The sequence below is a fragment of the Pullulanibacillus camelliae genome (assembly GCF_014642655.1).
Lineage (GTDB): Bacteria > Bacillota > Bacilli > Bacillales > Sporolactobacillaceae > Pullulanibacillus > Pullulanibacillus camelliae.
In genome coordinates this window covers 1-52,507 of record NZ_BMIR01000024.1, presented here as the reverse complement: position 1 = coordinate 52,507, position 52,507 = coordinate 1, and the positions used below count along the sequence as shown (strand labels likewise).

The 52,507-nt window shown below is 39.3% G+C and carries 51 protein-coding genes and 2 pseudogenes; 43 read left to right on the top strand and 10 right to left on the bottom strand.

Going from position 1 to position 52,507, the window contains the following annotated elements:
* Positions 1–546 precede the first annotated feature (546 nt).
* The 6 genes from IEW82_RS17610 (at position 547) to rpsR (ending at position 4,702) form a co-directional block, all read left to right on the top strand.
* The gene (locus tag IEW82_RS17610; RefSeq protein ID WP_188697847.1) at positions 547–1,929 is read left to right on the top strand and encodes a glycine--tRNA ligase; all 1,383 of its coding nucleotides are present in this window, start codon (positions 547–549) and stop codon (positions 1,927–1,929) included.
* 18 nt (positions 1,930–1,947) lie between these two features.
* On the top strand, positions 1,948–2,145 hold the full coding sequence (locus IEW82_RS17605; RefSeq protein ID WP_188697843.1) for a DUF951 domain-containing protein: 198 nt from the start codon (positions 1,948–1,950) through the stop codon (positions 2,143–2,145).
* A 186-nt stretch (positions 2,146–2,331) separates the two neighbouring features.
* Positions 2,332–3,432, top strand: coding sequence for a redox-regulated ATPase YchF (gene ychF, locus IEW82_RS17600; protein ID WP_188697840.1), 1,101 nt, complete (start codon positions 2,332–2,334; stop codon positions 3,430–3,432).
* Positions 3,433–3,632: 200 nt separating this feature from the next.
* Complete coding sequence (gene rpsF / locus IEW82_RS17595; RefSeq protein ID WP_188697837.1) at positions 3,633–3,926, top strand: 30S ribosomal protein S6; 294 nt, start codon at positions 3,633–3,635, stop codon at positions 3,924–3,926.
* Positions 3,927–3,955: 29 nt separating this feature from the next.
* Positions 3,956–4,456 carry a single-stranded DNA-binding protein gene (gene ssb, locus IEW82_RS17590; protein ID WP_188697835.1) on the top strand — a complete coding sequence of 167 codons (501 nt, stop codon included), beginning with the start codon at positions 3,956–3,958 and terminating at the stop codon, positions 4,454–4,456.
* An 18-nt stretch (positions 4,457–4,474) separates the two neighbouring features.
* Positions 4,475–4,702 carry a 30S ribosomal protein S18 gene (gene rpsR, locus IEW82_RS17585; RefSeq protein ID WP_188697832.1) on the top strand — a complete coding sequence of 76 codons (228 nt, stop codon included), beginning with the start codon at positions 4,475–4,477 and terminating at the stop codon, positions 4,700–4,702.
* Between the two features lie 200 nt (positions 4,703–4,902).
* Here rpsR and IEW82_RS17580 read toward each other — a convergent pair whose 3' ends face one another.
* Entirely contained in the window at positions 4,903–5,373 is a 471-nt protein-coding gene (locus tag IEW82_RS17580) for a chemotaxis protein CheW (RefSeq protein ID WP_188697828.1), read from the bottom strand.
* A 57-nt stretch (positions 5,374–5,430) separates the two neighbouring features.
* On the bottom strand, positions 5,431–6,333 hold the full coding sequence (locus IEW82_RS17575; protein WP_373285736.1) for a cation diffusion facilitator family transporter: 903 nt from the start codon (positions 6,331–6,333) through the stop codon (positions 5,431–5,433).
* Between the two features lie 563 nt (positions 6,334–6,896).
* On the opposite strand from IEW82_RS17575, the gene IEW82_RS17570 reads away from it, so the two are divergent.
* The 11 genes from IEW82_RS17570 to IEW82_RS17520 all read left to right on the top strand — a co-directional run bounded on the left by IEW82_RS17570 (position 6,897) and on the right by IEW82_RS17520 (position 20,856).
* On the top strand, positions 6,897–7,841 hold the full coding sequence (locus tag IEW82_RS17570; RefSeq protein ID WP_188697825.1) for a YybS family protein: 945 nt from the start codon (positions 6,897–6,899) through the stop codon (positions 7,839–7,841).
* Positions 7,842–7,865: 24 nt separating this feature from the next.
* Positions 7,866–9,836 carry a DHH family phosphoesterase gene (locus tag IEW82_RS17565; protein ID WP_188697822.1) on the top strand — a complete coding sequence of 657 codons (1,971 nt, stop codon included), beginning with the start codon at positions 7,866–7,868 and terminating at the stop codon, positions 9,834–9,836.
* The gene (gene rplI / locus IEW82_RS17560) at positions 9,833–10,276 is read left to right on the top strand and encodes a 50S ribosomal protein L9 (RefSeq protein WP_188697819.1); all 444 of its coding nucleotides are present in this window, start codon (positions 9,833–9,835) and stop codon (positions 10,274–10,276) included. Before IEW82_RS17565 ends, rplI begins: the two co-directional genes overlap by 4 nt.
* Positions 10,277–10,387: 111 nt before the next feature.
* The gene (gene dnaB, locus IEW82_RS17555; protein WP_188697816.1) at positions 10,388–11,758 is read left to right on the top strand and encodes a replicative DNA helicase; all 1,371 of its coding nucleotides are present in this window, start codon (positions 10,388–10,390) and stop codon (positions 11,756–11,758) included.
* A 229-nt stretch (positions 11,759–11,987) separates the two neighbouring features.
* The gene (locus tag IEW82_RS17550; protein ID WP_188697813.1) at positions 11,988–13,274 is read left to right on the top strand and encodes an adenylosuccinate synthase; all 1,287 of its coding nucleotides are present in this window, start codon (positions 11,988–11,990) and stop codon (positions 13,272–13,274) included.
* 666 nt (positions 13,275–13,940) lie between these two features.
* Entirely contained in the window at positions 13,941–14,642 is a 702-nt protein-coding gene (gene yycF, locus IEW82_RS17545) for a response regulator YycF (protein WP_188697809.1), read from the top strand.
* A 5-nt stretch (positions 14,643–14,647) separates the two neighbouring features.
* Positions 14,648–16,468, top strand: coding sequence for a cell wall metabolism sensor histidine kinase WalK (gene walK / locus IEW82_RS17540; protein WP_188697805.1), 1,821 nt, complete (start codon positions 14,648–14,650; stop codon positions 16,466–16,468).
* Complete coding sequence (locus IEW82_RS17535; RefSeq protein WP_188697802.1) at positions 16,458–17,807, top strand: YycH family regulatory protein; 1,350 nt, start codon at positions 16,458–16,460, stop codon at positions 17,805–17,807. Before walK ends, IEW82_RS17535 begins: the two co-directional genes overlap by 11 nt.
* On the top strand, positions 17,804–18,685 hold the full coding sequence (locus IEW82_RS17530; RefSeq protein WP_188697800.1) for a two-component system regulatory protein YycI: 882 nt from the start codon (positions 17,804–17,806) through the stop codon (positions 18,683–18,685). Before IEW82_RS17535 ends, IEW82_RS17530 begins: the two co-directional genes overlap by 4 nt.
* 1 nt (position 18,686) lies before the next feature.
* Entirely contained in the window at positions 18,687–19,481 is a 795-nt protein-coding gene (locus tag IEW82_RS17525) for an MBL fold metallo-hydrolase (RefSeq protein ID WP_188697797.1), read from the top strand.
* 142 nt (positions 19,482–19,623) lie between these two features.
* Positions 19,624–20,856: a S1C family serine protease gene (locus IEW82_RS17520; protein WP_188697794.1), complete on the top strand. Its 1,233-nt coding sequence runs from the start codon at positions 19,624–19,626 to the stop codon at positions 20,854–20,856.
* 1,095 nt (positions 20,857–21,951) lie between these two features.
* Here IEW82_RS17520 and IEW82_RS17515 read toward each other — a convergent pair.
* The 4 genes from IEW82_RS17515 to IEW82_RS17500 form a co-directional block, all read right to left on the bottom strand.
* Positions 21,952–22,392, bottom strand: a complete 441-nt coding sequence (locus IEW82_RS17515) for a carboxymuconolactone decarboxylase family protein (protein ID WP_188697792.1) — start codon at positions 22,390–22,392, stop codon at positions 21,952–21,954.
* Positions 22,393–22,463: 71 nt separating this feature from the next.
* Positions 22,464–23,327 carry a sigma-70 family RNA polymerase sigma factor gene (locus tag IEW82_RS17510; RefSeq protein WP_188697787.1) on the bottom strand — a complete coding sequence of 288 codons (864 nt, stop codon included), beginning with the start codon at positions 23,325–23,327 and terminating at the stop codon, positions 22,464–22,466.
* An 89-nt stretch (positions 23,328–23,416) separates the two neighbouring features.
* Positions 23,417–24,259 carry a glyoxal/methylglyoxal reductase gene (pgoN, locus tag IEW82_RS17505; RefSeq protein WP_188697784.1) on the bottom strand — a complete coding sequence of 281 codons (843 nt, stop codon included), beginning with the start codon at positions 24,257–24,259 and terminating at the stop codon, positions 23,417–23,419.
* Between the two features lie 108 nt (positions 24,260–24,367).
* Positions 24,368–25,561 carry an MFS transporter gene (locus IEW82_RS17500; protein ID WP_188697782.1) on the bottom strand — a complete coding sequence of 398 codons (1,194 nt, stop codon included), beginning with the start codon at positions 25,559–25,561 and terminating at the stop codon, positions 24,368–24,370.
* A 288-nt stretch (positions 25,562–25,849) separates the two neighbouring features.
* On the opposite strand from IEW82_RS17500, the gene IEW82_RS17495 reads away from it, so the two are divergent.
* From IEW82_RS17495 to IEW82_RS20465, 19 genes and pseudogenes are all read left to right on the top strand, one after another.
* Positions 25,850–26,224 (top strand): winged helix-turn-helix transcriptional regulator, encoded by a 375-nt coding sequence (locus IEW82_RS17495; RefSeq protein WP_188697778.1) that lies wholly within the window; start codon positions 25,850–25,852, stop codon positions 26,222–26,224.
* 106 nt (positions 26,225–26,330) lie between these two features.
* Positions 26,331–28,103 (top strand): sensor histidine kinase, encoded by a 1,773-nt coding sequence (locus IEW82_RS17490; protein ID WP_188697776.1) that lies wholly within the window; start codon positions 26,331–26,333, stop codon positions 28,101–28,103.
* Positions 28,104–28,130: 27 nt separating this feature from the next.
* Positions 28,131–28,748, top strand: a complete 618-nt coding sequence (locus IEW82_RS17485; RefSeq protein ID WP_188697773.1) for a response regulator transcription factor — start codon at positions 28,131–28,133, stop codon at positions 28,746–28,748.
* A gap of 240 nt (positions 28,749–28,988) precedes the next feature.
* A complete protein-coding gene (locus tag IEW82_RS17480) occupies positions 28,989–29,231 on the top strand; it encodes a spore germination protein (protein WP_188697770.1) in 243 nt (80 codons plus the stop codon).
* Positions 29,232–29,267: 36 nt separating this feature from the next.
* On the top strand, positions 29,268–29,510 hold the full coding sequence (locus IEW82_RS17475) for a spore germination protein (RefSeq protein ID WP_188697766.1): 243 nt from the start codon (positions 29,268–29,270) through the stop codon (positions 29,508–29,510).
* A gap of 49 nt (positions 29,511–29,559) precedes the next feature.
* On the top strand, positions 29,560–29,802 hold the full coding sequence (locus tag IEW82_RS17470) for a spore germination protein (RefSeq protein WP_188697762.1): 243 nt from the start codon (positions 29,560–29,562) through the stop codon (positions 29,800–29,802).
* A 20-nt stretch (positions 29,803–29,822) separates the two neighbouring features.
* Positions 29,823–30,101 (top strand): spore germination protein, encoded by a 279-nt coding sequence (locus IEW82_RS17465; RefSeq protein ID WP_188697759.1) that lies wholly within the window; start codon positions 29,823–29,825, stop codon positions 30,099–30,101.
* A 1,027-nt stretch (positions 30,102–31,128) separates the two neighbouring features.
* A complete protein-coding gene (locus IEW82_RS17460; protein WP_188697756.1) occupies positions 31,129–31,302 on the top strand; it encodes a CxxH/CxxC protein in 174 nt (57 codons plus the stop codon).
* A 68-nt stretch (positions 31,303–31,370) separates the two neighbouring features.
* Positions 31,371–31,850 (top strand): 23S rRNA (pseudouridine(1915)-N(3))-methyltransferase RlmH, encoded by a 480-nt coding sequence (rlmH, locus tag IEW82_RS17455; RefSeq protein ID WP_188697752.1) that lies wholly within the window; start codon positions 31,371–31,373, stop codon positions 31,848–31,850.
* A gap of 567 nt (positions 31,851–32,417) precedes the next feature.
* Positions 32,418–33,113 (top strand): helix-turn-helix domain-containing protein, encoded by a 696-nt coding sequence (locus tag IEW82_RS17450; protein ID WP_188697750.1) that lies wholly within the window; start codon positions 32,418–32,420, stop codon positions 33,111–33,113.
* 316 nt (positions 33,114–33,429) lie between these two features.
* Positions 33,430–34,422, top strand: coding sequence for a virulence RhuM family protein (locus tag IEW82_RS17445; RefSeq protein ID WP_188697747.1), 993 nt, complete (start codon positions 33,430–33,432; stop codon positions 34,420–34,422).
* A gap of 114 nt (positions 34,423–34,536) precedes the next feature.
* Entirely contained in the window at positions 34,537–35,367 is an 831-nt protein-coding gene (locus IEW82_RS17440) for a DUF2785 domain-containing protein (protein WP_188697743.1), read from the top strand.
* Between the two features lie 293 nt (positions 35,368–35,660).
* The gene (locus IEW82_RS17435) at positions 35,661–35,948 is read left to right on the top strand and encodes a transposase (RefSeq protein ID WP_188697740.1); all 288 of its coding nucleotides are present in this window, start codon (positions 35,661–35,663) and stop codon (positions 35,946–35,948) included.
* 74 nt (positions 35,949–36,022) lie between these two features.
* Positions 36,023–36,121, top strand: a pseudogene (locus IEW82_RS20470) (helix-turn-helix domain-containing protein); the annotation flags it as partial.
* Between the two features lie 9 nt (positions 36,122–36,130).
* On the top strand, positions 36,131–36,763 hold the full coding sequence (locus IEW82_RS17430) for a DDE-type integrase/transposase/recombinase (protein WP_373285739.1): 633 nt from the start codon (positions 36,131–36,133) through the stop codon (positions 36,761–36,763).
* A 6-nt stretch (positions 36,764–36,769) separates the two neighbouring features.
* The gene (locus IEW82_RS17425) at positions 36,770–36,949 is read left to right on the top strand and encodes a hypothetical protein (RefSeq protein ID WP_373285738.1); all 180 of its coding nucleotides are present in this window, start codon (positions 36,770–36,772) and stop codon (positions 36,947–36,949) included.
* A gap of 399 nt (positions 36,950–37,348) precedes the next feature.
* Positions 37,349–37,711, top strand: coding sequence for a YjcN family protein (locus IEW82_RS20570; RefSeq protein WP_505891276.1), 363 nt, complete (start codon positions 37,349–37,351; stop codon positions 37,709–37,711).
* 223 nt (positions 37,712–37,934) lie between these two features.
* Positions 37,935–38,219 (top strand): transposase, encoded by a 285-nt coding sequence (locus IEW82_RS17420; RefSeq protein ID WP_188697733.1) that lies wholly within the window; start codon positions 37,935–37,937, stop codon positions 38,217–38,219.
* A 16-nt stretch (positions 38,220–38,235) separates the two neighbouring features.
* The gene (locus IEW82_RS20465) at positions 38,236–38,394 is read left to right on the top strand and encodes a site-specific integrase (protein WP_229672749.1); all 159 of its coding nucleotides are present in this window, start codon (positions 38,236–38,238) and stop codon (positions 38,392–38,394) included.
* Between the two features lie 171 nt (positions 38,395–38,565).
* Here IEW82_RS20465 and istB read toward each other — a convergent pair whose 3' ends face one another.
* The 3 genes and pseudogenes from istB to IEW82_RS17400 form a co-directional block, all read right to left on the bottom strand.
* A complete protein-coding gene (istB, locus tag IEW82_RS17410; RefSeq protein WP_444544437.1) occupies positions 38,566–39,315 on the bottom strand; it encodes an IS21-like element helper ATPase IstB in 750 nt (249 codons plus the stop codon).
* Positions 39,278–40,782 (bottom strand): annotated as a pseudogene (istA, locus tag IEW82_RS20460) (IS21 family transposase). The gene istB and the pseudogene istA overlap by 38 nt, the downstream one beginning before the upstream one ends.
* Before the next feature lie 133 nt (positions 40,783–40,915).
* Positions 40,916–41,392 (bottom strand): Mu transposase domain-containing protein, encoded by a 477-nt coding sequence (locus tag IEW82_RS17400; protein ID WP_373285737.1) that lies wholly within the window; start codon positions 41,390–41,392, stop codon positions 40,916–40,918.
* 402 nt (positions 41,393–41,794) lie between these two features.
* Between IEW82_RS17400 and IEW82_RS17395 the strand changes: the two genes are divergently transcribed.
* Genes IEW82_RS17395 through IEW82_RS17385 form a run of 3 tightly spaced genes read left to right on the top strand, consistent with a single transcriptional unit; the run spans position 41,795 to position 45,037 of the window.
* Positions 41,795–43,039, top strand: a complete 1,245-nt coding sequence (locus IEW82_RS17395) for a site-specific integrase (protein WP_188697727.1) — start codon at positions 41,795–41,797, stop codon at positions 43,037–43,039.
* Positions 43,036–44,004, top strand: coding sequence for a tyrosine-type recombinase/integrase (locus IEW82_RS17390; protein ID WP_188697725.1), 969 nt, complete (start codon positions 43,036–43,038; stop codon positions 44,002–44,004). Before IEW82_RS17395 ends, IEW82_RS17390 begins: the two co-directional genes overlap by 4 nt.
* Positions 43,997–45,037 carry a tyrosine-type recombinase/integrase gene (locus IEW82_RS17385; RefSeq protein WP_188697722.1) on the top strand — a complete coding sequence of 347 codons (1,041 nt, stop codon included), beginning with the start codon at positions 43,997–43,999 and terminating at the stop codon, positions 45,035–45,037. The genes IEW82_RS17390 and IEW82_RS17385 overlap by 8 nt, the downstream gene beginning before the upstream one ends.
* Before the next feature lie 69 nt (positions 45,038–45,106).
* Here the strand turns inward: IEW82_RS17385 and IEW82_RS17380 are convergent, their stop codons facing one another.
* Positions 45,107–45,883, bottom strand: a complete 777-nt coding sequence (locus tag IEW82_RS17380) for a DDE-type integrase/transposase/recombinase (RefSeq protein WP_188697717.1) — start codon at positions 45,881–45,883, stop codon at positions 45,107–45,109.
* Between the two features lie 282 nt (positions 45,884–46,165).
* On the opposite strand from IEW82_RS17380, the gene IEW82_RS17375 reads away from it, so the two are divergent.
* The 4 genes from IEW82_RS17375 (at position 46,166) to IEW82_RS17360 (ending at position 52,267) form a co-directional block, all read left to right on the top strand.
* Positions 46,166–46,432: a helix-turn-helix domain-containing protein gene (locus tag IEW82_RS17375; protein ID WP_188697714.1), complete on the top strand. Its 267-nt coding sequence runs from the start codon at positions 46,166–46,168 to the stop codon at positions 46,430–46,432.
* Positions 46,433–46,602: 170 nt separating this feature from the next.
* Positions 46,603–47,217, top strand: coding sequence for a recombinase family protein (locus IEW82_RS17370; RefSeq protein WP_188697711.1), 615 nt, complete (start codon positions 46,603–46,605; stop codon positions 47,215–47,217).
* A gap of 74 nt (positions 47,218–47,291) precedes the next feature.
* Positions 47,292–49,223, top strand: coding sequence for a site-specific DNA-methyltransferase (locus tag IEW82_RS17365; RefSeq protein ID WP_188697706.1), 1,932 nt, complete (start codon positions 47,292–47,294; stop codon positions 49,221–49,223).
* 11 nt (positions 49,224–49,234) lie between these two features.
* A complete protein-coding gene (locus IEW82_RS17360; protein WP_188697703.1) occupies positions 49,235–52,267 on the top strand; it encodes a type III restriction-modification system endonuclease in 3,033 nt (1,010 codons plus the stop codon).
* The last annotated feature ends 240 nt before the right edge of the window (positions 52,268–52,507 follow it).

The following is a 52,507-nucleotide window of genomic DNA, read 5'->3' as shown; positions in this document are numbered from 1 at the left end:
CTTTCATCACATCACCTACTTGATGAAGAATCGTCAACGTCGTTTTCCCTTATCGTATCAACGGTTTGCGACCATTGTAAAGATGTTTTGTCACGGATTCAGGTTTATATTTTCTATCTGCAGTGCTCATTTATCCCATTGCCGCAAGACAGCAGAGAACAAAATAAATAAATCCGTGAGAAAAATTGATTGAACGCCTCGTTTGGTATATAATACACTATATTAAATTGAATCGATCCATGGTAATGACAGAAAGGAGTACCTAAATATATCCTTTTTATAGCGAGTTGGGAATGGTGAAAGCCCAATAAGGACTTTAGGGAACGGCAGTCTGGAACCATAACAAATGAAGTGGGCACGAACGTTTGTGTCAAATAGGGTGGAACCGCGTGAGATGATGACTCTCGTCCCTAGGCAATTCTATTTGCCTTTGGATTGGGGGTTATTTTTGTTCTATAAAGAAAACACAGATTTTTTGGCTTTAGCCGCTGATGCATTTTCAAAGGTCACAATGATGTTAAGCTAAAGATATAGGAGGATATAGTGATGGCAACAACAATGGAGCAAATTGTCAATCTTTCAAAACAAAGAGGTTTTGTTTTTCCAGGTTCTGAAATTTATGGAGGCCTAGCTAATACATGGGATTATGGTCCTTTAGGCGTTGAATTAAAAAATAATATTAAAAAAGCCTGGTGGAAAAAGTTTGTTCAACAATCCCCATATAATGTAGGATTAGATGCAGCGATACTAATGAATCCAAAAACGTGGGAGGCCTCTGGCCACATAAGCAATTTTAACGATCCAATGATGGATTGTAAGGAGTGTAAGTCACGCCACCGTGCAGATAAGCTCCTAGAGAGTCAATTAGACACGGATGCGCTTGAGCGTCCAATAGAGGCATTATCCTTCGCTGAGATGGAAGCTTTGATCAGAGAGCATAACATTAAGTGTCCTGTGTGTGGAGCGCAGAACTTTACACCCATTCGTCAATTTAATTTAATGTTTAAAACCTATCAAGGGGTAACGGAATCAAGCTCGGATGAAATCTTTTTGCGTCCGGAAACTGCACAAGGTATTTTTGTTAACTTTAAAAACGTTCAACGGACGATGAGGAAGAAAGTTCCTTTTGGTATTGCGCAAGTTGGTAAATCCTTTAGAAATGAAATCACTCCTGGAAACTTTACATTTAGGACGAGAGAGTTTGAACAGCTTGAGCTGGAATTTTTCTGTAAACCAGGTGAGGAAGAAGAGTGGTTTGATTATTGGCGGACCTTTAGCCGTAACTGGTTGCTTTCATTGAATATGAAAGAGGATCATGTGATGTTACGAGATCACGAAGAGGAAGAGCTTCCTCATTACAGTAAGGGAACAACGGATATTGAATACAAGTTCCCATTTGGGTGGGGCGAGCTTTCAAGTATTTCTTCTCGGACGGATTATGACTTGTCACGTCACATGGAGGTCTCCGGTGAGGATTTGCAGTACATCGATCAGGCGACAAACGAACGGTACATCCCATACGTTATTGAACCTTCACTAGGGGCAGACCGTGTCACTCTTGCCTTTTTAATCGATGCTTTTGAAGAAGAGAGAATCAGTGAGAATGAAACACGCTCAGTGTTACATTTTCATCCAGCTATTGCTCCATATAAAGCGGCGGTTCTTCCGCTATCTAAGAAATTGAAGGATGAAGCGCTAGGTATTTATGAGCAGCTTTCAGAAGAATTCATGGTAGACTATGATGAAACAGGATCTATTGGCAAGCGTTATCGCCGTCAGGATGAGATCGGTACGCCTTATTGTATTACTTATGATTTTGATTCTAAGGAAGATGGACAAGTGACCGTTAGACATCGGGATACAATGGAACAAGTTCGCCTTCCTATTTCTGAGGTGGCTGGATTTTTGAAAGAAAAAATTAAATTCTAAGGGTCGGAGGGATGCACGATGGATGATAAAAAATTTGATCTCCACGATATTGTTGAAATGAAAAAGCCCCATCCTTGTGGAGAAAACAAATGGAAGATCATCAGAATGGGCGCAGATATTCGCATTAAGTGTATGGGTTGTGGCCATAGTGTTTTATTACCGAGGACGGAATTTAAAAGGAAAATGAAAAAGGTGCTCCAGCATGCCGAAGAGTAAGGTCGTCCATGTGACGGCCTATACCTTTGGCATAAAATGGATTTATTTCTCGGGAAATAAATCTTTCCAATAAAGATGCTATAATTCGACAAATTGGACAAGGCTTTAACAATGGCGTTATGATCAGTCATGACGTATTGGCACGCCATAAAAATAAATCGTATATGTTCGTAAGGAGTGGAAGAGATGGCTTTAACAACAGGTATTGTTGGCTTACCTAATGTCGGGAAGTCAACTTTATTCAATGCAATTACACAAGCCGGAGCGGAATCAGCAAATTATCCGTTCTGTACAATAGATCCTAATGTTGGCATCGTGAATGTTCCAGATGAACGCCTCGATGCGTTGACCGATATGTATCATCCTAAGGAAACCATTCCAACCACCTTTGAATTTACAGATATCGCTGGATTAGTTAAGGGTGCAAGCCAGGGCGAAGGATTAGGCAATCAATTCCTGGCTAATATTCGTCAGGTCGATGCAATTTCACATGTCGTCCGTTGCTTTGAAGATGAGGATATTACCCATGTGTCAGGCAAGGTAGATCCCATTGATGACATTGAAACCATTAATCTGGAATTGATTTTAGCAGACCTAGAATCTGTAAATAAACGCCTGCCACGCTTAGAAAAATTAGTTAAGCAAAAAGATAAAGAAGCGCTTTTAGAGCATTCCGCTTTAGTGAAACTTAAAGAGGCTTTTGAGAACGAACAACCGGGACGAAGTGTTGCGCTTACGGATGATGAAAGCCATGCGATAAAAGGTCACAACTTTCTAACACGCAAACCGGTACTCTATGTCGCTAATGTTTCCGAGGATGATTTAGCAAGCGGTGAAGATAATGAGTTTGTGAAAAAAGTAAAAGAGTTTGCAAATAAAGAGGGCTCTGAGGTTGTTGTGATTTCTGCAAAAATTGAATCAGAAATTGCTGAACTTGAGGGCGAAGAAAAGCAAAGCTTTCTTGAAGACCTAGGCATTGCCAAGTCGGGACTGGATCAGCTTATAGAGAAGAGCTATAAGTTGTTGGGGCTCGCCACGTATTTTACTGCTGGTGAAAAGGAAGTACGCGCTTGGACCTTTAAGAAGGGAACAAAGGCTCCTCAAGCTGCGGGTATTATTCATACAGATTTTGAGAGAGGCTTCATCCGAGCTGAAGTGGTTTCCTTTGCTGATCTTATGACAGCTGGCTCTTTAGGTAAAGCCAAGGAAAATGGTAAATTGCGATTGGAAGGGAAGGACTATGTCGTTCAAGATGGTGATGTTGTCCATTTCCGTTTTAATGTATAGGGGGCAGTAGAAAAGAATCTTAGGCTTTGCCTTGAATTTTAAATGAAAATCCTTTATAATTAACTGCTGTGAGTGAATGTGTACACTCTCTGCTCTTTATTAAAAGGGCCGCTATGACCAAAGGGAGTTTCCATCGTGGAACGTTTTTGTGTCGATGAAGAGCGAGTATGAGATCGCTCGGGTGAAATGAGGTGAATAGGATGACTAAATACGAGATCATGTATATTTTGCGCCCAGATTTGGACGAGGATACTGAAAAGGCGACTAAAGAAGGTATCGCCAAAATCTTAACGGATAATGGTGCGGAAATTAATGAGGTTAAAGAATTAGGTAAACGCCGCTTAGCATATGAAATTAATGATTTAAATGCTGGGGTTTATGTTGTTCTGTATGTAACGGCTGGAACAGAAGCGATTAGTGAATTCGATCGTTTGACAAAGATCAATGATAACGTGCTTCGCTTCATGACAATTCGTGATGAAAGAGAACAATAATCTTCAAAAATTAATGGGGAGAGGTTCTGATGATTAATCGAGTGGTGTTGGTTGGCCGTTTAACACGGGATCCAGAACTTCGTTATACGCCAAATGGAGCGGCTGTAGCTAACTTTACGCTAGCCATAAACCGTCCTTTTACGAACCAACAAGGTGACCATGATGCTGATTTTATCCAGGTGGTTGTTTGGAGAAGACAAGCAGAAAACACAGCGAATTTCGTTGGAAAAGGAAGTCTTGTGGGAGTAGAAGGCCGCTTGCAAACGCGAAGTTATGAAAATAACGAAGGGCGAAAAGTATTTATTACTGAGGTTGTTGCCGATAGTGTGCAATTTTTGGAGCCGCGTAATGCACGAGCCAATGCACCATCGACTAATAATTATTCTCAACAGCCCCCTTCTAACAATAACAATAGCAATAGCTATCAACCATCGGCGCCAAATAAAGGTGCTAATGACCCGTTCGGGGATGATCCGTTTGCGGATGATAGTAAGCCTATTGATATCTCGGATGATGATTTACCATTTTAATTTAAGGGAGGGTATAACATGGCACGTCGTGGAAGAGGAAAGCGCCGTAAGGTTTGTTACTTTACAGTAAACAACATTACTTATATTGATTATAAAGATGTTGATTTGCTCAGACGTTTTATTTCCGATCGTGGTAAAATTTTACCTCGTCGCGTAACAGGTACAAGTGCGAAGTACCAACGTCAGCTTACACGCGCAATCAAACGCGCTCGTCAAATGGCGCTTTTACCATATACTACTGAATAATAAGGCAAGGAAAAGCGGAGTGGTCACCACTCCGCTTTTTTTATGCTGTCTATCAGTTTTTATAATTAGCCTGCTGAACTAAGTTTTCTTTAAAAAGTACCAATCATTTACAAATAGTAAGGAGAGAACAAGTGAAACCCTTTTAACTTCACTCATGTTGTTCCAAGACTTAAAGCGATAGCACTTCCGTAGGAGTTGGATTAATTTTGGAGGGTGAATAGCTCCTCGGCTTCATTGATCAAGGTATCAATGAGTGCTTGGACATCTAAGACATGTATTGTTTGCTCTTTCACAATTATCGTGTATTTGGTGTAAGGAAGTGATTCGGCCACGCTCTCGTCTGCGTTTAGTACCTGCTCGTCTGTGAGGGCTAGGATGTCCGATATGCGATCGACTTCAATACCAATTTTTTGACTGCTTGATTTTAGAATCAAGACACGTCTTTCATCCTCCCTCGTTGCCTGTATAGCCTTTAAATTTAAAAGCTTTGCAATATCGATGAGAGGGCAGATCGTTTCCCTTACCCTGAAGAGTCCAATAAGAGCAGGCAAGCCCATTGGGAGGGGTTTAACTTCGGTAGGTAGCGTTACTTCATCAACATCGCTGACGCCGATACCAATTGTATAGTTTTCTAATGTAAAAATAATGAGATCCTTTGAAGTTGAGGTCATGTCATATCCCTCTTTCTAATAATCTTAATAATAATATCGACAGAAAGGAAGCAGAGTTCAAGGTGTTTTTTCTTGTTCATACCACGGATTAAGATGAATGAGGACTTCTTCAACGTTAGTGTCCTTTGTCATTATTGTATCACGAATTTGTCTTGTGATATTATGTCCTTCTTGTATGGTTAAGGTTCCAGGAACACTAATGCGAACATCGATTAAAATATAATTGCCATGCTCGCGTGCTCGTAAGCGGTCAATGCGTTTAACCTCTGGAAAGGCATCAATCATCTTTGCATAAATTTCAATTTGTTCACTTGATACACTGCTTTCCATGAGCACATTAATGGATTTGACGCCCATTTCAATACCGACTTTTATAATGAGTAAGGAAACAATAATACCAGCAATGGGATCCCCATATATAGTATAAGGAATATGAAAGATATCGCCAAGAAAAGCGATGCCGATGCCAACAGCTGCAGCGAGTGATGCCCATACATCGGCAAGATGGTCATAGGCAGTAGCGATAAGGCTTTTGCTTTTAGCCTTTTTCCCTAAACGGATGGTATAAACATAGAGGACCGCTTTAACAATTAAAGAGATTAGCGCTGCAAAAAATGCCCAGAGACTAGCATGAGCAGCCGGTTTGAATAAGGCGTGAATTGACTCATAAATGAGGTAAAAGCCTGCAATGGCTAAAATCAAGGCGATGAGAGCTGAAGCAAGATCTTCTGCTTTCCCGTGCCCATAGGGATGGTCATCATCAGCTGGTTGGTGTGCTACTTTCATAGAGCTTAGCGTTGCGAGTGAGGCAATCACGTCTCCACCATTATGTATACCATCTGCTAATAATGCCGTACTATTAAAAATATAGCCAACGATAACCTTTACGGCGGTAAGAGCCATATTACAAATCAAACTCACCCAAGCGATAAACCAACCAGAAACCTTTTCTTTAACCAATACTTTCACCCCATCAATGAATGTTGAGCAAGGGAAAAATAAAACGACCCTGAGCTAAAAGGGCCGTTACACTTTTCTATTATGTCCAAGTTTAGCAAATGAATAAGCAATCATCATTATCACCAGATTACATCAGATTTTGATCTATACTATTGAGAGCGTATTATACGTCTTAAAACATTAAGACCTCTTGTTTCCATATCTTTTGAGTCCATCTCGCTTAGGGCGGCTTATACTAAAGCAAGTAAAAAAGTGAATGTTAACAAAGTGGTCATTTGCTTCTATGCATTCTTTTACAGTATAATTCAACGGTAGGAGAAGTGCAATGCTGCACAGCTTTTATGAGAATGATAGTGGTGTTAAAGTGTATAATGAAAATAGACAGTAGGGACACGAATAAACGGCATTATTCACATGTCCTTTTTATTTTATACTTTAAAGAATATATTTTTTTTGCTAAAACGATGAAGGGGTACGAAAAATAAACAACGCTTTGTTTTCATCCCCTAAGACTTGTGCGAAGCCATGTTTTCTAATTATAAGTAGTATAAGGAGATTTTTAGATGAAACAAACACGGGCCATTGTTGAGGGAGCGCTTACAGCTGCGCTTTTTATTGTAATCTTATTAGCCAGCATCTATATACCAGTGCTTATTATCATCGGTTTTTTCATTTGGCCATTACCAATGATGTATTTTTGTTCAAAATATGGGTTGCAAAAAGGTGTCATTCCTCTATTGGTTTCAGCTTTTTTAGCCTTTTTATTCACTGATATTATTACAGCCACGGTTGCCTTTTATATGCTAATTATGGGTGTGGTGATGGGATCAGCACTTTTTCATAGAAAATCAGCGTTTGTGACATTAGCGATGGGAACCTTAGCCAATTTGATTATATTAATAGGTGTCTACTTTGTTCTCAAGATGGCATTTGATTTTTCACCCCTTAGTTACTTTGTTGATCAATTTAATCAGGCATTAGATACCTCTATGCGAGTGATGCCAAATTCTATGATCACGGGTGAAGAGAAGGATTCTGTTGCCCTTTTGAAGAATAATTTACAGCAGATGGTGAGCGTTTTAGCTCCTGCACTGCTTGTGAGCTTTTCTGTCACTTGGGCCTTTATCATTGAGCTCATTAGTACCCCCTTTTTAAAGAGATTAAGGGCACCGTATCCAAAATGGTTACCGTTGAGGGAGTGGCGTTTCCCACGAAGCATTATTTGGTATTATTTACTCTCTATTGTCATGATGATGTTCATGAGTCATTCTCAGGGCTCTATGCTTTATATTATGAGTGATAATGTCTTTTATTTACTGGAAATAATTTTAGCTATTCAAGGGGTCTCTTTTATCTTTTACTTTTGTTATAATAAGGAATTAAATATAGCTATTCCAATCATAATAACAATCGCAGGATTTATAGTACCTTGGCTTCTTTATCTCATACGCCTATTAGGTATAATTGACTTAGGCTTTGATCTACGCAAACAGATGAGAAAATCATAAAGAAGGCAAGTGGGGGCTGGCGTTATGTCAAATGAAATGAAACACCCCAGGTGGGGGGCAACAGCAGCTTTAGCAGCCATCATTGGTCTTATTTTTATCATCGTGGTGACGCTTTACTATTGGGTTCTTGGGCTCATTGGTCTTATCGTTGTCATAGCTGTTGTAGCATTATTGAAACTTCAGGATATGAAGCATAAGAAAAAAGTTGAGGACTACATTTCCACCTTGTCACACCGCATTAAAAAAGTGGGTGAAGAAGCATTATTAGAGATGCCTATTGGCATTATTTTATACAATGAAAACTATGAGGTTGAGTGGATGAATCATTACATGTCTTCTCTTACCGGAGAAGAACCGATTCTGTCTCATCCCCTTAACTTGATTTCCGATGCCTTCCTTCCCATCATTAATAGTGATGAAAATGAAGGAGTAGTAACGATAAAAAAACGTAGATATCGTGTGATTTCCAGAGCTGAAGAGCGTCTTCTATATTTGATTGATGTGACTGAGATCAACGAGGTCAAGGTACGCTATGAAAATGAGAAAACGGTGCTTGGCATTGTTTTTTTAGATAACTATGAAGAGATCACACAAGGTATGGATGATCAGATTAAGAGTGGCATTAATAATGAGGTCACTAATTTAATCAAGGATTGGGGCAGCGCTCACGGTATTTATTTGAAAAGATTCTCTGCTGAAAAGTTCATGGCTGTACTGAATCAAAGCATCTTACACGAATTAGAAAAAAATCGCTTTGATATTTTAGATAAAATTCGAGAAATTAAATCCAATTCTACAGTCCCGTTGACGTTGAGTATTGGCGTTGGGACAGGTGCAAAGAGCATCCCGGACTTGGGACAAATGGCTCAATCCGCCCTTGATCTCGCTTTAGGGAGAGGCGGGGATCAGGTTGCTATAAAGAAGGCGTCAGGAAAAGTAGAATTCTATGGTGGAAAATCCAATCCAGTCGAAAAAAGAACCCGTGTCCGTGCGCGTGTGATCTCTCATGCCCTGTCCGAGCTTATTCATGAGAGCGATCAAGTCTTTGTCATGGGACATAAGAATCCCGATATGGACGCTATTGGGGCGGCTATTGGGATTATGAAGATGGCGGAGGGTGATGGAAAACCAGGTCATGTGGTGATTCAACCTGAAGATTATGGCCCGGGTGTGATTAGCCTTATCAATGAAATTCAACAAGATGACCAGTTATGGTCGAAATTTCTGGCTAACGATGATGCTTTAGAGCAAATCACTTCAAAAACACTTGTGGTTGTTGTGGATACACATAAACCTTCCTTGGTGATGGAGCCGCGCCTTTTATCAAAAACAGAACGTGTAGTGGTCATCGATCACCACCGCCGCAGTGAAGATTTTATCCATGATCCTGTTCTTGTTTATATGGAGCCCTACGCTTCATCAACAGCAGAACTTGTCACAGAGCTTTTAGAATATCAAACAAATAAAGTGAAGCTAGGTGTGGTAGAGGCCACCGCCATGCTGGCAGGGATCACAGTCGATACGAAAAGCTTTGCCCTGCGCACAGGGGCAAGAACCTTTGATGCGGCCTCTTATTTAAGGTCCCATGGAGCAGATACCATTTTGGTTCAAAAGCTATTAAGAGAGGATCTTGCACAATATAACCATCGGGCTGAATTGATTCGACGGACCAAGCTTTATAAGGATCATATTGCTATTGCGGTCAGTGAAGAAGACGACCGTTTTGATCAAGTGGTCATGGCTCAAGCGGCAGATACTTTATTGTCGATGAACGGTATTAAAGCGTCTTTTGTTGCTGCGCCACGTGCCGATGGCTATATTGGCATTAGTGCCCGTTCTTTGGGAGAGATTAACGTTCAAATCATCATGGAACAGCTTGATGGCGGGGGGCATCTAACGAATGCAGCCACACAATTGAAAATGCCGTTAAGTGAAGCCGTGCAACGATTAAAGGCAGCCATTGATGACTATCTTGAAGGAGGAGAAGCAGAATGAAAGTCATTTTCTTAAAGGATGTAAAAGGCAAGGGGAAAAATGGGGAAATTAAAGAAGTTTCCGAAGGCTATGCACGCAATTATCTCTTACCTAAAAATCTTGCAGTAGAAGCGAATAAAGGCAATCTTAAGCAGTTGGAAAATAAAAAGAAAAATGATCAAAAACGAGCGCAAGAGGAACTAGAAGAAGCGAAACAGCTCAAAAGTCAATTGGAAAAGACAGAAGTCACCTTAACTGCAAAATCAGGGGATGGCGGTAGATTGTTCGGTTCCATCACAAGTAAGCAAATTGCTCAAGAGCTTAAGCAAAAAGGGTTTAAAATCGATAAGCGCAAGATTGAACTGAATGATCCGATTCGGACATTGGGCTACACGGATGTTCCGATCAAACTTCATCATGACGTCACTGCGACCTTAAAGGTTCATGTGAAGGAACAATAGCTTGAATTTTATTCCCTTATTTTTAATGCACAGTAAGCCTTTTGAGGACAAGCTTTTTCGTGGCCTGTCCTCTCCTACTTGGAATGATTTTAGAAGGAGCGACTATAAGCAATGAGTGATTTGTTTGCCGATCGTACACCTCCTCATAATATTGAGGCTGAGCAGGCGGTCTTAGGTGCGATCTTTTTAGAGCCACAGGCCATTGTTACTGCCTCAGAGTCACTATTACCTGAAGACTTTTATCGGGCAAGTCACCAAAGGATCTATTCCGTCATGCTCGACTTGTCTGAGCACGGTGAGCCAGTGGATGTGGTCACGGTCACATCGGAGTTAAGGAACCAAAAGCTGTTAGAAGAGGTCGGAGGCTTAGATTATTTAAGCGAATTAGCTGATTCCGCGCCAACTGCTGCCAACATTCAATTTTACAGCAATATTGTTGAAGAAAAGGCCCTGTTGAGGCGACTGATTCGTTCTGCAACGCAAATTGTTTCAGACGGTTATACACGTGAGGATGATGTTGACGTCATCATTGATGAAGCGGAAAAAACCATTTTTGAGGTCGCCCAGCGTAAAAAGGTGTCTGCCTTTCAATCGATCAAAGATGTTTTGGTGGAAACCTATGATAATATTGAACTCCTCCATAACCGGAAAGGGGATATTACCGGTATTCCCACAGGCTTTGCGGAACTGGACCGGATGACGGCGGGGTTTCAACGCAATGATTTAATTATCGTAGCAGCACGACCATCAGTAGGGAAAACGGCCTTTGCCTTGAATATTGCTCAGAATGTCGCGACCAAGACTGACGAAAATGTTGCTATTTTCAGCTTGGAAATGGGAGCAGGCCAACTGGTTATGAGGATGCTTTGTGCGGAAGGGAATATCGATGCCCAAAAGCTAAGAACAGGGAAATTGGAAGAGCAGGACTGGCAGAAGCTGGCCATGGCCATGGGCAGTCTTTCCAATGCAGGCATCTATATTGATGATACCCCAGGGGTAAGGATCAATGAGATCCGGGCAAAATGCCGGAGGCTGCAAAAGGAAAAAGGGCTAGGCATGATACTGATTGATTATCTGCAACTCATTCAAGGCTCCTCTTCGGGTCACAGTGAGAGCCGGCAACAAGAAGTATCAGAGATATCTAGATCGCTTAAGGCCCTTGCCAGGGAGCTGGAGGTGCCGGTTATTGCCCTGTCACAGTTATCTCGTGGTGTGGAGTCGCGACAAGATAAACGTCCGATGATGTCTGATATTCGGGAATCAGGAAGTATCGAGCAGGATGCGGATATCGTTGCTTTCCTATACCGAGATGATTATTATGACAAAGAGTCGGAGAAGCAAAACATTATTGAGATCATCATATCGAAGCAGAGGAATGGCCCCGTCGGTACCGTTGAGCTTGCTTTTGTTAAGGAATACAATAAGTTTGTGAATTTAGAGCGCAGGCATAATGAAAGTGAGATTCCGGCGGGGACAGCCTAGAATAATAACAATCATCTTAGGGAACGATGGGATGGAGCGAATGGCAACTGGGATTCGCTCCATTTTTAATGAAAATATTAAAATAACAACAATTCACGAACAAAATATATATTTATATTGTTTAATGTTCGTAAATACCATTGACGTTCACCACTTGAGTTGATACACTTAAGATGTAATACATTTGATACGATCCATTTATGAAAAAACACTGGGAGGTCCATTTTTTATGCCATCTGTCGTTGTTGTTGGCGCCCAATGGGGCGATGAAGGAAAAGGAAAAATTACCGATTACTTGTCAGGAAATTCAGAAGTGATTTCACGCTATCAAGGTGGGGATAACGCAGGTCACACAATAGCGTTTGATGGGCAAACATATAAACTCCATCTTATTCCTTCAGGCATCTTTTATAAAGATAAAATTTGTGTCATTGGAAACGGCATGGTTGTAAATCCAAAATCACTTGTTTCAGAGCTTCACTATCTCCATGAACGTCATGTGACAACAGATAATCTTCGTATTAGCAATCGTGCACACGTCGTTTTACCTTACCATGTGAAATTAGATTGCGTGGAGGAAGACCGTAAAGGGACAGGAAAAATAGGTACAACGAAGAAGGGCATTGGACCAGCATATATGGATAAGGCAGCTCGTGTGGGTATAAGAATTGCCGATCTGCTTGAGCCAGATACTTTCAGAGAAAAACTCGAGAAAAACCTCGAAGAAAAGAATCAGCTATTTGAAAAGGTATATGAAACGGAAGGCTTTACTCTAGAGGAAATTTATGATGAATATATAGCTTATGGAAAAGAAATCGCACCCTATGTTTGCGATACGTCAGTTGTGTTAAATGACGCACTTGATCAAGGAAAACGCGTGCTCTTTGAAGGGGCACAAGGTGTCATGTTAGATATTGACCAAGGAACCTATCCATTTGTTACCTCCTCCAATCCTGTTGCAGGTGGGGTCACGATCGGAGCAGGTGTTGGTCCTACCAAAATCAATCATGTCGTTGGGGTCACTAAAGCCTATACCACTCGAGTAGGTGATGGTCCTTTCCCAACGGAGCTTCATGATGAGATTGGCAATACGATTCGTGAGGTCGGTCGCGAATATGGTACGACGACCGGACGCCCTCGCCGTGTCGGTTGGTTTGATAGTGTCGTCGTTCGTCATGCCAAACGGGTGAGTGGTATTACCGATTTGACTTTGAACTGCTTAGACGTTTTGACGGGATTGGAAACTGTTAAAATATGTGTGGCCTATAAGTACAAAGATACGATCATTGAAGAATATCCAGCGAGTTTAAAAGTGCTTTCTGAGTGTGACCCTATTTATGAAGAAATGCCCGGCTGGACGGAGGATTTAACGCAAATTAAAGGCTTGGACGAACTTCCAGCCAATGCAAGACATTATCTTGAAAGAGTAGCACAGCTTACAGGGGCTCCCGTTTCTATTTTTTCAGTGGGCCCGAATCGCAATCAGACACATCTTATTCGCCCGGTGTTTGCATAAAAATATAGAAAAGCTACCGATTTATCGGTGGCTTTTTTTAAAAGATCAGAAAGTATAAAATCTCTGGTCATGAGGACGATGCGCGATGCCGCTCCAGGCAGCTTGCTTTCCGCAGGGGAGTGGTAAGCCTCCTCGCGCCTTCACACTGCTAAGGTCTTACCGATCTCCCTCTTCCCGCGGGACTCTCGTATTGCATCATGAGTCAGCGGTGTCCGTAGAACACACGATTTTAGAGTGTTCCGAGCTCTCACCCCTTAGGCTCCAATCCACTTACTTGACCCGGCAATGAAAGCATCTGAGGTAGGGTGCTCTATGCCCAGACAAGACCGAGCATTTGCCTGGTTTTTCTATTTTTCTTCCTCATATAATTCAGGTCTGACCATATAGACATCCTATTTTAGGTTTGAAAGGGCTAGAAAACACCGTGAGTCTGGAAATGATAGAAATCACTGAGTGAAAAGGAATGTGCAGGGTGGATGTCGAAAATATAGTACAACCAGGGAATGAATAGCTCTTTCCAAATTTGACATGAATTTGTTACAATTTCTAGTCAACCATTTTAGGACACCGTCACTAGGGGAGGAGCTCTACGAATAATTTTCAAACAGAGTGTAGTATGATAAAATGGATTGAATGAAGTCGTATAATCCTTGAGGAGTGACTTTGATGGAAGAGAAAATTTTAGTGGTTGACGATGAGCAACCTATTGCAGATATATTAGAATTTAATCTAAAAAAAGAAGGATATAGTGTTATTGTAGCTTATGATGGAGAGCAGGCGCTCGCCAAGGTTGAAGAGGAAGAACCTGATCTCATTCTGCTTGATGTCATGCTCCCGCAAAGAGATGGCATGGAAGTTTGCCGAGAGATCAGAAAAAAATATAATATGCCTATCATCATGCTAACCGCAAAGGATTCAGAAATCGATAAGGTGCTTGGTCTGGAGATGGGCGCTGACGATTATGTGACAAAGCCCTTCAGTAATCGTGAATTGATCGCGCGTGTAAAAGCAAATCTTCGTCGTCATCAGCAAATTGCGACTAAGGAAGATGAGACGACAGAGATAGCCATTGGTGCCCTTGTCATTCGCCCTGATGCTTATTTAGCAACTAAACGCGGTGAGCCCATTGAGTTGACGCACAGAGAGTTTGAATTGCTCTATTACTTGGCTAAGCACACAGGTCAGGTCATGACCCGTGAGCATTTGTTACAAACAGTATGGGGCTATGATTATTTTGGAGATGTTCGGACCGTTGACGTGACGGTGCGACGATTAAGAGAAAAGGTTGAGGACAACCCAAGCCGTCCAGTTTGGATCATGACGCGTCGTGGCGCCGGCTATTATTTAAGAAATCCTGATCGGGAGTAATCATTATGCGTATTGTCGGTTTTTTTAAATCGATCCAATTTAAATTTGTTTTGATTTATACCTTGCTGATTCTTTTAGCAATGCAATTAATTGGTGTCGATTTTAGCTCTTCTCTGGAAAAAAACTATATTAATAGTAAGCAACAATCAATGGTAAAGGAAGCGAAAACGCTTTCTTATTTTGTGAGCGAAGCCATAAAAAAAGCGGAAGAGACCGATAAAGGCGATATGAATGCCATTTCTAAAGCGGTTCAGGATCAAATCTCAGATGTCGGTGAAAATAATGTTCGGGTGATCTCTAAAGATCGCATTATTTTGGCGACAAGTAACGATAATAGCAATGAGGTTGGCAAGCAAGACAATGATAAGATCGTTGTCAAAGATTTATATACAGCGGAGGACACCACTCACCGAATCTTAAAATCAAAGTCGGATAATGGGCGCGTGATGGTCGTCACCACGCCGGTTACAGTAGGTAAAGAAAAAGTTGGACTTCTTTATATGGAAGACTCTTTGAATGGCATTTATAAAGAATTGCGAACGACAAATAATTACCTCGCCTCTGCTATTGTAATTGCCCTCATCGTAACGGCGCTGCTTGGCTTTTTTCTGGCGCGTACGATTACAAAACCATTGGCCCAAATGCGCCGTCAGGCACGGGCGGTTTCTCAGGGAGATTTTTCACTCCGAGTGGATCATAATGATGATGATGAGATCGGCCAATTAGCGAATTCCTTTAATAACATGACTGAGCGTTTGCAAGAGGCGAATGCATCGACGGAGGCTGAGCGCCGTAAGCTTCGTTCGGTTTTAACTTATATGACTGATGGAGTGATTGCGACCGATCGTAATGGTGACATTATTCTTGTCAATGATCGTTCGGAAGAGTTGCTTCACGTTTATCGGGAAAACATTTTAGGTAAATCCATTATTGATCTCTTGAAGATAGAAGAAGAGTTTCATTTAGATGATCTATACGATATGGAAGATTCCATGATGCTAGACTTTAGTACTGAGCACCAAAAACTCCTCGTTCGCGTGAATTTTTCCGTGATTCTTAAAGAAAATGGGGCGATTGATGGCTTAATTGCTGTGCTTCATGATGTCACCGAGCAAGAGCAAATTGATGAGGAAAGACGTGAATTTGTTGCTAATGTCTCTCATGAATTACGTACGCCACTTACGACAATGAAGAGTTATCTGGAAGCTTTGTCTGATGGAGCTGTCGAGGATGAGAATCTACGCGATAAGTTTCTCGGCGTCACGCAAAATGAGACAGAGCGCATGATCCGACTGGTGAATGATCTGCTTCAGCTTTCCAAGCTGGATGCCGAAGATCCGAATTTTAACAAGGAAACGACGAACTATATTTCTTTCCTAAAGGATATTATCGATCGTTTTGAAATGAGTAAGAAGCAGCATATTCATTTTGAGCTTAAATTACCAAGAGGCCCCATTTATACGTATCTTGATCGCGATAAAATGACTCAGGTGATCGATAACATTATTTCAAATGCCATTAAATATTCTCCTGATGGGGGAAGGATCACTTTTAAAGTGGTTAAAAAGGGCAATCATTTAGTAACTGGAATCCGAGATCAGGGTGTGGGTATCCCTAAAGAAAACCTGACGAAAATTTTTGATCGTTTCTTTCGGGTGGATAAGGCACGGTCACGCAATTTAGGGGGGACAGGCCTAGGTCTTGCGATCGCTAAAGAAATCGTTGCAGCTCATGGTGGAGAAATCTGGGCGGATAGTGAATGGAATAAAGGAACGGCCATTTTCTTTACCCTTCCACTTTCAAAAGGGGGAAGCTATGATGCGTGAATTAATTAAGACCATTCTACTTACAGTGCTTGTCCTTCTTAGCTTCTTTTTAACGTGGAATATTTGGACGTTCCAAGGTGACTTTGAAGAGGTTGAGCCTCAAGTCACGAATAATCAAGTAAGCATTGATATGGGCTATAATTTAAATGAGATTGTGAAGCCTTATCAATTCCTCATTCAAGATCAAAATGTTGTCTATGGAACGGTTGATCGTGTGGAAGTCGATAAAATGTTTGATGCACTCCTAAATGCAAAATGGACGGTGCCGGTTAGTAATTCTATTAATGACAAGGATTTGCCTTCTAGGGAGTACGATTTGCTTTTCCCAGCACCGATCACTTCAGAGATCATCAAGAGCTTATTTTCCTTCACCAAGGATAATACCAATATTCCAGCTACAGCGGTGAATAGAATGGCCCTATATGTGGATGATGCACATGGTAAGGAGCATGCCAATACAACGCTTGTGTTTAAGGATCAAACAGGCAAAAATATCTTTTACGCTACCAGTAAGAATTTTAATATAAGTAAAATCAATTCTTTATCGGGAAGCTGGGCCGATCTGGGAGAGGACTGGGTGCCTTATACAAGAGTCATGGTAAGAGGCAATAAAGAAGTCTTCCTACCCACCCATTCTACTCAGCTTGATCAAAAGAAATTCCTTTATGAACCTGTTCAAATTGAAAAATTTGAGAGGATATTATTCCCGGATCTGGGCTCTGTGCAAGAGCATAATGGGGTCTATAGTGACGGGGTCAATACATTATCTCAAGATCAGGATGTCCTGACGTTTAGTTCGGGTTCAGGGTCGCAGAATATTTCCCAGGACATGGACACGATTTATGATAGCTGGATGAAAATCAATAGCTATCAAGGCTGGACCGATAAATATATCTACGATAGCTATACATCCAAACCAGCGAGTGGAGAGTCTGAAGTGGGCTTTCGCATCATGGTAGATGATCTTCCTGTCTATAGTTTGTCAAATAAGTATCAAGCGATGATTCATCTAAAATGGAATAAGGGTCAGCTTCTTGAACAAGATCGCACGTTGATTAATTTGAATACAGTCGCTTTCTCAGAGAGTCATGGAAAGAAACTGCAATCTGCACAAGAAGTGCTACAAACTCTTCAAAATGATAAGATAAGTTTAAAGGATGTTCAAGATATTCGAATGGGTTACATCATGGTTCAGGATACAGAGGCCCAGATTGTCACGATGACACCGGCCTGGTTATATGAGAAAAATGATGAATGGCACCAGCTTTTCACCGATTCAGATCTTGCGGCTCAAGTGAAGCAGAATGAAGTGCAGAATATGGGGGGGAATGATCAATGAATTGGGGACAAACCAAAACCATTTTCATTCTTTGCTTTTTCCTCCTCGATATTTTTCTGGGGTATCATCTTTGGGAGAATCACCACGAATACCAGGAGCGCTACGAAAGTGGTGGCGATAACAATTTTGATCAGCTCATCAGTTCTGGAAGCATTGATACCTCACATGTGACGCTTCCTAGTAGCAAGCAGCAGGTAACATTTTTAGAGGGGACACCAGTGGATTTTACGAGTGATAGTGTCCATAAAGCATTGGAAAAGCTAAGTGGACCAAAGGGTAAGAAAGTTTTTAATTACGCGACTGATGCCAGCGGGGTTAAATTGAGTGTTAAATTTACGAAACCCGTATCGATTCCAAAAGATCCATCGACAGATGATATTAATAGTCTCCTCAAAAAATATGTGTATCAAGGTGACCATTATAATTTTTGGAAGTTTGATAAAAAAGGCAGTACGACAACCTATCACTTTGTGCAAACCTATAATGATTATCAAGTCTACTCTATACCTAAGGAAAAGGTAAGCACGCTCAATGTACAAACAAAAAACGGCAAGGCGATCAGCTATGATCAAACGTATATTCATATCCAACCGGCCAATCAAAAAATGACCATGCCTGTGACACCGATGGAGGCCATTCAACAATTATGGGAACAAAACTATTTACCTATTACGAAAAATCCATCGATCACAACGATCCATTTATGCTACATCAATATGGTGACCGCGCCAAATGTTGAAGATAATGCGACGCTGAACTATATCCCGGCATGGTATATTAAAGTGAAGCTGAAAGATGGATCGGATGTGTCTACTAAGGAATATTTTGTTTCAGAGCTTAACGTAAAATCAATAGATGATCAGGATCAGGGGGATTAGTGTGGCATTACAATTCAGTGTTTTAGCAAGTGGGAGTACTGGTAATGCTGTTTATGTTGAAACAGATCATCACAGGCTCCTCATCGATTGTGGTTTAAGCGGAAAAAAGCTGGACGCGCTGTTTGCAAAAATTGATCGCTCGGCAAAGGATTTAGATGCAATTTTAGTGACGCATGAGCATAGTGATCATATTAAGGGGCTCGGTGTCTTCTCCAGACGACACCGATTGCCGATCTATGCCAATGAGAAAACTTGGAAGGCTATGGCAACAAGCATTGGTGATATTCCTGTAGATCAAAAATTTGTTTTTCAAACGGGTGGTCTGCAAAGCTTCGGGGACATTGAAGTGGAATCCTTTGGCGTGTCCCATGATGCGGCTGAACCGATGTTCTTTGTTTTTCGTCACCAACAAAAGCAGTTAACCTTACTGACGGATGTCGGTTATGTCTCCGATAAAATTAAGGGAACGATTAAACAGTCGGATGCTTATATCATTGAAGCTAATCATGATATCAATATGCTGATGGCTGGCCGTTATCCATGGAATGTCAAACGCCGGATTCTTGGTGATTCAGGACATATTTCCAATGAGGATGCTGGAACAGCATTAACAGATGTTTTGGATGATCGCACAAAGAAGATCTATTTAGCGCATTTGAGTAAGGACAACAACTTGAAAGAGCTAGCAAGGATGTCTGTACAGCAAAAGCTGGAACAGCATGGTTTAAGAATTGGTGAACGCTTAGGCCTGTATGATACCGACCCTGAGGTTCCAACGGCATTGTCCATTGTTTAAGAAAAAAGATGTGTTTTTTAAGTTGAAGAAGTGGGGAAATTTTTAGTAAATATCAAAAATGTTACATATTCCATTGGGAAAAAGGGAATACCGTTATAATGACGATGTAATGATTCGATGAAAAGGCAAGGTGATTAAAAGTATGGGTTACTATGATAACGATGAGTATCCAAACTCAGAAAGTAGACAAAGCCCCAAGCGCAGACGCGGAGGGTGGTTTGTCTCAGGTTTTTTAGGTGCCGTCGTCGGCATCATTTTCTTTTTCTTAATCTCACCTTTTTTGGAGAATCAAGGCTGGTTACCCAACAACAATTCAAATGACCAGACGACGACAACTCAGAATGCAACAGGTCCGACAAAAAATATGAATGTTGATGTCACCAGTGCAGTAACGAAGGCAGTGGATAACGTATCCCCAGCAGTCGTTGCGGTGATTAATCTCCAGAGTGCAAACCTTTTTGATAATCAATATACTGAATCCGGTATCGGTTCAGGTATTATTTATAAAAAGGATAGTCAATATGCTTACGTGGTCACTAATAATCACGTTGTGGAAGGTGCCGGAAAAGTAGAGGTACGCTTTGATGATCAAAACAAAGTCGATGCGAAGGTCTTGGGAACAGATTCCCTTTATGATCTTGCTGTCTTACAAATCCCTTCAAAGGATGTTAAGAAAGTCGCTCAATTCGGGAACAGCAATAACCTAAAACGCGGTGAGCCCGTCATTGCCATTGGTAATCCACTTGGATTTTCAGGCTCAGTGACTGAAGGAATTGTCAGCTCGCAAGCACGATCCATTTCAAGAACTATTGATTTAAAAAATGGTGGTCAAGTCACCTGGAATGCAGAAGTTATCCAAACAGATGCCGCCATTAACCCAGGGAACAGCGGTGGGGCATTGGTGAATATTGACGGCCAGGTTATCGGGATAAATTCATTAAAGATAGCAGAATCCTCTGTTGAAGGCATTGGCTTTGCCATTCCAATAGATGTGGCTTCACCAGTCATTAATCAGCTTGAAAAAGAGGGTAAGGTTGAACGCCCGTATATCGGTGTCAGCATGGCTGATCTTGCTCAATTGCCAGCAACGGCCATTCAACAGCTGAAGGTACCAAACAGTGTGAAAGCGGGTATTGTGGCTACCGATATCGTCAGCGGTGGGCCAGGAGCCAAAGCTGGGTTGCAAACGGGAGACGTTATCGTCGCCATTAACAATCATAAGATTCAGGCTGATGAATCAGACTCTGCCACAACAGATTTCTCAACCTACTTATACACACACCTTAAAGTCGGTCAAGAAGTTAAATTGAAAATCTATAGAAACGGTCAAGCGAAGACCCTGACGATCAAGCTCGGTGGAAAAGTCTTCTCTTAAAATGAAGCACCCAGGTACGTATTTAATGCGTACCTGGATTTTTTGTACTATCAGAATTTATACTTCGCTGACGCTCATAAAGGAAGAGAATATAAGTGTAATTTTGAGTTTCGCCACCTGAGGCTTGCGGGCACCCTAAGTGTGTGATGTGCAAAAATCACATCAGGAGTACCAGCGAAGTGGTGCAAGCCAAGTTTTCTAAAAAGATAAGAGAGTATAAAATTTCTGGTCAGAGGACGGTGCGGATTTCCGCTCCAGGCAGCTCACTTTCCGCGGAGGAGTGGTAAGCCGCCTCGCGCCTTCGCGCTGCTAAGGTCTTACCGCTCTCCCACTTCCCGTAGGACTCTAGTCTCCGCATCATGAGTCAGCGGCGCCCGAGGAACATACGATTTTAGAGTGTTCCTCGGGCGCCTTGCACTCCCATCCACTACCAGACAATGAAGCCTCTTCCATATAAGATGATCCCTATACTAAGGACAAGGACCGGGCATGCTTTTCGCCCAGTTTTTCTTAACAAAGGGGCTTGTTGTTTAAGGTGTTTGTGGCTGGTATTTGTTAATTTGGGCCGTACATTTGTTTCTTAGCGTGGGCTTTTGTTACCGTGCCACAGCCATTTGTTGCACTCAGCCCTTGATTCGGAAACTTAGCCCTTGGCTTCGTTCTCTATTTGTTAATTTCGAACTATACTCGTTATTTTGCTTGGGGCATTTGTTAAAATGGTTGCGCCATTTGTTTCTTAGGGGAGGCTTTTGTTACCGTCCCTCAGCCATTTGTTGCACTCAGCCCTTGATTCGGAAACTTAGCCCTTGGCTTCGTTCTCTATTTGTTAATTTCGAACTATACTCGTTATTTTGCTTGGGGCATTTGTTAAAATGGTCGCGCCATTTGTTTCTTAGGGGAGGCTTTTGTTACCGTGCCACAGCCATTTGTTACGCTCAGCCTCTGATTCGGAAGCTTCCCCTTGATTTATTCTCTTTTCGGAAACTTGTTCTTCAGACTGGTTCATTTTTTGAGAATGTAGACATTGCTATCTTTGCTGATGATTTAACGCGAGACTATAAAAACAGAAGCTAAAGTTTGCTACGTCTTTCTTTTTCACTCTTGAGGCATGAGCCGGGTTGAGATGGCGATGCGATTCCAAGCATTAATGGTGATGATGCATAGGATGATGTCACTGATTTCTTTGTCACTAAAGTAGTGCTGAAGCCCTTCATAGATGGCATCGGGAACTTGGTCCTTTGTCACAAGGGTTACAGACTCCGTAAAGGCTAAAACAGCCCGTTCCTCTGGTGTATAAAAGGGAGATTCTCGCCAAGCATTCAGCCCATAGATGCGTGCTTCACTTTCTCCAAGTTTTCTCGCGTCCTTTGTATGCATATTAAGACAAAAGGCACAGCCGTTGATCTGTGATGCCCTGATTTTAATGAGCTCCTTTAACTTTGCTGGGAGCTTTGAGCTTGCAGCGCATTTTTCTAATGCGAACATCGCTGCGTAGCTTTCAGGATTGACATGCTGCATTTCCATTCGTGTTTCCATATGAATAAGCCTCCTCAATTATCTTTTCACTCTCTAAGACAATGGAGGAGGCTATTTTGTGACATAATGATTTAAATGTTTTTAGGCAGCTTATCAGGATTAAGCACACCGTATACGTGTGAGATGGATGAAGCATCAGGGGTTAACGCCAACAGCCATAGTGCCTTAGGACGTCCTTCAGCTTTCACCATTAGGGCAGGACTGCCGTTAGCTTGGGTCAGAATCATTTCATCAGCAAAGGCTTCTTTGGCGAGAATGCCTTTAAAGAAGGCGAAGATCCGCTGAATACTGGTAATCTGTCGTGTTGCGGCTCTCACTTTTCCGCCACCATCGGTTGTAATAATCGTATCTTCACGCATCAACTGAATCAAATCAGTGATATTCCCGTTGTGTAAAGCCTCGATGAACCTTTGAACCATAACCCCTTTACTGTCAGGGCGGGTCTCAACTGCTGGCTGGCTTTTCATTTTTTGACGGGCACGGCTATAGATTTTTCGACAATTGACTTCGGTTTTCCCTGTGATCTCCGCAAGCTCGTCGTAAGCGATAGCGTAGGAAGTCTTTAATACAAAAATAATACGCTCTGTTGGTGTCAGTGTTTCTAGCATCACCAAATAAGCATAGGATACCGCCTCTTTGTTCTCAAGGGCCATAAGGGGTTCGTTATCCGTAGAATGGATGAAAGGCTCTGGTAACCAATTCCCCACATAGCGTTCCTTCTTCTTAACGGAAGCCTTCATGAGATTGAGACAGCGATTGCTCACGGATTGGCATAGAAATGCCTTAGGATGCTGAATATGATTCCAGTTTACAGTCCCTAATGAAGTAAAGACATCCTGTACAATATCCTCCGCTTCCGTTACTGTCCCAAGCAATCGATAAGCGATGGAGAACAGTAAAGGGCGATAGTCGTGATACGCTTGTTCAAGATTCATACATACGACTCCCTTCCTAAAAGAGCTCTCTACTTATGATTATAGCGTTTGCCAGCACGTTAGTGGAGGATAAAGGTCATTAAAAACGATTAAAAGTCAAAGTTATCAGGGTCTGGACCAACACGTAAATTTTCGTTGAGTCCGTCAATGCGTGCCATATCCGCTTGAGTGAGTTCAAAATCAAACACATCAGCATTTTCAATAATACGGTGCTCTTTTGTTGATTTTGGAATGGTCACCACTTCATTTTGTAAATCCCAACGTAAGATCACTTGTGCAACAGATTTATTGTAGTTCGCTGCAATCTCCTGCAAGGTGGGGTTGTCTAGCAACTGACCTTGCATTAAAGGGGACCAAGCGCCCATTTGAATGCCCTGGGTTTTACAAAAGGCATGCAGCTCTTTTTGAGTCAGACGCGGATGATACTCCACTTGGTTAAGCATCGGCTTAATCTCAGCTGTTTTCATTAAGTCTTCAAGGTGATGGATTTGGAAGTTGCTGACACCAATTGCTTTGATACGGCTATCTTTATAAAGCTTTTCTAATGCGCGCCAAGCTTCATTAAATTTGCCTTCTACTGGCCAGTGGATCAAATACAAATCTAAATAATCCAAACCGAGTTTTTCTAAGCTGGCTTCATACGCAGCTAATGTTTCTTCATAACCAAGATCGTCATTCCATACTTTCGATGTGATAAAGAGATCTTCTCTGGCTATGCCTGTTTCTTGGCTGGCTTCACGAATCGCTTGTCCAACGCTTGCTTCGTTTCCATAAGCAGCCGCAGTATCAATGCTGCGGTACCCGTGCTTAATGGCCGCTTTAATCGCTTGAACTAATTCAGGACCTTCTTCTACTTTAAAAACACCAATGCCGAACCATGGCATTTTGACTCCATTGTGCAATGTGGTTCTATCTTGTAAATGAGTTGGCATTATTTATTCCTCCAAAATATATCAGTTTTATTTATTAAGGTGTTGCTGTATGACGCGGGGCTGGCCGTTTGTCCCTCACCTCCTTAAAGTGGGCTTAAAGTCTAGCTTTTAAGCTTTTGCTTGCTGATCTCGGCGTTCTAAGCTGCGGCTCCAGCCTGTTAAGACAACAGCGATAGCTACCATAATAGCGCCAATCCAGGCCGTATGAATCAAGCCGATAGAATCTGTGATGATCCCACCGATGTAAGAACCTAAGGCAATCCCGGCGTTAAAGGCAGCAATATTGACCGCTGAGGCAACATCGACAGCGCTCGGTACGAAACGTTCCGCAAGCATCACGACATACACCTGCAAGCCTGGCACATTCATGAACGCAAATAATCCCATGAATAAAATGGTAATAATTCCAGCCATTTTAAAGGGTGCTGTAAAGGTTAAAATGAGTAAAACAATGGCTTGAATACTAAACATATAAAATAACGCAACAATTGGCTTATGGTTGGACAATTTTCCACCGATTGTATTACCAATCGCAATCGTAATGCCATAAATGAGCAAAATCACAGCAACAGTGCTTGCCTTGATGCCTGTCACGGTTTGAAGCAATGGTGATAAATACGTAAAGACAACAAATGTTCCACCATAACCAAGTGCTGTAATAATAAAGACAAGCAACAAGCGTCCGTTGGTAATCAGCTTGACTTGATCACGCAGCGATGTGCGCACGCCTTTTCGCAAATGACCCGGTACCAAAATAGCATTGGCAATTAAAGCGATGAGCCCAACGCCGACAATGACTATAAAAGCAAGGCGCCAGCTGAATTGTTGGCCGAGGAAGGTTCCGATTGGCACACCAGTGACTGTCGCAACCGTCAATCCGGTGAACATAATAGAGATCGCACTGGCCCGTTTATTTTCTGGAACAAGATCAGCGGCAATTGTTGAGCCGATGGACATGAAAACGCCGTGGGAAAAAGCAGAAATAATCCGGGCAACCAATAATATACCAATATTCGGTGCACTTGCCGCTAAGCTGTTTCCGATAATGAAGATGATCATGATCCATATTAATAATGTTTTTCGCGACATCCGCGAGGTTAAAGAGGTAAGAATGGGGGCGCCAAAGGTTACCCCTAATGCGTATAAAGATACGGTGAGTCCAGCGGTGGTCACTGGAATATTTAAGTCTTTGGATATAAGCGGTAATAAACCGACACTAATGAATTCGGTTGTCCCAATTGCAAAGGCACTAATGGCCAGCGCAAGTAGGGCCAATGTGCTTCTTTTTTTATCTAATGACATTCTGTCTTCTACTCCTTTTGTGATATATGTTAATGTGAGCACATTTAATTTTGAAAATGCGGGCTTATTTGGCGTGCAAATGTTATTATGATACGTGCAAGACAAATTGAAAAGTACGTACTTTAAAGTGATATAGGAACCGGAAAGTGCTATAGGCACTTTTTCGTACCTATTGAAAAGGAATAGATTCAATCTAAAATAGATTTAAAAGTCATCAGGCGTGTTCATGGTCAAGCATAAGCATGGACAGGCCCGTGCTTTTCTAAAAATCATAGGAGGAACACATTCATGCAAAAAAAGAAGTACAACATTTCAGTTGAAGCAACATTAGAGGTCATTGGTGGCAAGTGGAAGTGTGTGATCTTGTGTCATTTAACACATGGGAAAAAGCGCACAAGTGAATTGCGTCGTCTGATACCCAATATCACGCAGAAAATGTTGACTCAGCAATTGCGGGAGTTAGAAGAAGATGGCATCATTAATCGCATTGTCTATAATCAAGTGCCCCCAAAAGTGGAATATGAGCTCAGTGAATACGGCTGGAGTTTAAAAAGTATTTTAGATGCCCTATGTAATTGGGGAGAGCAGCATATTACCAAGGTTTATGGAGATAAATTTGCCGTATTAGAAGAAAATATTTTAAATGAACAGCCTGTAGAGTAATATGTGTTAAAAAGGGTCTTTTAGTGATAAGAGAGAGGAAAGTAGGATAGAAACCGTTCACAGTATGGTAGAATAGAAAAAATGAAATGCCCTGGGGGAAGAGGAAATGGAAGTGAATCAATATTTATCGGTCCTACTTATAGCCATTACCTGCTGTCAGTTATATATTGCTTATCTTGCATGGAAAAAAAGGCAGTTTCCTACCGCTTATAGTTTGTTTCTCGGTATGTGCGCGGGTGCCTTCTATTCGTTTGGTTATGCCTTTGAAATCGTCAGTTCTGATTTGGCGGAAATCGAGTTTTGGCTGAGAATAGAGTATATTGGTATTTCCTTTGGAACGCTCTTTTGGTTTATCATGGTGCTTCATTATACAGGTTATTCTGCAGCTCTTCGCAAATGGGGCGTGGCGCTGCTATCTCTCATCCCTATAGTGACCTTAATCAGTCATTATACCAATCCTTGGCATCACTTGTTTTACAAAAAAATTGCACTTTCTTATGCGACGGGATTTCCGTTAGCATCCATTACCCCAGGTCCTTTTTACTTCCTCCATGTCATTTATTCTTATGGGCTCATATTTATGGGCATGTTCTTTTTAATGCGCATGTATCACAAGACTTCTAAGCATATGAAAAATCAGGTGGCAACGATTGCCTTAGGCTCTGCGGGGATTTATGGTTTAACACTCCTGTATTTGCTTGGGATATTAAAGTCACCTATAGACCTCTCTCCATTCGGCTTTCTTTTTACTGGGGTTCTTTTTATTTGGGGAATCTATCAATATAACATGTTGAAATTAGTCCCTTATGCACTGCAAAAGGTGTTTGACTCGATGCAGGACGCTGTTATTGTCCTTGACTTGGACTTGTGTATCTCTAGTGTCAATCAGTCCGCACAGCGGCTCTTTCCAACCTTACAAAATAAAGGGATGCTCGGGCGCCAAGTGGCAGATGTTTTATCTGAGCATAAAGCATTACTGGAAGTAATTCATCAGGGGGTACCCTGGGAAACAGACATCCAGCTGATAAGTGGAAGAGAATCACGCTATTATCATCTCTCTATTACAGATGTAGAAAATGGGTGGAACCACTCTATTGGAAAAATGCTCTTATTAAACGACATGACTGCAACAGTGCAGAATGAACAGCGCTTGCTGGCCAACGCGAAGCAATTAGGTGAGTTAAATACATTTAAAGACAATTTATTTCGCATTATCGCTCATGATATCCGTGACCCTCTGTCGATCCTTATGAATTTGATGGAAATATTGAGAGAAGAGCTTGAACAGAATGAAGGCGCAGGGCAGGATATTGCTCAAGAGATGGAGCAGCAGATCCAAAATACCTTTACGCTTGTAGAAAACTTGCTGGATTGGTTCCGAAGCCATCAGGACAGTATTACCTTTAATCCATTGTCTTGGAATCTAGCAAAAGTGGTTCAGAAAAATGTTGATTTTTTTCAGCTCCAAAGTACGCGCAAACAGCTTAATATCTCCTGCAATATACCAGCGGATCTCTTTGTCTATGCGGATAAAGAAATGTTGGAATTGATCATAAGAAATCTCTTGTCTAATGCGATCAAATTTACGGATTATAAGGGGCACATTTATTTAAATGCCAATAAGGAAGAGGACAAGGTGATTGTGTCCGTTCAAGATACGGGTGAGGGTATCCCTCCTAATCAATCGAGGACATTGTTAAAGGATGATCGACAAAAGTATCCAACCGCTTCAAAGGGAACAGCCGGCGAGCGTGGGATTGGCATCGGGTTAACGCTATGCCAACAGTTCGTCCAAATCAATGGAGGCGATATGTGGTTTGAAAGCAAACGCCATCAGGGAAGCACTTTTTATTTTTCAACCCCTGCAGTTGAGGCGTAAATCAGCCACGGAATGGGGGCCAGAAGGATGGGTATGAAAGCTGTGATTATAGATGATGAAAGAGCCGTGCACCTCATTTTGCGACGCATGCTGGAGAAGATCGACCACATCGATGTTATCGGCTCCTTTCAAGAAACTACAGAGGCCTTTGCTTTTATAAAGGCACATGCAGTGGATATAGCCTTTATTGATATCAATATGCCAAAAGAGAGTGGACTAGATTTTGCTAAGCGCATAAGGGAAAAAGGGTGGCAAATGAAGTTAGTTTTTGTCACCTCTCACAAAGAATTTGCTCTGCCGGCTTTCGATGTCTATGCGTACGACTATATTGTAAAGCCTATTTCCCAGGAAAGGCTGAAGACCACCATTAGCCGGGCGGTTTCAGAGGAAACGGTCAAAGCGCAAGAAGAAGCCGTTACTCCACCTGCTGTCTCAGTCCCCAATCTTGTTGAACCCTTGACCAAAAGGGAAAAAGAGATCCTACAGCTGATGAGTCAGGGCATGTCTAATAAGGAGATCGCCACAACCTTTTCCTTGTCAGAAGGCACTGTGAAAAATCATGTCGTCAATATTTTTGGCAAGCTTCAAGTGAAGAATCGTGTCCAAGCCGCTATTGTAGGGAAGGCGGCGAAACAAATTGATTGAAAGAACGTGTGGGTACAGGACAAAAATCTACGTCAGCCCCATACCATTCCTCTTAAAAATTTTCTTCGATCTAGAAAATGAAAATCCATCTTTGATCTGGTCATCAAGCCCACTCTTTCACAAAAAGAATTTCAGCTCTATGTAGCTGTTCAAGGTGGCAAATGGCCTCGATTTTGCAATTCTTCATAACATTTCAGGCGCCCAAACATACTATGTAGCAAAGATAAAGTGGGTGATACGATGTCCTTTATCGTCAACATTTCTCAAGTCAAAGTGAACAGTATTGCCAATAATGCTTCGATTGATGTTGGGCCCTGCATTCATAACAGTCATGCCTCACACACGAAGATTTGGGGCAGTAATATATCATCTGGCGACCATACGCCAACCGTGTCAACGAACATGAATCATGTTTTTGATGCAGATGTTAATGATCAGAGCGAATGGTTTGGCGCAGATAGAGCTCAAGCCAACCAGAGTTAAAGAAGTATACCTTCAAGTGGCGTTAGGAGTGGTTAGATGCCTTATGCAATTAATATTTTTAATATGAAAACCAACAGTGTATCAACGAACGGAAACATTGATATTGGCCCTACCGTACAGAATAGTCATACGTCTGCGATTAAGCAAGTCGGAGCCAATCTGTCTCTCGGCGATCTTTCACCATCTAATTCATTTCATTTCAACAGCTATGTTGATCCCGACCTCTATGATCAAGGCCAGGTGGCAAACCCTTCTTTGCCGATTTCCAATCAATTGTAAAGCCCCTGCGTCGTTTGCGAAGTTTTGCGTCTCTGCGAGGAGTGGTTAAATGCCGTACCAAATCAATATTTTTAATATGAAGACCAACAGCGTGTCGACCAATGGTAGTATTGATATTGGTCCAACGGTTCATAACAGTCATACATCAGCGATCAAACAAGTCGGAGCCAATCTGTCTTTTGGTGATCTTTCACCGTCCAGCTCATTTCAAGTCAATAATTACGTCGATCCTGATTTATATGATCAAGGACAAGTGGCGAACCCATCCTTACCACTGTCAAACCAGCTATAAAGAGGAGAAGGGTGGAATCGATGACATTTAATGTGAATATTTATCAGCTGCGAATCAGCACAATGAATAACAACGCCTCCATCATCATCGGTCCGGGTTACCATAACAGCCATGCGTCAACAACGAAGCTAGAGGGTAATAACAGCACAGCTGGCGACCATGCGCCCGCTTCAGCACTTATGAAAAACACCAGCTTCGATCCAGATGTCAACGACCAAACCGAAATTGCTAACAGCGACAATATCTACACTGGACCACAGGGCAACCCCCGTCAAGAGCATCCGGATGAACAAAAATAAAAGAGCTCCTGCAAGGGCGCTCTGAATATTTACTCTGTGAGGCTTGCCATTATCGGGCGAGTCTTTTTTATACTATCAGAATTTATAACTTCGCTGACGCTCATAAAGGAAGAGAGTATAAGTGTAACTTTGACTTTCGCCACCTGAGGCTTGCGGGCACCCTAAGTGTGTGATGTGCAAAAATCACATCAGGAGTCCCAGCGAAGTAGTGCAAGCCAAGTTTCTAAAAAGAAAAGAAAGCATTCCTGTATTGAAGCAAAATGAGGTTTGAACAAAAAAGTCCTCCTGGTATGATACGAGGTGTCCAAAGCTGATCAGCGAAAAGGACCCTTAATAAAACCAAGGAGGACTTAAAATGAAGTATAAACAAAATCAGAAGATATTACAACTTACGGAAAAGATATTGATTATTGGAGTGGATAGTGCACGTTTCTGCTCCAGGCAGCTCGTTTTCCATATGTCTACATGATGCGGGTAGGTCGACGCTATTACAGCAGCTGATGGTTTAATCGATCTTCTTTGATCCCTTTGGATTAAGTGCTGGGCAAGTCTTGTCGATCTGCTACTTTCCCAGAACTTTTATTTAGGTATCGGTGAGTCAGCGACGTTGAGGAATACACTACGTTCAAGTGTTCTGAATCTCACACCGCCCTCTAATCCCCTTGATCCGCGAAGGTAGGTAGTGTTGAATGAGTTTTCAAATCATGGTGTGAATACAACAGAGGGGAGAGACAAGTGAACAAAAGACTCCCACAACGTAACAAAGGAAAGGGCCATTTTTACAAATAAGTGTTTAACCTAATAAAGGGTATAGGCTTCCAAATTGCAGCTAGAATGGGATAAATGAGAGAAGAAGGTTATCAAAAGATAAGAGCGTTTTTAGAAAAAATCGACTGGCACTGTTTCACTAGAATACTTATTGTGAACATATTAGAGCTGTGCCAAGTCACAATGGTAACAGTATGCTGGAGCTAAACCATGGTATAATAACATAAGAATTGAAATGAAAATGAGGGTGCATACATATATGATTTATAGCTGTCTTGAAGACGTGGAACTAGCGTTAGAAGAGGTGATCGATGAAACGGAGCTGGCACCAATCATTGAGAAGCTCCCAGAGGACAGAAGGTTATCCACACCTTGTCAATACTGCGGAGAGCAGGCGCTATATGTTGTGACAAACGTCCATTCTGATACATGATGTGGATAATAAATGTGGATATGTGGATAACTTCTGTTGATAACTTGTTAATCAGTGAGGGATAACTTGTGAATATCACCATTTTAACCGTAGGAAAGCTTAAAGAAAAATATCTCAAACAGGGCATCGAAGAATATGTCAAACGCCTAACGCCTTATGCTAAAGTAAGTATCATCGAAATACCCGATCAACCCGCACCGGAGAACCTAAGTCCCGCCGACATCACTGCCATAAAAGACGAAGAGGGTAAAAAGCTATTAGCCAAGCTCTCACCCGATACCTATGTCATCTCACTAGCCATTCTCGGGAAGCAGCTTACTTCCGAGCAGCTCGCTAAAGAACTCGACCAGCTCGCCACCTACGGCCGCAGCAAAATCGCCTTTATTATCGGTGGCTCCAACGGCCTCAGCGACGAGATATTGAAGCGCTCCGATATGCAGCTCTCCTTCTCAAAGATGACCTTCCCCCACCAGCTCATGCGCTTAATTCTGGTTGAGCAGGTTTATAGAGCGTTTAAGATTAATCGGGGGGAAACGTATCATAAATAGAGGCAAAAAAAGTTGTAAATAAGGTGGCATTTTATTGTCGGAAGCGGGTAATGGTTGTGTGTAAGTATCTTCTTTATCCGTTTCTCGATACAACATGTGGATAAGGGTAAAGGTCTTTGATGCATTGACCTCTGAAAAGTCAAAATCAAGTTCAATGTTGTCAACATAACGAGAACGATCTTTTGATTGTTTGATGGATATTCTTTTTAGCAAAAGCTGAAATAATTGCTTTTGTCTGTCTCTTGTTGACTGCTGAAAAACTGCTACGAACTTTTCTAATAGAATCCTAACCAAATTAGGTGGAATTACCTCGTTTAAGCATATCATTAACTTCTTCCACTCTTTTTTCAGGTGGTAGTGTAATAAATTCTTCTCTGTTCAATTGCATTCTCCTTTCTTTTGGTAGCGTTATAGTAGTTATCTTATCTTATACAGAACCCTTTTAAATCATGCTGTTTTTCGACAAAATCGCTTATAAAATTGAATTTTTTCCAAGTCTTTAAACTATCATATATAGATGTTTATACATCAGGTGTTTGACGAAAAACAAGATTAGAAGGTGAAGACATGTGTAATATGCAGAATGATAGAAGTTTATTTGGAGAGTTTCTCCTGAAATGCCGAATGAAAAACGGTTGGAGTCTATGTGATGTAGAACAGCAAGTGAGAATTACTCCAAGTTATTTACACAGATTAGAACAGGGGAAAAGGAAAAATCCAACAATGAGATTGATACATTCTCTGGCTGTGGTGTACTCTGTCCAGGTTACAACGTTAGTTGATCTTTTATTACTGGATCAAGGGGAGAACAGGATGAAGAATAATAGTGAGGATATTATGCTATCGGTAGCCATTGCAAAGAAAAAAGCTATTATTATACTGTCCCTCATAGAGAGAGAAGACATTTATAATGAAGTGACACAAGGGATAATGGCAAACTTGGAATTGGAACCTATTTCAAAGCAGAAAAGACTTAATTTAGGATTAGATGGACAAAAGTTGAAGGATGATAGGTTTATAAAGGAGTATCGTGACAAACAGGGAAAGGCAAGGTTCATAATGACTGATTCACAAAAGTTTTCTGTTGAATTTGGCCAATATAAATATGAGGGATATTTTCCTATTGGAACGAGAATGAAATTTCAAAGAGGGGTACAAGAAATTACATTCTATGTCTCCAATGCGGTAAAGGTAGAAGGGAAACCAGCAAGTATGGCGATAAACAGATTTGCGGTCTCAGGGATAAAAAACATTAAACTGTAAATAAAAATAGATTACAAGAGAGGGAACGTTATGTTTCCTTTTTTGTTTGCCCAAACAGATGCAACATCATATAAGCTTGTAGAAGATCTTGCACAATAGGATTGGATTTCATAATAGATTATAAAAACGTTTCAGGAAATGTAAACATTTATGTAACATTAATTGTTTACATATTCAATTACAGCAACATAGGGAGACTCTTGATTCCATGCTTGCCTTCCCCATACTTACCCTTACATGACATGCTATAATAAAGAGAGCAATGAAAGCAGACGAAATACAACATAGATAAAAGAAATATAGGGGAGGAACGTTAATGAATAATGAAACAAACATCTTGATTTATCAAACGGAGGAAGGCAATACAAAAATAGATGTTCGGTTAGAAAATGGGACAGTTTGGATGACACAGAAGGCAATTGCTGAGTTGTATCAAAAAGGTGTCAATACAATAAACGAACATATCAAGAACATCTATGCGGAGGGCGAACTACAGGAATCGGCAACTATTCGGAAAAACCGAATAGTTCAAACTGAGGGTAAACGTGAGGTTGAACGTGAGGTATCTTTTTATAATCTCGAAATGATTCTTGCAATCGGTTATCGTGTCCGTTCTCATCGAGGCACACAGTTCCGTCAATGGGCAACAGAGCGTTTAAACGAATACCTTGTTAAAGGTTTTACAATGGATGATGACCGCCTGAAAGATATGCGAAACTTTGGACAAGATTACTTTGATGAACTACTTGAACGTATTCGTGATATACGGGCATCGGAGAGAAGATTTTATCAAAAGATTACGGACATCTATGCTACTGCTGTTGATTATGATGGGAAAGCGGAAGTATCAAAAGAGTTCTTTGCAACGGTGCAAAACAAGTTACATTTTGCCATTCATGGACATACTGCATCCGAATTAATTGCTGAGAGAGCGGATGCAATGAAAGAAAACATGGGCTTAACATCCTGGAAAGGCGATAAAGTACAAAAACAAGATGTCAAAGTTGCCAAAAACTATTTGACGGAAAAGGAAATGAAGTCGCTTAATCGAATTGTCACGATGTATCTTGATTACGCAGAAGATCAAGCAGAACGTAATCAACCAATGTACATGAATGATTGGATTGAGAAGTTGAATGCTTTCCTTCAATTCAATGGGCGGGAAATCCTCGAAAATGCAGGGAAAATCTCAGCAAAGGTTGCAGAGCAATTGGCAGTACAGGAATATGAGAAGTTTAATCAAAATCGGTTAGTAAAAAATGTTGATAGCGACTTTGATGAATTCATAAAAAATAATCAGCTAAAATAGGTAAAAGGACAGGGAAAATGTAAAGAAAAGTATTGAGATTGTGACGGAACCTACTTTAACTATAGGTCAGAAGAGTTGAATAGAAAATTTAATAAATTATGGAGTGGTGAGAGTATGACATTGAAGTCAGAACTAAAAAATTTGGAAACAACTTTACAACATAGTAATTTAGATATTCTTATTGAAAGAATGTTGGTTAATGTTGGTTCAACCGACTCAGAACTTAGGGATACTCTAATTTATAATTCATTTGGAAAACTTATTTTCGAGGACTACTTGACAATAAAACAAATGAATCATATCTTTGAAGTTTGTCTTAGAAACTTATTTCTGGATATTGGTCAAAAAGAAAATGACTCAGTATTTACTCGTTCTTTTTCCGCTTTAGTTATTGTATTAGTCTTAAAGAAAGATAGGGATAAGCGGTTTTTGTCAGATGAAATTTTGAAACAATCGATTGAGGGTAGTATTAAATATTTAAAACTTGAAGAAGATATTCGAGGCTATGTGGTTGGCAAAGGATGGGGACATAGTATAGCACACGGAGCAGATTTATTAACAGAAGCCATAAGTCATCCAAATTTCAATATTGAGCTATCTTCTGAGTGTCTTGAAACAATCAAACTATGTTTATTCAAAGATAGCACAATAGAATTACCATTTGTTGATGAAGAAGAGGAAAGACTTATTTTTGCAGTAGAAGCCCTTCAAGAGAAAGGCGTAACTGATAGTGAAATGGAAAATTGGATATTAAAAATTTCTGATGAACTAAATGAACTATTAGAAAAAGAAGGATATAGTTTAAACTTCTTCTGGAAGAAATCCAATGTTATAAACTTTTTACGAGGATATTATTTCAGACTGCTGTACAAAAATGATTGTTTGAAATTACGAGAAAAGATAGCAAATATTTTAGAACAATGGCATAAACAAATGTACAACTAAAATCATTAAAAATTAGTAATTCTGCTTATTCAGCTAACGGGGGCTTTAATAGAAGAAAACAAACAACGAGCTTGTAGTTCCAAGCTCGTTTAGTTTGTGATTTTGCCTCTTAAATCACTACGGTGAACCGTATCATAAGTAACTAGGTTTTAGAAAAATATAAAAGCCAAGAACATCAAGATGTTTCGCTTCAGAACCTATTGGACAAATATACGGCTGAATTTGGGTCATTCTCAGGTTTGTAGACTCCCTTAAAAATAGTTATCATTAAAGAAGAGAAAGGGGAGATTACTTTGCCTAAGAAAAGATTTACACCTGAACAAAAAGCAGACATTGTCATCAAAGGGCTGAGTAATACAACATCTGTTAAAGAACTTTGTGTCGAGGTTGGCATTCAACCTAAGACTTTCTATGATTGGAAACAAGTGTTCATGAAACATGGAACAGAAGGCTTTAAATCCAAAGGCGATCAGACGAAAGATCAAGAAAAGGAAACGATGAAGAAAGAAATGAACCGCCTGAAAGAGCTCGTAGCGGATCTCTCTTTAGAAAATCATATATTAAAAAAAAACGATCTTTAAAACCTTATCTTGAGGAAGGGACGTATACCAAGCTTCCTGCTGATGAAAAGATCGACCTTATCCAGTTTTTAGAGGTGATTCCAAGGAAATCAATTGCTTGGGCACTCCAACAACTGAACCTAAGTCGCAGCACTTTCTATGATTGGAAACGACGCTACAAAGAAAGTGGATTTGTGGAACTTATGGACAAGCTCCCTATCCCTCATCGGCATCCTGACCAACTGCTTCCTGAAGAGGTCGAGAAAATCATTGAGATGGGTGAAAAGCTTGATCTTCATGGGTATCGTACAGTAGCCTATGGGCTTGAAAAAGACGGTATTTATGTATCAGGATCCAGTGCCTATCGTTATTTGAAAAAGAGTGGTCTCATCATTCCTCAAGAGACGCCGAAGCGAGAACCAGCAGGAAAAGAGTGGAAACACAAGCCCACCCAACCTAATGAAGTGTGGCATACAGATATCACTTATATTTGGATTGAAGGCTATGGATTCTATTATCTCTTTACCTATCTTGATGGATATTCCAGATATGTCGTCCACTCTGAATTAAGGCGATCGATGACTGTGGATGATACGATCTTAACCTTAAAACAGGCATTGAAAAAAGCTCAGCTGCCTGATCAACACGAACTTAAACTGGTCACTGATAACGGCTCACAATATCGTTCAAGACGCTTTAAACGTTATTTGAAAAAGTTTCATATCCATCATATTCGAACGGCCTATAAACATCCAGAAACCAACGGGAAAATTGAACGCTGGCATCGCACATTGAAGGACGATGAGGTCCGTTTAGCAGGCTATATAAGCCCATAAGAAGCCATTGAAGGTATCGGTAAATTTATAGAAACCTACAATGTGGATCGTCCTCACCAAGCGCTCGACTATCTGACACCTGAACAAGTCTATACAGGTCAAACAAAAGAAGCGTTAGACAAACGTAGAAAAGGAAAGAACGCAGCAAGGAAGAAGCGCCGAAAATACAATCAGGAGGTGGCTTAACTCTATTAAACTACAAAGCACGGGCTTTACATGGAGTGGCGGGCGCTGATAGGCTTCATTGCCAAGGGCAAATGTTTACCAACTTTGACCCAATGCCCCCCAATCACGCCCGCAGAGGCTCCGTGTCAAGCCCCTCAGGACACAGGCTGATTTAGTAGCTTGATAGTATCTCTAAGATGTAATGGAATAAACAACCAATCTGAATAACAGGGTATCGTCTACACCTGGAGATTTCCCAATATTATGATATCTATACCCGGCATGTGTTACCGAAAACACGAGCTATTTGTCTAAATTAGATGGAATCGGGACAATAAATGGTTTTAAGTAACTTTTATGCATGATGTAATTTTTTTAGATTTCCTCAAGGAGTTTAACTTCTGCTAATTAGCCAATTAATTGAATAATCATGCTATAATTTTAAAAAGGTGGTGTAAATGTGAAAAAGTTCCAATTCCTGTTCCTCTTTATCCTTTGATCGGTTTAGTAGGTATTATCATCTTGTATTTGGCTATATATTTTGCCACATCTTTCTCCGCTCATGGGGTGGTTCGTCGTACTATTTTTATAAACGGCCATCCGATTGAGGCATTCAAAACACATATTTCAAATCAACTAGACTCAAAAGACAAAAAACATAGGATTTGTTATGACATTCAAAATCCACGCGTTTCAACTGGTACTTATAAATCTATACCTGGGGTTTGTATGAAAAAAAATAAGTATGGTATGTACTATGATGTTACAATTGGAGTCTTTTAAATTTTTGTTTAAAGAAGGCGCTTCTTCGTAAATGAAGAAGCGCCTTCTATTTGGTTTAAAATCGAATACAATAAAAATCATACGTCTTACCATCAACATTATATAAACTTTTGCTTAAATGACTGTCTGTATGTGCTGAATATTTAATGTAGTCTAAAAAGTGGACACGTCAAAACGGGATTTGCGTTATAATGAATATCATTAGACAAAGGACGTGTTCAATATGGGAAAAAGGCATGATCAAGAATATAAAGAGTATGTAGCTAAGCTGGTTGTAGAAGAAGGACGTAAGCAACGTGATGTTGCTTATGAACTTGAGGTTTCTTCAACGACTATTGGAAGATGGGTGAAAAGTTATCGAGAAAAGGGGCAAAAAAAAACAGAGAAATATTTAACGCCATCTGAAGTGGAAAAGCTTAAAAGGGAACATGAAATAGCGCTGGAAGAACTCAAGGAAGAAAATGAAATTTTAAAAAAGGCCATGCATTCCACATGCATTACGTCATAGTCTTGCCGGAATCCTTTTGGAAAAGAAAACGCCATTTCCTGTTATTTCGGAAGTGTTAGGCCATACAAATACCGAAAGTACCAAAACCTACTTTAGAATTTATTTGGATACTCTTCGTCAATTTTCGTTAGATGTCTTGCCATTAAATACACCTCTTTTTGAAGGGGTGAAATAATATGGAATACCATGGAACTAACGGTGATCTAATTAATCAATACATTACTTTTAAAAGAAGTTTGGGATATGCATTGGATAATACCTATACCTTTAAAATGTTTGATTGTATTTGGCAAGTAAAAAATGTATGAAATGGCATTTAAAAATGTTTGCCACTTGCCACTCCGAATTAATCGCTTAATAATGATTCTTTATATCGATAACTTTCTCCAGTAAAGAGGAGTAAATGTGAATGATGTATGAGTCGATCTATGACTGCTTCAGTAAGAATTGGATCTCCAAAAACATGGTTCCACTGACCAAACTGTAGATTTGTCGTAATGACTATACTTTTAGTTTCATAACACATTGAAATGACTTGAAACAAGAGCTCAGCACCTTCTTTGTTTAACGGTATGTACCCTAGCTCATCTAGTATAAGAAGATCGAGTTTTTCTATTTGCTTCATCAATTTATTAAGATTCCCTTGTCGGTTCGCTTCTATTAATTTATTGACTAAAGATGCCACAGTAAAAAACTTTACTCGAATGCCAAAACTATGTATGGCATTTAAGGTAATCAAAGTTGCCAAATAGGTTTTACCCGTCCCAACGCCACCATATAAAATCAAGTTCTCTTGTTTATGAATAAATGCACCTTCCATAATTTGTTCTCTATCAATCCCTTGAGGGATTTGTATGTGATCCCACTGAAAAGGATTGTTCCCTGTTCTGGGGAGTTGTGCTTGATTAAGTAATAGGTTTACTTTTCTTTCTTCCCGATTCTGCACTTCCTTCTCAAATAATTTTAGGAGATACTCTTGATTACTTTCGGCGCTAACTTCTGTAAAGTTTTCTCTAATCCAACTTAACTTTAGGCGCTTGGCATATGCTTCAATTTGTTCAATCAAGATTAGCACCTCCGACTTTGAAGAAGGCATCATAATGTGTTAGTCCTCTTGTTGCTTTTGGTACCTGAGATACCGATACCTTTGGAATGATGGAGTTATGGGAATTCTCTTGGTTAAGTATAGAATAGAAGCAATGTTTGATTTGGTCTGCGCTTGGATGCCCGTATTCTGAGGCTACTTCTAAGGCTTTATTTAATAGTGTAAAGTCGTCATTTTTTAATAGTTTTCCTAACAGACTCAGTGCTGCTTTCTGTTCTTCCACTGTACAAGACATAAGATAATCTGACCATATAACTGGAAACTCTTCATATATACTTGAATACTTAATCGCTCTAGGTCGCCGTGATAGTAATTCAAGATAAGGTTGCCAGATCATGGATTTGCGTTTAACGCCATAAAGTCTTGTATGTGTGACGATAACCTCATTATCTTCATTTGAAATAACAATATTATTATATGTTATAGATACTCTAACTCTTTGACCTGCAAATCTTGGCGATGTAGAATAGTGTTTTTTATCGATGGATATCAACCCATACTTATCTGCCTTCACTTCTTGATAATAAGCACAATCAAATGCTTTTTCGGGTAAAATCAACCATCTATCCTCATCTTCTTTGTATAATTCTGATTGAAGCACTTCTTTTTCATAATGATACCTGTTTCGGTCCCTCACAGCTAGAGACCATAAGGTCTCATTAAATTGATCAAGATTAGTATGGTATTCTCGGGTAATAAGAAATTGTTTCTAACATATTTGACCATGGCTTCCACATGTCCCTTTTCATTTCCTTTACCTGGGTTACAAAATTCATACTTAAATCCATAATGGAAAACAAAACGCTCAAACGTATCTGTTAAATCACGTTCTCCTTTTGCACGAATCTTCTTCACCGCAGGGGATAGGTTATCAAATCTAATGGTATGTGGAACACCTCCCATATGATGAAACATTCTTTGGAGACCTTCAAGTAAGCACTCAGTATTTTCCGAAGGAAAGACTTGAAAATAAAAACTATTACTAAACGGAAAAGACATAACCAAGTATGGGAGGTCTATCACTTTAGATTGATATTTAAATGGAGCAGTTCCAAAATCAACCTGTGCTGTACCAGGGATAGACTCTAGTGGAATTGCGGCTCCTTCATTGATAGCTTTTAACTCTTTTTTTCTTTTGGCTACATAAGCTCGGACTGTTCGATACGCTCCTTTAAAACTATGAAAGTCTCTCAATTGTTCAAACATTCTCTTAGCTGTTCGCTGATACTTTCTTTTCTTTCTTAAATCCTCTGTAAGCCACTTATCAATAATTGGCTTTACAGGGTCCATAATGGGAGAGACCCTTGTTTGTTTCTCTTTCCTACTAAATTCCTCTTTGTTGGCGTATTTGTGCACCGTTCGTGGATCAATATTCATTCTTCTTCCTACGCTGGCATATGTTTCACCCTTTTGGTTTACCTCATGTCTGATATAATTAATTTGTGCCACTGTTAACATCTCCTAATATCCTCCTGTCAAACGTTGTTGGTCCAACGAGGAGTTTAAAGTTATTTGGAGGGGTTGGCAAGTGGTTTTTGTTATATATAGATTTTTTCTCGCAATCTACATAAATTAAGTGCCAAAAGCTACATTAATAGAATGCCATAAACACTGTAGGTCTTGTAGTCATAGAAATAATCATTTTACATGCACGTTCAATTTCATATTTGGTGTAACGACGTTCAGACTTTTTTAACGAAAAAATGGACTGTAATGCCTGTTTTTCTGCTTGGGACGTACCTAGAAAGTATTGAACAACGTTCAAAGTTGATGATCCAATACTTTCGGCCCATTCGAGCGCTGCCTCTGGTGGTTGGTCTACATATAACTTATGATTATCAGGCATATGGTCACGAATAGTAGATAATTGACCAAACTTCCCATATAATCGTTTATGAGAGGCCACTCTCATATGATTAAAATAGACCTCAACGAGGTCATCAGAAAGTTTCACTTCAACTTGTCGATTGATATATTCGTATGGAACTGAATAAAACATACTCTCAACAGAGATGTGGTAATCAGGACGGACTTTCGCAGTTTTCCATTCGGACATTTTGTAAGCCACAATTGGTAGAGGGGAAAGCGCAAATTTCTCCTCTTCCTCAAAAGCTGTCAAACGGCTCCCTTTTTTGCGGGTAAAGGGGCGTTGATTAAATTAATTTAACTTCTTCCAAACTTCTTCGTTCAATTCATCAATACTGAAGCACTGTATATTTCTTAAGGCCGCGATGATCCATGTAGAGATAACTCCAACGGAGCCTTCAACACTTGGCTTATCTTTCTTATCCGGAATTCTGGATAAGAAAGATTATCCCGAAGTTTTTATTATCCCGAATATTTAACTGTTATTCCTTATTTGTCACGGTAAAGGGGGTTAAATATTCGGGATTATTTGTTGTTCGTTTTTTCCGCCCACTCCATAATTAAATCGGGATATTCCCGAATACAATTGTGGAGGCGAAATACGATGAAAGAAATTTTGTTGACCGAGTTGGTTGCCCAGGCTAAGGAAGCAATAAAACCAATCCAGCATAGTGCATCTACAGTCTATCAATATGGATTGGCATGGGACGAACTGATTAACTTTTTTGAATCAAACGGGCAATCATATTTTTCCAGGGAGTTGGCAAATCGTTTTGTACGAGAATCAAAGGATAGCCTTTACAAAGGACTGATTAAGAACTGGCGTTATAAACTCAGACGCCTTTCGGTACTTATTCTTCTTGAAGTCGTGGAAACAGGCAGTTACAGCTGGAAACTCCACTATTCGAATGCCAATGCCACCCTTTCAATCGATATGAAACGATTGCATGTAGAATATGCGGAAACACTTATCCGTTCTGGTAAAGGTAATGGTACACGCAGATTCTATGAGACACTCGCGAGGCAGTTTTTAAAATATGTACAGAGAGAACTTAATAAAAATATTTCTGATCTACGGCTCGATGATGTTCAAAAATTTATACCTTATATCGCAAAATCTTATCAAAGTACCAGTATGCGAACAGTGCTTTCTGCACTTCGTTCCTTTCTTAAGTTGCTCTATAAGGAAGGGATGACTAACGAAAAACTGGTGTTAGCAGTTCCAAGCAGTGGTTCCAAAAAAACCGCAGTAGTACCAACTATTACACAGGACGAAGAAAAACATTTGCTTCAGTCAATCGACCGTTCTACCTGTATCGGAAAGCGTAACTATGCCATGGTGCTTTTGGCAATGCGTACAGGCCTTAGGAGCATTGATATTATAAACTTGAAATTATCCAATATAGACTGGCGGAATAAGACAATCGCCATTATACAACAAAAAAATGGTAGGCCCTTAACGTTACCTATTCTTACAGATGTCGGTAATGCATTGTCTGATTATATATTAAATGCAAGACCTCAAAACAGTCTTCCCTATGTTTTTCTGAGGTGCCAGTCTCCATACACGAAAATGTCCCGTTCCAACTGTTATGCCATCAGTTGTAGCATCATGAAAAAGGCGGACATTCGTCAGTCAGGGCATCAACGGAAAGGATTTCATATCTTTCGCCATTCTGTGGCTGCAAGAATGCTTTCACAGGAAATATCACTTCCTGTGATATCTAATACATTGGGCCATAGCTCTATGTCCTCCAGCAAGGTATATCTTTCAACAGATGAAAAACATTTAAAGGCATGTGCTCTCACCTTCCAAGGAATTGAAGTTACAAAGGAGGAGCTGTTATGAAGTATCCTTATAATAGTAACTTCAAGATCTATATAGAAGGTCTGGTTGAACAGAAACAGTCCCTTGGATATCCTTATGTCAGTTCAGGAAGGATCTTACGCATGTTTGATGAATATTGCATAAAAAAAATCCCTAGTGAACATACATTAACTTCTGATATTGTCATGGGTTGGGCAACATTAAGGGAAAATGAACACCCAAACGGGCTTTTGCGTAGAGTTACACCTATAAGACAGCTGGCAAAATATATGAACAGCATCGGGGTTGATGCGTATGTCTTACCTTCCAATATACCGAAAAAACAGATACGTTATGTGCCACACATATTTACAAGTCAGGAGCTGTCTGAATTCTTTAAGGCAGTAGATGCCTGCCAGGCCAGCCCTTTTAGTCCAGGTCGCCATCTGGTCATACCTGTATTTTTTAGGCTCCTTTATTGTTGCGGACTTCGGTCTTCTGAAGCGCGAATGCTTCAAGTGTCAGATGTGGATTTTAAATCCGGATCGGTATTTATCCGGGAATCAAAAGGCCATAAGGATAGAATCATATATTTATCTGACGATATATTACATCTATGTAAGGTGTACGATGAAAGAATCCAATTCCACTATCCTAATAGAATCGCATTTTTCCCAAATCAGAAAGGTAACTTTTATGATCGTAGCCTGGTAAACTACTGGTTCCATTTATTTTGGGATAACCTCGCCGTCGCAAACACATATACAGGAAATCCTCCAAGAGTTCATGATTTCCGCCATACTTTCGCCGTTAATCGGCTGAACCTGTGGGTGAAAGAAGAGAAGGAGATCAATGCATATCTTCCATATCTAAGCATGTATCTCGGTCATGAAAATCAGGCAGATACAGATTATTACCTGCATCTGGTTCCGGAGTTCTTCCCAGTGTTCCGCGAAAAGTCCAGCAGGGTGTCTGAAAACCTCCTTCCGGAGGTGGATTATGAATAAGTCGATAGAAGGTGCTTTTTTTAAATATGTTCGTAGTTTCCTGACAGTGTATCTACCCAGAAATAAGTGTTACAGCACTAATACAATCAAAGCCTATCGTGATACGATAAACCTTTTACGGCTTTTTCTATGGGAGCGAAAGAAGATTCCTTTCACGGATATTACCTTTGAGATGATTAATCATGATTTGGTGTACAAATTCCTAGAATGGCTTCAATCATCGAGAAACTGTAGCATTTCTACAAGAAACCAACGACTAGCTGCATTAAAATCATTTTTGCATTATTGCGCAATTGAAGAACCGTCGCTTGCCGCAATATACATGGATGTTCAGGACATAACAGCTCTTCGCGATACTAAAAAGGGAGTATCGTATATGTCGCAGAATGCATTGAAATCAATTCTGACACAGCCAAATGTAAAAAACAAATTCGACTTGCGGAATCGTTTCTTTATGATAGTCATGTATGATACCGGAGGACGCATACAGGAAATCCTTGATCTAAAGCTACGGGATATTTCTCTCGATCTAGATATACCATGCATCTATCTTACTGGCAAAGGAAATAAAGTTAGAGCGGTTCCATTAATGGAGAAAACCGTTCTTCATTTAAAAGAATATCTTAAAGTATTTCATCCAACATATTTAGAAAGCGCTGATGACTATCTGTTTTATACTGTATTTAAAGGGAAAAGGGGAGCAATGTCACCCGATAATGTCTCCGCATTCATTAAAAAATATGCAGAGCGAGCAAGAATTTCCTGTTCAGAAGTTCCCAAAAGAGTACACGCGCATTTATTTAGGCATAGCCGGGCCATGCATTTGTACCAATCAGGTATCCCACTTTCTTATATAAAGGATTTCCTTGGACATGAAAATTCTACAACAACGAGCATCTATGCCTCAGCCGACACTACCATGATAAGGAATGCCCTTGAAAAGGCAGCCAAACTGGATGGGAACTCTACCACCGAGATCCCTGTTTGGGAAGACAATGAGGATATGATTCTAAAACTTTGTGGGTTAAAATAGCATGACCATTATTTATGGTTATCCCGAAGGTGATTAAATAGAGGGCTGTTATTGTCAGCAATAGCAGCCCTAATTTGGGATAATAAAAACTTCGGGATAATCTTTCGGACTACGAACCCGTGCAGGCATCACAACGGTGTTATAGTAATCTGCCATTTCTCTGTACGTAGGATTTAAGATTAACTCACGTGTAGTATGCTTAGTCACGCTTGTTTTAAGATTGTCTGGCACAATAATTTGTGTAGTGCCACCAAAATACTCATAAGCATGGTTATGGGCAGTAATCCACGAATGTAAATTCATTGATAAGGTTGCTTCTGCATACGATAATTGACTGCACGGCAGTGTCGCGATGAAAACATACGCCTTTATCTTTTCCCCAGTATCTCTATCAATAATGAAGGCAGTGGAACCTGCCCAATCTACCTCCACAACTTCTCCAGGTTTCCTACGAATACGCAGAGTAGCTTTGTACTTTTCCGCATACTTACTGTAATGACGTGAAAAGCTGCGATACGAGTACGGGATTTTCTTATTTGTTCGGCATTCAACTTCATATTCATGATGGAGAAGCGATAGTGTCACATTGGGCTTGGCCAACTCTTCATGAATATAATCAAAGTTCAATGGTTGTCGCCCGGAAGCTTCCAGTGTCTTCTCGGGAAATAGAAATTCCTCAATCCATTTATCCGTCATTTCTTCTTCTAACGGACAAACCAATCCCTTTTTTTCGGCTAAAGCGATGACCTCTGTTACTTTTGGACGAGAGTTTCCTGTACTTGCGGCAATGCCTCTAAGACTAATTCCCTCATCGTGTAATTCCAAAATCCTTCGATAATGAATCATACAAAAATACCTCCTACATAAAAAATGTCACACCCATGTGTAGGTATGCTCACTAATTATACAGAAGGTATAATGGTAAATAGCTTGTCAATTGCTGGTACATTCTTTGTCATTCGGTGGTAAAAACAATGGCAGAGGTGGTACATTTCAGTGGCCGTAATCAGATATAGGCTATATTTTAAAATCCTACGTCTACCATAAATAGAGAGTTATAAAACAATAGGAACGGTAAAAGCCGATTTGTATAGGAGGAAGCACATTGAAAAATGGTGTGAGGTTGAAATGGATCAAAAAAGAATAAGGAAAGCTATTGATGACTTTGGTAGTGTGATAAAAGAATATCGTAAGAAGGAAGTAATGACGCTTGATTCATTGGCATCACGTGTAGGTTGCAGTCCAGCATTTATCTTTCGAGCTGAAAGAGGGTCAAGAATAGTCCCTATACATATGCGGGTTCGGATTCTTAAAAGTGGTTTAAACTGGAAATCTAGTGATGTTGAACACTACTTGGTAGAAATGATTAAAGGGTATGAACAAAAAAATAGATAAAATGGATAAAGCTATTGCAAAGCAATGTATTTGTAATAGCTTTTTAAAATGAGTAAGGACTTTGGATAATGTTCGTTTGAAGTACACCCTGTCCAAACAGATAGAAATATAGTATAATAGGGATATTAGAATGTTCAAACAGACTTGTTCAATACATAGGGGTGAGAATTTTGATTTTTGGCTATGCAAGAGTTAGTTCAAAAAGTCAAAACCTTTCGAGACAGTTAAAGGAACTAGAAGAGTATGGTTGTGATCGGATATATCAAGAGAAACAATCAGGTAAAAATTTTGAACGACCGATTTATAAGGAAATGCGTTCAAAAATGCGGTTTGGCGATGTGTTAGTTGTACATGATTTAAGTAGATTTGGACGAAACAAGCAGGAAATAAGAGATGAGTGGAAAGCACTTATTGAAGAAGAAATTGACATTGTTGTGTTAAATATGCCAATCTTGGATACAAGGAAATATAGGGAACTTGAGGGAGTTGGACAATTAGTATCTGATCTTGTACTTACCCTTTTATCTTGGATGGTAGACGAAGAAAGAGAGCGTATAAGGACTGCTCAGAGAGAGGGAATTGAAATTGCAAAAAAGCAGGGTAAGTTCCAAGGAGGTAAAAAAAGGTACCATAAAGAAGCAACTGGGAAAGATAAGGTTATTTATAATGAAGTCGTAAGATGCTTAAATGAAAATATTAGTATAATGGATATTCATCGAAAAACAGGATTATCGAGAAACACCATTTATTCTATAAAGAGAGAAATTGAAGTAGAATCTATCTAGTATAAACTCTGTAATATTTAAAATGGATACTTATAAATATTGTATAAATACATAATTAAGTGAGGGACGTATTTATGATTAAAGAAACACTAGAAAAAAACGAATATGGAAAGTTGAATGACAAGAAAATGAACGTGCTAAAACAGCATTTTCCAAATTGTTTTGTTGGAGAAACATTTGATATTGAAAAATTTAAAAATGAAATTAAACAAAATATTGATTTTTCTTCAGAAGGTTATGAGTTGAATTTCTTAGGGAAAAATTATGCCAAATACATAGCTGATTCCATCGATACTGAAACGGTATTGATTCCAAATGAGGAGCACAATAGTAAGGAAGAAAATAAGAATTCCAGTAATATTTACATTACAGGTGATAATTTAGATGTTTTAAAGCATTTAAGAAAGTCTTATTCAGACCAAGTAAACTTAATCTATGTTGATCCTAATTATAATACTGACAGTGATGATTTTGTTTACTCGGATAGTTTTAGTTTTACAAAAGAGCAATTAATAAACGTTTTAGGCATAGAAGAAGCAGAAGCTGAACGTATATTAAACATGACTTCATCTAATTCATCTTCTCATAGTGCATGGATGACCTTTATGTACCCAAGGTTATTTTTGGGTAGAGAACTACTAAAAGATGACGGTCTAATCTTCATTAGCATAGGAAAAGAAGAATTAGATAATTTATTGAAGTTAGCAGATGATATTTTTGGTGAAAATAATAGAGTTGGAATTGTTTCAAGGGTAACTAAGACCGCAAGTAATAATGGTACATACTTTGCACCAACAGTTGATTACGTTATCTGTTTTGCTAAGAACATTGATAAAGTTAGTGGATTTACAGACATCGTTAATGAAAAGCTATACAAAAAAATTGAAAAATCAGGACCGAGAAAGGGAGAAAGATATAGAGATGATGTCGCTTTATACCAGGCATCTTTAAATGATCTTCGTCCTAATCAAAAATATTTTATAGAATGCCCTGATGGTAGCAAAGTAATACCACCTTGTTCAATTCTTGATGAAGTTATGAGAGAGGGAGACGGGAGATGGAGATGGACAAAGGATACATATCTTAAAAACAAAGATTTGTTAGTCTTTAAAAAGTCGAATAGATCGCCTCTGCTTGATGAGAATGGGAATCAAGCTAAGTATAATATCTATACGAAAAGTTATTTAAAGGATAGAGAAGAAAGTGGGACTTTACCTAGAGAACTCTGGACTGACTTCATAAATAGAAAAGGTGCAGATCTACTGAAGAAAATGGATATTCCATTTGATTTTTCAAAGCCTGTTGAACTTATTAAGTATATAATTGACATAACAAAAACAGACAACGATTCATTAATACTAGACTTCTTCTCAGGTTCGGGAACTACGGCTCATGCTGTTTTGGAAAAAAATGCGGAAGATGGACATAATCGTAGGTATATTATGGCACAACTAGATGAGAAGGTTAAAGAAAAATCTGAAGCAAAAAAGAAAGGTTATAAAACAATAGATGAAATTGGACGTGAACGAATAATTCGTGCAGCTAAAATGATAAAAGAGAAGTATGAAACAGAAATTGATTATGGGTTTAAACATTTCACAGTTAAACAATTAGACGAGAATCAAATTGACAAAATTAAGGAATTTGATCCCAACTTAATTGCCGCAGATTTCAATGTTGAATTTGACAAGAAAACAATACTTACGACATGGTTAAATAATGATGGGCATGGGTTAACACCTTCTTATAAAGAAATAGTTTTTAATGGATATATTGGTTACTATGCTAATAACTATTTGTATTTGCTTGACGAAGGGTTATCGCAAGAACACATTGATGCACTCCTTTCAGAAATTGTAGAAAATAAAGAATTTAATCCAACAAATATAATAATATATGGATATAATTTCATGGAATTCAATATTCTGACACAACTAGAACTAAACTTAAAACAACTAAGAAATGAAGAAAAAAATATAGAAGTTTCTTTAATAAAACGATATTGAGGTGAACAAAGTTGGAGTTAATTTTAAAAAGAAATTTACCACATCAACAAATACCTATTGAGAGACTTTGTTCAGTTTTTTCGAACGTTGGTATACAAAAACCTATGAAATCTATAGAGAATCCAATAATTGATGTTAAAAATTCATATTTGTATCATAACATTAAACATCTTCAAGACGATTTACCATTAAATTTAAAGGGGATAAGTTCGGTAAATGATTATCTAAATATTGATATAAAGATGGAAACAGGTACTGGAAAAACTTATGTATATACAAAAGCAATTTATGAATTAAATAGATTGTATGGTTTTAAAAAGTTCATCATTGCTGTTCCTTCATTGCCGATTAAAGCGGGAACAGCAAATTTTATCCAAAATCAAAATAATATTAAACACTTTAAAAATGTATGTGGTTATAATACAGAAATTAAACTTCGTACTGTAGAGAGTGTAAGAACTAAAAAAGGTTCTAAAAAATACATCCCTAGCAGTATTCGAGATTTCGTAACTTCATCAATAATTCAAAAAAACACTATAGAGGTATTATTGGTGAACATGCACCATCTAAAAGAAACTAAAACTGGTGTTTTGGTTAGAGAGGATTATGATTCACATATAGAGGGATTTTTCAGACCAGTCGATGCTATTTCAGCAACAAGACCTATAATGATTATCGATGAACCGCATCGCTTTAGTCGAGATAATGCAACTTTTAAATTTATTGAAGAACAAATAAAACCACAAATGATTATACGTTTTGGGGCGACTTTTCCTGATAAAACCATAGGAAGAGGCAAAAGTAAGGTAGAAGTAAAAGATTATCAAAACTTAATTTATGATTTGAATATTCATAAGGCGTTTGAGCAGAACCTAATTAAAGGTGTTGCAAAGGAACATGTTGAAGGACCTGATGGTAAAGAAGAGATATTTAAAATACTTACAATAAAGAAAGGTGAGTATGTAAAGTTTCAAAAGACAGTATTAAATGATAAAAATCAGATAGTAAAGATGACAAAGGAGCTTAAAAAGAATGACTCTCTTAGTCTACTATCACCAAAATTTCAAGGAATTACAGTTGATGGTATATTAGCTACAAAAATAGTTTTAAGTAATGGTGAGGAAAAGTTTACTGGAGATACATTCTTTGCAGATGTTTTTGCTACATCTTATGTAAGAGAATCAATAAGATTGGCATTAAAAAGACATTTCGAAACTGAGAGAGAAAATTTTAAACGTAAATTTAGAATAAAGACTTTAGCACTATTCTTTATTGATGATATTAATTCATATCGGGATAATGGCTTAAAGGAACCATATTTAAAAAAGATATTTGAGGAAGAGCTTCGTGAAAAACTAAAGCAAGAGATTGAGATTTGTAGGGATTCTGAGACAGAGTATAGAAAATATCTCGAAGAATCATTAGAGAATATTAGTAAAACCCATGCTGGGTATTTTTCACAGGATAATATATCTACTGAAGAAGAAATAGAAAAAGAAGTAAATGTAATCCTATTTGATAAGGAAAAACTACTGAGCTTAGAAGGTGAAGCAAACACAAGGAGATTTATCTTTTCAAAATGGACTTTAAAAGAAGGCTGGGATAACCCTAATATTTTCACTATTGCTAAATTAAGATCAAGCGGAAGTGATAATAGCAAATTACAAGAAATAGGACGTGGCTTGCGTCTCCCAGTAGATGAAACTGGAAATCGAATAGAGAATGAAACGTTTATACTAAACTACATTGTAGATTTTACCGAAAAAGATTTCGTTAAGAAGTTAGAACAAGAAATATATGGGGAATCATCCTTTGAACAAAAGTCACTTACTACAGATCAGGTTGAGAAACTTGCTAAAAATAAGGGTGTAAGTAATGAGGAACTTGTAACTGAACTTATGGTAAAAGGATTCATCTCTTTCAACCTTGATATAAAGCCAGATAAGTTACAAGAATTTATAGTAGAATATCCTGAGTTATTTAACAAGCTAGATAAAGGAAGAATTACAGATCGTAACAAAGACAAAGTTAAAAAGGTAGGCATTCGTCAACAAAATTATTGGAAATTAAAAGATTTATGGGAACAACTCAACAAGAAATACTACTTATATTTGGATAAAGTTGATGACGAAAAACTTTTAAATATTATTTCTGACGTAATCACAGAAGATTTAATAAATAAATCTGTAAGTAAAACAAAAAGAGAGACTGTTGAAATGGTACAGGGTGAGCTAATATTTAATACTACTCTGGATACCATTGATAGTTCGATTAATGATACATTAGATTATGGCGAATTTTTAAAGATAATGGCAAAGAATACAAATTTATCTATTCCCTTAATTCATACTGGGATTGTGAAAGCATCTAAACTAAAGAAAATCGAAGACATATTCTTTACATTGGATACGGTTAGAAGTTTCTCTACTTACTTTAAACAACGAATATATGATGAGATGTTAAAAATCTATTCATATAGAAAATTGCCTCACACTACAGTGCATCCTACAGAATTAACAGAAGAAAACGGAGATCCAAGAGAGTACGTAAAAACTTCTGCTTATTTAGGTGTAAATGAAAGAAAGGGTACACCTATAGAAACGTATTTATATGATACGATTTTATCTGATTCCTCAATTGAGGAAAGTAACATTATTGAAAATATAAGTAGTGTAGAAGTCTTTGGGAAAATACCGAAACGCACTTTACAAATACCATTTATTGATGGAAGTACATATAGCCCTGACTTTATGTACATTGTAAAAGATAATGATGGAAAACCCACATTAAATCTAGTGGTAGAGAGTAAAGGTGTAAAGAAAAAGCAAGAACTAAGAGGAACAGAAGAACATAAAATTGAAGCAGCTTATAAACTCTTTAATACGGTAAAAGAATTGGAAATAAAAGATAGTTATAGAGGAAAAGCAGATACTGCTGAGTTTGAAGAGTTATTAAAGAGTAAATCAATAAATGTCCACTATAGAAGACAAACAAACAATGAAGAGATACTCGATATTATTAATGACCTGATTCAAAATAATTAAGTATTACTGTCGAAATACATCAAGAAGGAATATAGGGACAGTTTATTCACGTATGGAGCGGAATATAACTGTCCCTATGCTATTTCTAAGTGAATGTGAGATAGAGCACTAATTTCGCATTTAAGTCTGACTACCCAGTTAGTGTCAAGTAAAGTTCGCAAAAACCATCAGTACTCCGTCAAGGCTTATGCCGCTTGAAGTCGTTGTTCTTGTACCTGGCGGATGATCTTCGGGTGTATG

Coding starts and splice junctions, on each gene's coding strand:
- IEW82_RS17565 (WP_188697822.1), top strand. CDS start 7,866: ATGTCAAATGAAATGAAACACCCCAGGTGGGGGGCAACAGCAGCTTTA.
- IEW82_RS17390 (WP_188697725.1), top strand. CDS start 43,036: ATGAAGTATCCTTATAATAGTAACTTCAAGATCTATATAGAAGGTCTG.
- istB (WP_444544437.1), bottom strand. CDS start 39,315: ATGCCTTCTTCAAAGTCGGAGGTGCTAATCTTGATTGAACAAATTGAA.
- IEW82_RS17550 (WP_188697813.1), top strand. CDS start 11,988: ATGCCATCTGTCGTTGTTGTTGGCGCCCAATGGGGCGATGAAGGAAAA.
- IEW82_RS17520 (WP_188697794.1), top strand. CDS start 19,624: ATGGGTTACTATGATAACGATGAGTATCCAAACTCAGAAAGTAGACAA.
- dnaB (WP_188697816.1), top strand. CDS start 10,388: ATGAGTGATTTGTTTGCCGATCGTACACCTCCTCATAATATTGAGGCT.
- walK (WP_188697805.1), top strand. CDS start 14,648: ATGCGTATTGTCGGTTTTTTTAAATCGATCCAATTTAAATTTGTTTTG.
- ssb (WP_188697835.1), top strand. CDS start 3,956: ATGATTAATCGAGTGGTGTTGGTTGGCCGTTTAACACGGGATCCAGAA.
- IEW82_RS17470 (WP_188697762.1), top strand. CDS start 29,560: ATGCCGTACCAAATCAATATTTTTAATATGAAGACCAACAGCGTGTCG.
- IEW82_RS17430 (WP_373285739.1), top strand. CDS start 36,131: ATGGACAAGCTCCCTATCCCTCATCGGCATCCTGACCAACTGCTTCCT.
- IEW82_RS17375 (WP_188697714.1), top strand. CDS start 46,166: ATGGATCAAAAAAGAATAAGGAAAGCTATTGATGACTTTGGTAGTGTG.
- IEW82_RS17380 (WP_188697717.1), bottom strand. CDS start 45,883: ATGATTCATTATCGAAGGATTTTGGAATTACACGATGAGGGAATTAGT.
- IEW82_RS17580 (WP_188697828.1), bottom strand. CDS start 5,373: ATGACCTCAACTTCAAAGGATCTCATTATTTTTACATTAGAAAACTAT.
- IEW82_RS17535 (WP_188697802.1), top strand. CDS start 16,458: ATGATGCGTGAATTAATTAAGACCATTCTACTTACAGTGCTTGTCCTT.
- IEW82_RS17500 (WP_188697782.1), bottom strand. CDS start 25,561: ATGTCATTAGATAAAAAAAGAAGCACATTGGCCCTACTTGCGCTGGCC.
- IEW82_RS17530 (WP_188697800.1), top strand. CDS start 17,804: ATGAATTGGGGACAAACCAAAACCATTTTCATTCTTTGCTTTTTCCTC.
- IEW82_RS17385 (WP_188697722.1), top strand. CDS start 43,997: ATGAATAAGTCGATAGAAGGTGCTTTTTTTAAATATGTTCGTAGTTTC.
- IEW82_RS17420 (WP_188697733.1), top strand. CDS start 37,935: ATGGGAAAAAGGCATGATCAAGAATATAAAGAGTATGTAGCTAAGCTG.
- IEW82_RS17440 (WP_188697743.1), top strand. CDS start 34,537: ATGACATTGAAGTCAGAACTAAAAAATTTGGAAACAACTTTACAACAT.
- IEW82_RS17475 (WP_188697766.1), top strand. CDS start 29,268: ATGCCTTATGCAATTAATATTTTTAATATGAAAACCAACAGTGTATCA.
- IEW82_RS17480 (WP_188697770.1), top strand. CDS start 28,989: ATGTCCTTTATCGTCAACATTTCTCAAGTCAAAGTGAACAGTATTGCC.
- rpsF (WP_188697837.1), top strand. CDS start 3,633: ATGACTAAATACGAGATCATGTATATTTTGCGCCCAGATTTGGACGAG.
- IEW82_RS17570 (WP_188697825.1), top strand. CDS start 6,897: ATGAAACAAACACGGGCCATTGTTGAGGGAGCGCTTACAGCTGCGCTT.
- rplI (WP_188697819.1), top strand. CDS start 9,833: ATGAAAGTCATTTTCTTAAAGGATGTAAAAGGCAAGGGGAAAAATGGG.
- IEW82_RS17460 (WP_188697756.1), top strand. CDS start 31,129: ATGATTTATAGCTGTCTTGAAGACGTGGAACTAGCGTTAGAAGAGGTG.
- IEW82_RS17485 (WP_188697773.1), top strand. CDS start 28,131: ATGGGTATGAAAGCTGTGATTATAGATGATGAAAGAGCCGTGCACCTC.
- rpsR (WP_188697832.1), top strand. CDS start 4,475: ATGGCACGTCGTGGAAGAGGAAAGCGCCGTAAGGTTTGTTACTTTACA.
- IEW82_RS17395 (WP_188697727.1), top strand. CDS start 41,795: ATGAAAGAAATTTTGTTGACCGAGTTGGTTGCCCAGGCTAAGGAAGCA.
- pgoN (WP_188697784.1), bottom strand. CDS start 24,259: ATGCCAACTCATTTACAAGATAGAACCACATTGCACAATGGAGTCAAA.
- IEW82_RS17445 (WP_188697747.1), top strand. CDS start 33,430: ATGAATAATGAAACAAACATCTTGATTTATCAAACGGAGGAAGGCAAT.
- IEW82_RS17605 (WP_188697843.1), top strand. CDS start 1,948: ATGGATGATAAAAAATTTGATCTCCACGATATTGTTGAAATGAAAAAG.
- IEW82_RS17495 (WP_188697778.1), top strand. CDS start 25,850: ATGCAAAAAAAGAAGTACAACATTTCAGTTGAAGCAACATTAGAGGTC.
- IEW82_RS17465 (WP_188697759.1), top strand. CDS start 29,823: ATGACATTTAATGTGAATATTTATCAGCTGCGAATCAGCACAATGAAT.
- IEW82_RS17610 (WP_188697847.1), top strand. CDS start 547: ATGGCAACAACAATGGAGCAAATTGTCAATCTTTCAAAACAAAGAGGT.
- yycF (WP_188697809.1), top strand. CDS start 13,941: ATGGAAGAGAAAATTTTAGTGGTTGACGATGAGCAACCTATTGCAGAT.
- IEW82_RS17490 (WP_188697776.1), top strand. CDS start 26,331: ATGGAAGTGAATCAATATTTATCGGTCCTACTTATAGCCATTACCTGC.
- IEW82_RS17450 (WP_188697750.1), top strand. CDS start 32,418: ATGTGTAATATGCAGAATGATAGAAGTTTATTTGGAGAGTTTCTCCTG.
- IEW82_RS17515 (WP_188697792.1), bottom strand. CDS start 22,392: ATGGAAACACGAATGGAAATGCAGCATGTCAATCCTGAAAGCTACGCA.
- IEW82_RS17510 (WP_188697787.1), bottom strand. CDS start 23,327: ATGAATCTTGAACAAGCGTATCACGACTATCGCCCTTTACTGTTCTCC.
- IEW82_RS17365 (WP_188697706.1), top strand. CDS start 47,292: ATGATTAAAGAAACACTAGAAAAAAACGAATATGGAAAGTTGAATGAC.
- ychF (WP_188697840.1), top strand. CDS start 2,332: ATGGCTTTAACAACAGGTATTGTTGGCTTACCTAATGTCGGGAAGTCA.